Genomic DNA, 44,240 nt, shown 5'->3' with positions numbered 1-44,240 from the left:
AAAGATCGTCCCCGACCCACCCCTCCCCGACACCCGCCACCACCCCTTCGGCAAATGCGACGCCGGCCACCCACCGCTGTTCGCGGTCAACCCCAACATCAACGCCCACGACGCCCTGGTGCATGTCGCCCAGTACCTGCGCAGCGCCTATAACGTTGGCTACAAAGCCCTCGACCACATGGACGAAACTGGCAAGAGCCTGTTGTGGGCCAACCTGCATGCGGTCGAGATGGCCGAGGGGCTGACGGAGGCGATACTCCAAGGCATCGAGTGCGGGAGCGCCAACTGACTCGGCCCCCCCTGTTGATAACATCTTGCGAGATAGGCTGACCTACTCACGGGTCGGCCTTTGCATACAGCCTGAAGCACAAGATTTCTAACACTTCTGAAATCCCAATCCTAGAACCGCGTAGGACGTTTCCCTAACTGTTCAACCCACGAGAAATACCGCCCGCCAACTGCTAGCGTGCGGGCTTCCATTTACAGGAAAGTTTCACGATTACCTTTCGTATCAACATCTTCGGTAAAGGCCAGGGATTGGACGGCGACCGCACCAGCACCGGTGCCTGCTGCATCGCCATCGGGTTTACTGGGATTCTAATTTCCGCTGGCATGATCACATTTGCTGACTGAAAAAAACACCTTATGGAACAATGAGCACCATGCAAACTGCATCAACGACTACAATCGAACCCTCAACAGCACACGTATCTCCACCTTCACAACCCTTCAGAAAGTTCCATGTCGTATCTATTCCAAAATTCATCATCATGGTAAGTTTCTCCCTCGGCGTCTATACAAGCTACTGGTACTATCGCCACTGGATGCTCTACCGCGGCCAACAGGGTTTTAAGTGGGTACCTTTGCTGTGCGCCATAGCTGCCCCCATAATGATATATCCATTAATGAAGCGCATCGTACGCAAGAACCGGGATATGGGCCATGTGCTCGACTGCTCGGCACTGAGCGTCACATTAATGTTCTGGCTGCCTTGTTTACTGTTAGTCGCGGGGGTCGTCTCGTTTACAGACACTCCTGAAACATCGTTAGCACTCTCACTCATGATCCTCCTACCTCTGTTATCCATATGCTGTACCAGCTTGCCATTGGTGGCAATGATACAGTTACAGCAAGCCGCCAACAGGTGCGAAGGCGATGAGTTGGGACAGAGTAATACACGGATAACTTGGGCAAATGGCCTCTGGATCATTTTCAGCTGGTTACCCTTCGTCGCGCTGCTGGGTTTTGTGCTCACATTGCTTCCATACATGTATTCGCCCTGATTTTCATCATCCACACGCCCCATAAAAACCAAAGGCCGGCATCCTTGGAGAATGCCGGCCTTTCATACAACTAGGTTTCGATCACTTGCCAGCAGTCAGCGCGTTGTAGCTGGAGATCAGGTTGCGGTAGTCGGGGATGTGGTTGGAGAACAGTGCCGCCAGCCCTTCCACGTCGTTGCGCCAGTCGCGGTGCAGCTCACAGGCCACGCCGAACCAGGTCATCAGTTGCGCACCGGCCTGGCTCATGCGGTTGTGCGCGGCGTCGCGGGTCATTTCGTTGAAGGTGCCGGAAGCGTCGGTGACCACGAACACCTCGAACTCCTCTTCCAGGGCCGCCAGCGCCGGGAACGCCACGCACACTTCAGTTACCACGCCGGCGATGATCAGCTGTTTCTTGCCGGTAGCCTTCACCGCCTTGACGAAGTCTTCGTTGTCCCAGGCGTTGATCTGACCGGGACGGGCGATGTACGGGGCATCCGGGAACAGCGCCTTGAGCTCCGGCACCAGCGGGCCGTTGGGGCCTTGCTCGAAGCTGGTGGTGAGGATGGTCGGCAGGTTGAAGTACTTGGCAAGGTCCGCCAGGGCCAGCACGTTGTTCTTGAAGCGGTCCGGCTCGATGTCGCGCACCAGCGACAGTAGGCCAGCCTGGTGGTCCACCAGCAGTACGGCGGCGTCGTCTTTGTTCAGGCGGTTGTAAGTGAATTTGCTCATGGTCGCTGCTCCTAAGGGGTGGGTGTTTCGCGTTGATGAGCAAAGATTAGATTCGTTACCTTTGAGCCGGTAGACTGCGAAAATTGGCTTTAGCGTTCTGTTTTATGAACGATAGATAGTGGGTGGGCTTACGGGCCCCTTCGCCGGCAAAGCCGGCTCCTACAGGTACGGCGCAACCTTTGCCGGCGAAGAGGCCGGTACAGGCAACCCAGAACCGCGGAGACCGCCCCATGGAAGACCTCAACTCCCTCTACTACTTCACCCAGGTGGTCGAACACGGTGGCTTCGCCCCGGCCGGCCGGGCGCTGGACATGCCCAAGTCCAAGCTCAGCCGGCGCATCGCCGACCTCGAGGAGCGCTTGGGCGTGCGCCTGCTGCACCGCACCAGCCGGCACTGCTCGCTGACCGAAATCGGCCAGGCCTACTACAGCCGCTGCCTGGCCATGCGCGTGGAGGCCGAAGGCGCCGCCGAGATCATCGAGCGCAACCGCAGCGAACCGCGCGGCCTGGTACGCGTCAGCTGCCCGACCACTCTGCTCAACTCCTGGGTCGGGCCGATGCTGACCCGCTACATGCTCAAGTACCCACAGGTTGAACTGTTCATCGAGAGCACCAATCGCCGGGTCGACCTGCTGCACGAGGGCTTCGACATCGCGTTGCGGGTGCGCTTCCCGCCGCTGGAGAACACCGACATGGTGATGAAGGTACTGAGCAACAGCACCCAGTGCCTGGTCGGCCATCCATCGTTCCTCGAACAGCTGCCGGCAGGTTTCGACCCACAACAACTGAGCACGTTGCCCAGCCTGCATTGGGGCAGCGCCCAGCGCGAATACCAGTGGGAGCTGTTCCAGGGTGAGGACCGGGCGCAAAGCCTGGTGATCCCGCACAAGCCTCGGATGGTCACCGATGACCTGTTCGCGCTGCGTCACTTCGTGGTGGCGGGGGTGGGAATCGCGCACCTGCCACGGGTGGCGGTACGTGAGGACCTGGCGGCCGGGCGCCTGGTGGAGATGCTGCCGGACTGGCAGCCGCGCTGCGGGATCGTGCATGCGATCTTCCCATCGCGGCGTGGGTTGCTGCCGTCGGTGCGGGCGTTGATCGATCACCTGGCGGAGGAGTTCGCGATCAGCGACATGGCTTGAGGTTCTGATGGGGGCATGACAGAAATCGGGGCTGCTACGCAGCCCCCGTTTCACTCAGAAAGCAAAGCAGGAACAGCCCAACGCCCCCCAGAACCCCTGGAAGTCGCTCACCGGTACACTGGAATGCCGCGCCTTCTCATGGCTGTGCGCATGCACCCCGCAAGGCCCGACACACTGGTGCACCGCCGCGGCCAGTGGCGCGCCGGCCCGCCAGTGCCCCGGTACCTTCACCACCGGCGACCACTCCGGCACCACCGGGATCTGCGCCGGCCCCAGCTTCTCGAAGTCGCCCGCGCCATACACCACCTTGCCGTCGACCACGGTCAGCACCGACTCGATCCACTTGATCGCCTCTTCCTCGACGCTGAAGAAGTCCGCCGACAGCGCCGCCAGGTCGGCCAGCTGGCCCACCTTGATCTGCCCTTTCTTGCCCTGTTCGCTGGAGAACCAGGCGCTGCCGTGGGTGAACAGCTGCAGCGCGACGTCACGGCTCAGGCCACCGTCCGGGTAAAGCTCCAGCCCACCAACGGTCTTGCCGCTGACCATCCAGTACAGCGAGGTCCAGGGGTTGTAACTGGACACCCGGGTGGCATCGGTGCCCGCGCCCACCGGCACGCCTTCGGCCAGCATGCGCTTGATCGGCGGGGTCGCCTCGGCGGCCTTTTTGCCATAACGCTCGACGAAGTATTCGCCCTGGAACGCCATGCGGTCCTGAATGGCGATACCACCACCCAGCGCCCTCACCCGCTCGATGTTCTTCGGCGTGATGGTCTCGCAATGGTCGAAGAACCACGGCAGGCCATTGAACGGGATATCGCGGTTGACCTTCTCGAACACGTCGAGCATGCGCGAGATGGACTCGTCATAGGTGGCGTGCAGGCGGAACGGCCAGCGCTGCTCGACCAGGTGGCGCACCACCGGTTCCAGCTCCTGCTCCATGGTCTGCGGCAAGTCCGGGCGCGGTTCGAGGAAGTCCTCGAAGTCAGCGGCGGAGAACACCAGCATCTCACCGGCGCCGTTGTGGCGCAGGAAGTCGCTGCCGTCGCCCGGCTTGACCTTCTGCGTCCAGTTCTTGAAGTCGGCCAGCTCTTCCTTGGGCTTCTGGGTGAACAGGTTGTAGGCGATGCGCACGGTCAGCTGACCGTTGTCGGCCAGTTCCTGGATCACCTGGTAGTCGTCCGGGTAGTTCTGGTAGCCGCCGCCGGCGTCGATGGCGCTGGTCAGCCCCAGGCGGTTGAGCTCACGCATGAACTGGCGGGTGGAGTTGACCTGGTACTCCAGCGGCAGCTTCGGCCCCTTGGCCAGGGTGGCGTAGAGGATCGCAGCGTTAGGCCGGGCGATGAGCATCCCTGTGGGGTTGCCGAACTTGTCGCGCTGGATCTCGCCACCAGGTGGGTTGGGCGTGTCCTTGGTGTAGCCGACCGCCCGGAGCGCGGCGCGGTTGAGCAGCGCGCGATCGTACAGGTGGAGGATGAACACCGGGGTGTCGGGCGCGGCCTGGTTGATCTCTTCGAGGGTCGGCAGGCGCTTTTCGGCGAACTGGAATTCGTTCCAGCCCCCGACCACCCGCACCCACTGCGGAGTCGGCGTGCGCTCGGCCTGGTCCTTGAGCATGCGCATAGCGTCGGCCAGCGACGGCACGCCTTCCCAGCGCAGCTCCAGGTTGTAGTTCAGGCCACCGCGGATCAGGTGCAGGTGCGAGTCGTTCAGGCCCGGGATCACCGTGCGCTGCTTGAGGTCGATGATCTGCGTGCTGGCACCTTTATGGGCCATGGCCTCGGCGTCGCTGCCCACGGCGATGAACTTGCCGTCCTTGATGGCGACGGCACTGGCCTGGGGTTTCTCGCGGTCGACGGTGTGCAGTCGGCCATTGAACAGGATGAGGTCGGCGGTCATGGGATCTCCTGAAATAGCGGCATGGGCGGAAGAGGTGAACGGCAATGCGCTCCACAGCGCCCCCGCGGCACCGAGCACGGTACTGGTGGCGAGGAACTGGCGGCGGCTCTGGTCGGTGGGGTCCTGGCTCATGGTGCTCTCCGTCCGGGTGGTTTCGGCAGGCGGTTGAAGGCTAGCAATGGATCACGGCAGGCGCTCAGCGCCGCAGCCAGCTGGCGCAGCGGCGCGTCACCCAGGGCATGATGTAGAACACCACGGGCAGGATGACGAACAGGTTGCTGATCAAGTTGCCGGTGATCGGGCCACCCAGCAGCGGATAGCGGGCAAACAGCGGCGCCAGCAGCTGCGGAATGAGCAAGGTCATCGGGCAGATCACCAGGTAGGTCAGCAAGGCCTGTTTCCAGCGCGGCGGTTGCGCGGTGCCCACGCTGGGCGGGGTGAACCAGAACTCCGGGTCATCGTGCACCTGGGTCTGGTCGCCATCTTCCAGCAGTGGCAGCACTTCGCTGATCAACGCCTGGCGCTCGGCGGAGTTGACCCAGGCCTGCAGCAGGCCGGCGTCGGCGAAGCGCACCACGGTGGTGAAGTGACGGCCGCCGTCGTCCGGGCGGATGACATTGACGTCCAGATGGCCAGGCTGTCGGCGAGCGGTGGTCACGGCGCGCTTGAGCCAGGTTTCGTAGTGCGCCAGCGCCTGGGCGCGGACCTTGTGCTGGATCACCAGCGTGACGACATTGCGGTTGCCTTCGGTTGCGGTGTTCATCGCTGACATTTCCTGGGGATGAGCTGGCCTGCATCTACTGTGCAACGGCACACGGGCGCTGGATTGGATGGGTGTGCTGCCTTGCCTGGCACCGCGCGGGTGCCAGGCTGGCGGTGGCCTACTTGCCGGCGGTCAGGGCGTTGTAACTGGTGATCAGATTGCGGTAGTCGGGGATGTGATTGGAGAACAGCGCCGCCAGCCCTTCGACGTCGTTGCGCCAGTCGCGGTGCAGCTCACAGGCCACGCCGAACCAGGTCATCAGTTGCGCGCCGGCCTGGCTCATGCGGTTGTGCGCGGCGTCACGGGTCATTTGGTTGAAGGTGCCGGAAGCGTCGGTGACCACGAACACCTCGAACTCCTCTTCCAGGGCCGCCAGCGCCGGGAAGGCCACGCACACCTCGGTCACTACGCCGGCGATGATCAGCTGTTTCTTTCCGGTGGCCTTCACCGCCTTGACGAAGTCTTCGTTGTCCCAGGCGTTGATCTGGCCGGGACGGGCGATGTACGGGGCATCCGGGAACAGTGCTTTCAGCTCCGGCACCAGCGGGCCGTTGGGGCCTTGCTCGAAGCTGGTGGTGAGGATGGTCGGCAGGTTGAAGTACTTGGCAAGGTCCGCCAGGGCCAGCACGTTGTTCTTGAAGCGGTCCGGCTCGATGTCGCGCACCAGCGACAGCAGGCCAGCCTGGTGGTCCACCAGCAATACGGCGGCATCGTCTTTGTTCAGGCGGTTGTAGGTGAATTTGCTCATGGTCGTTGCTCCCAAAGGTGTGTGATTTTCGTTGCCATCGGTGTTTCGCGTTGATGGGCAAAGATTAGAATCATCACCTTTGAGTCGGTAGACGGCGAAAATTGGCTTTAGCGTTCCATTCTATGAACGATAGGCCTCCCCTCACGCCGTGCCGCTTAACGGACCAATTTCCAGACAATGTGGGCGTTTCGACCACTGAGCCTGTACTCGCACCCCTGGAACAGCCCCCAGATCAAGGGACCGAATGACAGGAAAAACAATAGAGGGAACACATAGAGCCCGAGGATGAGCAGCACCGAGAGCAGTTTGTGCTCGAAGGTCATGGCCAGCCTGTGGACCTCGCCCGCCCCTTCGAAGGTATTGATGTCCAGGCCGCGCCGCCTGGCGAAGAACCAGGCGTAGATAGCCAGGGCGAATGCGAACACCATGGCACAGTCGAGCATCAGGAGATTGATGAACCTGAGGGTTTCACACATGGTTACGGAACCGGCCAGGTGCCAACTGTCTGCAAACCTGTTCGTTATTCATGCTCGGGGAGCTCCTCTGCCCGGACATGGCCGCCCACTACATAGAACTCGCCGTCACGGCGCACCTCGTCGAGTGAGCGGGGGTCTTCGGCGCCGCCATACATACCGTTTACATCGACGCACCAAAGGCCATCGAACTTCAGCAGTTTGACGCTGAGATAGATCCGTCGGATTCGACTGCTGAAGACACTCAGGGACAACTCCCGAACATCCTCGACCACGACCCTGACATGCCGCCAGACATTGCCGTCAGCCCAGTTGTCACGGCCGTTGAAGGTCATTGCAAAACTGAGCGTGCCATCCACGGCTTCCTGATACTCGAAAGCCAGCAGATAACCATCGTCGAACCGGTGGTACTTCTCGAAAATCGCTTCTGCCGATAACGTCCCTGTAGCCACTGCAACCTCCTGGAAAAATCGAAAATCCCCTGGCGACTGCCGCTTGCCCGGGCAATCCCAATGCCGACCTGGTGCACTCGAAGCATGCACGGTTTCGGCCGTGCGCCATTGTTTCCAACTCATCGGCCTGCAGCAAGAACATCGTGCCCTTGTAGGAGCCGGCTTGCCGGCGAACAGCGACAACAAGATTGCCTGCCCCTTCAACCTGCTCTATTACTAGCCACAGCCCTCCCTTGCACCGAGACCATCATGCTGGCCTTCATCCAGTCTTCCCCTTTGTTGCTCGGCACCGCCCTGATCTTCCTCGACCTGCTGCTCTGGCACCTGATCCCCCTGGAACGTCGCGCCTGGCGCATCGCTTCGCGGCTGTCGATCTTCCTGCTGTTCAGCTGGGTCCTGCTGGCTGCGGGCATGAGCCCGCTGCAACCGCCGCCCTGGGCCGACGATGTCTCGCGCAATCTGATGGCCACGGTGCTGGCGATCGGCTGGTGGCTGTTCGGTGCGCGCACGGTGACGGTGGTGTTCGGCCTGTTGCTGGTGGCGCGGGGCAGCCATGGCGGGCGCTTGCTGCAGGATGTGGTCGGGGCGCTGATCTTCCTGGTGGCGGCGGTGGCGGCGGCGGCCTACGTGATGCAGTTGCCAGTCAAGGGCCTGCTGGCTACCTCCGGGGTGATGGCCATCGTCATCGGCCTGGCCTTGCAGAGTACCCTGGCCGACGTGTTCTCGGGGATCGTGCTGAACACCACGCGGCCCTACCAGATCGGCGACTCGATCGCCATCGACGGCACCGAGGGCAAGGTCGTTGATATCGATTGGCGCGCCACTCGTTTGATCACCGGCAACAGCAGCCTGGCGGTGATCCCCAACTCGGTGGCGGCCAAGGCCAAGATCCTCAACTTCAGCCGCCCGGCCGAGGTGCACGGGGTGTCGATCAGCGTGGTGGTGCCGGCCAAGGTGCGCCCGCAACGGGTATTCGACGCCCTGGAAAAGACCCTGCAGGGTATCAGCATCCTATTGGCCAAGCCGACGCCCAAGGTCACGGTGAAGACCTCGACGCTGGAGTCGGTGGAATACGAGGCCAGCGGCTTCATCGCCGACATGACGCGCAAGACCGAAGTGCGCAACCAGCTGTTCGACCTGGCCCACCGTCACCTGGAGGCCAGCGGCGTGATCTGGAACGTCGAGACCGGCGTGCCGCCGCGCAGCCGCCAGCGCGAGCTGCTGGAGGAGGTGCGGGTGTTCCGCTCGCTGACCAGCGACGAGCGTGACAGCCTGAGCCAGCGCATGACCACGGTGGAGTACCCGGCCGACCAGGTGATCCTGGCGATCGGCGAGCGTTCAGACCATGTGCTGCTGATCAGCCGTGGCGTGGTATCGGCGTCGGTGCGCGATGGCGAGCGGGTAGTCGAGGGCGGTCGCATGGGGCCGGGGGAAGTGCTGGCGCTGGAAGGGCTGGTGGACGACGAGGCCTCGCCCGTCGAATTCCGCGCCTTGACGGGGTGTGTGCTGTACCGCATCGACAAGGAGCAGATACGCGGCTGCCTGACCCAGAGCGGGGACGTGAAATCGGCATTGACCAAGTTGCAGCGCTTCCGTCGACAGAAGCGTGAATCGCTGTTGTTGCAGAAGCCGACGGTGGTGAAGAAGGGCGGGTTTCTGAGTTGGTTGCACAAGTGATTCGCCAGCAAGGCTGGCTCCTACAGGTGCTCACTGCCCCCTGTAGGAGCCAGCCTTGCTGGCGAACCGCCTACAACACCACCCGCAAACACTGCCCCGCGTGGTACAGCGAGAACCCCGACTCATAGAACGCCGTGCGCAACGAAGGCGCGCTCACCGGTTTCATCGGCGAGAACGGAATCGGCAGGCTATCCGGATCATCCTTGAGCAGAAACTCGGCAAAGGCGCGGCCGATCACCGTGCCGGTGGTATTGCCCCGCCCGTTGTAGCCAGTCACCGCCACCAGCCCCGGTGCCGGCTCGAACAGGCGCATCAAGTGGTCGGGGGTGAAATCGATGCATCCGGTCCAGTGCATCTCCCATTCGACCTTGCCCAGCTCCGGGTAGTAATGGCTCTGGATGCGATCGGCCCAGCTGCGCACGAACCACGCCGGCTTGTTGTCGACCCGGCCGAGGCTGCCGAGCAGCAGGCGGCCCTGGTCGTCGCGGCGGATGCTGCTGAGCACGGTGCGGGTGTCCCAGGAACCCTGGCCATGGGGCAGGACCTTGTCGGCGGCCGCGCCTTGCAACGGTTTGGAGGCAACCTGGTAGTAGTAGCCACGGAAGAAGTGCTTCTGCAGGTTGCTCCAGTCGCCTTCGGTATAGGCGCCCGTGGAAATCACCACCTTGTCGGCGCGCACCACGCCGCGCGCGGTCTTCACCCGCCAGGCGTCACCGTCGCGCTCCAGGCCTTCGACCGAGGATTGCTGGAACAGCTTGCCGCCCAGCCGGCTCACGGCGGCGGCCAGGCCTTGTGTATACCCCATGGGGTTGATGGTGCCGGCGCGGCGGTCGAGCAGCGCGGCGGAAATCTTGTCGGTACCGCAGTATTCCTGGCATTGCGCGCCGGTCAACAGCTCGACGTCGGCGCCGCGCCGGGTCCATTGCTGGTGGCGGGCCTCGAGGTCGGCGATGCCGGTGGCGTTGTGCGCCATGTGCAAGGTGCCTTTGTGCTGGGCCTGGCAGTCGATCCCCAGGCGCTCGATCATGGCGAACACTTCGCCCGGCGCTTCACCCAGCACCTTGTTCAGGCGGCTGCCCTGCTTGTGGCCAAGGGTGGTCTCGACGTCGTCGGGGCGGATCCAGGTGCCGGCGTTGACCAGGCCGACGTTGCGCCCGGAGCCGCCATGGCCGATCTTCCAGGCCTCCAGCAGGATCACCGACTTGCCCTGTTCCAGCAGATGAATCGCCGCGGACAGGCCGGTGATGCCGCCGCCGATCACGCAGACATCGGCCTTGTGCTCGCCGGCCAGGGCCTGGGCGGCCACGGTCGGCCGGGTGACGAATTCCCACAGACATTCTTGACGCAGTTCGGACATGGCCCGGCTCCAGCTATTGTTCTTCTCGTCTATGGGGCCGCTGCGCGGCCCTTTCGCGGCGCAAGGCCGCTCCTACAGGGAAGCGCGTTGCTCTTGTAGGAGCGGCCTTGTGCCGCGAAACGGGGGCAAGGCCCCCGCCTGCGATCATCAATCGAACACGATGCCCTGCGCCAGCGGCAGCTCGCGCGAATAGTTCACGGTGTTGGTCTGGCGACGCATGTAGCCCTTCCAGGCATCCGACCCGGACTCACGCCCGCCCCCGGTCTCCTTCTCGCCACCGAACGCGCCACCGATCTCCGCACCGCTGGTGCCGATGTTGACGTTGGCGATACCGCAATCACTGCCCGAGGCGCTCTGGAAGCGCTCGGCCTCGCGGATGTCGGTGGTGAAGATGCACGAGGACAGCCCCTGCGGCACCTCGTTGTTCAGGCGCAGCGCCTCTTCGAAGTCGTCGTAGGCCAGCACGTAGAGGATCGGCGCGAAGGTCTCGTGGCGCACCACGTCGCTCTGGGCCGGCATCTCGGCAATGGCCGGCGAGACGTAGTAGGCGTTGGGGTACTGGTCAGCCAGCTGACGCTCGCCACCGAACACCAGGCCACCTTCGTCGCGAGCCTTGGCCAGCGCGCCCTGCATGGCGTCGAACGACAGCTTGTCGATCAGCGGGCCGACCAGGTTGTCCTTGCGCGGGTCGCCGATGCGCACCTTGCCGTAGGCGGCTTTGACCCGGGCCACCACTTCGTCCTTGATAGAGCGGTGGACGATCAACCGGCGCAGGGTGGTGCAGCGCTGGCCGGCGGTGCCGACCGCCGAGAACAGGATGCCGCGCACGGCCAGGTCCAGGTCGGCGCTCGGGGCCAGGATCATGGCGTTGTTACCGCCCAGTTCGAGGATGCTGCGGCCGAAGCGCGCCGCTACACGCGGACCGACTTCGCGGCCCATGCGGGTGCTGCCGGTGGCGCTGACCAGTGGCACTCGCGGGTCGTCGACCAGGGCTTCACCGGCTTCGCGGCCGCCGATCACCAGCTGGCTCAGGCCGGCCGGCGCGTCACCGAAGGCTTTCAGGGCTTTTTCGAACAGTGCCTGGCAGGCCAGGGCGGTAAGCGGGGTCTTCTCGGACGGTTTCCACACCACGGCGTTGCCGGCCACCAGCGCCAGCGCGGCGTTCCACGCCCACACCGCCACCGGGAAGTTGAAGGCGCTGATCACGCCGACCACGCCCAGCGGGTGCCAGCTTTCACGCATGTGGTGGCCCGGGCGCTCGGAGGCGATGGTCAGGCCGTACAGCTGGCGCGACAGGCCCACGGCGAAGTCGCAGATATCGATCATTTCCTGCACTTCGCCCAGGCCTTCCTGGGTGATCTTGCCGGCTTCGATCGACACCAGTTCACCCAGGTCGGCCTTGTGCTCGCGCAGCACTTCACCGAACAGGCGCACCAGCTCGCCACGGCGTGGCGCCGGCACCTTGCGCCAGGCTTCGAAGGCCTGCTGCGCCTGGTCGATGCGGGCGGTGGTGTCGGCCTTGCCGAGCAGTTTCACCGAGGCGATCTGGCTGCCGTCGATCGGGGTGTGGACAGGGTGGTCGCCCTGGGTGTGAGCCGCGGCGGCAACGCCGAGGCGTTCGAGCAATCCAGCAACCATGTGCTTCTCCTACATCGGGTGAAGGGTTGGAAAATGACGTGGGTCAGTATTAATCCGATTACACAGGTGCAACAAACGACCTTTATTCCGCATATCATTCCGCCAGGTAATGATTCGAGCCGCAGAGACCGCTATGTCCAAACGCCTGGTGCCTTCCATGACCGCCCTGCAGTGCTTCGAGGCTGCAGCCCGCCACTTGAGCTTCACCCGCGCCGCCGAGGAGCTGCACCTGACGCAGAGCGCGGTGAGCAAGCAAGTGGCGCAGCTCGAGGAGATGCTGCGCCATCACCTGTTCCTGCGCATTCGCCGGCGCCTGCAGCTCACGCCCGCCGGCGCGCTGTACCTGGCCGAGGTCAACAAGATCCTCACCCAGGTCGATATGTCCAGCCGCTACGTGCTCAGCTACGGCACGCAGACCGAAGTATTGAAGGTAGCCACTCAACCGAGTTTCGGCGTGCGCTGGCTGATTCCGCACCTCAAGGGCTTCGGCAAGCGCCACCCGAACATCCACCTGGACATCCGCAACGAGATGGAACCGTTCGCCCTGTTGCAGGGCTCGGCCGATGTGGTGTTCTTCTTTGGCCAGGGCACCTGGCCGGGGGCTACCTGCGTGGAGTTGTTCGGTGAAGAGGTGCTGCCGGTGTGCGCGCCGGAACTGCTGCAAGGCCGCACGCTGCCTGACGCGGGCGCGGTGGCGGAACTGGTGCTGCTGCAGAGCACCTCGCGGCCGGAGGCCTGGCACGAGTGGTTCCTGGAGCAGGGACTGCACACCGACAACAGCTATCACGGGCCACGCTTCGATACCTTCTATATGGCCTTGAGCGCGGCGCAGGCCGGCTGTGGCGTGGCATTGGTGCCACGTTACCTGGTGGCGAAGGAGCTGGCCGAGGGCAGCCTGGTGGTGGCCTGGGACCATGCGATGAAGAGCAATGGCGCGCATTACCTGGCGTTTGCCGAGCATGCGGCGGAAGTACCAAAGGTGCGGGCATTGGTGGATTGGGTTCGCGAACAGCTTCAGGCTTGAGAGCGCCGGGGCCGCTTTGCGGCCCTTTCGCGGCACAAGGCCGCTCCTACAGGCGAGCGCGTTCCCATGTAGGAGCGGCCTTGTGCCGCGAAAGGGTTGCGCAGCAGCCCCATGGCCCTGAAGATCGATCAAAAAAGGAATGAAACCCGCACTTTTTTTCGCTTGTACGGCCACTCCATTCCCAGCTTTCATGTAAGGGTCCTCACTCACCCAGGAAGCTCGCGATGCCCGCCCACGATTTCGTCAGCCCCGACAGCATCCGCGCGCGGTTCTCAGCCGCCATGTCGCTCATGTACAAGCAGGAGGTGCCCCTGTACGGCACCCTGCTCGAGCTGGTGAGCGAGATCAACCGCCAGGTCATGGCCGAGCAGCCCAAGGTGGCCGAGGCCCTGCGCTGGACCGGCGAGATCGAGCGCCTCGACCAGGAGCGCCACGGCGCCATCCGCGTCGGCACCGCCGAAGAACTGGCCACCATCGCCCGCCTGTTCGCGGTGATGGGCATGGAGCCTGTCGGCTACTACGACTTGAGTTCAGCCGGCGTGCCGGTGCACTCCACCGCGTTTCGCGCGGTGCATGAACAGTCGCTGCATATCAGCCCGTTCCGCGTGTTCACCTCGCTGTTGCGCCTGGAGCTGATCGACAACCCGAAACTGCGCGAGCTTGCCCAGGACATCTTGGCCAAGCGGCAGATCTTCACCCCACGTGTGCTGGAACTGATCGATCAGTGCGAACGTGACGGCGGCCTCAACGCATCCGACGCCGACACCTTCGTCCAGGAAGCCCTGCACACCTTCCGCTGGCACCAGGACGCCACCGTCACCGCCGAGCAGTACCAGCAACTGCACGACCAGCACCGGCTGATTGCCGATGTGGTGGCGTTCAAGGGCCCACACATCAACCACCTGACGCCACGCACCCTGGACATCGATGCGATCCAGCTCGGCATGCCAGCCAAGGGCATCCCGCCCAAGGCGGTGGTCGAAGGCCCGCCCACCCGCCGCCACCCGATCCTGCTGCGCCAGACCAGCTTCAAGGCGTTGCAGGAGAAAGTCGCCTTCAGCGATGCCCAGGGCAGCCATACCGCGCGCTTCGGCGAGATCGAGCAGCGCGGCGCGGCACTGACGCCGAAGGGGCGGCAACTGTACGACCGCCTGCTCGACGCGACCCGCGCAGCCCTGGGCGGCGCGCCGGCCGAGGCCAATGCCGAACGCTACATGACGCTGCTCGCGCAGCAATTCGCCGAGTTCCCGGATGACCTGGCGCAGATGCGCGAGCAAGGGCTGGCGTACTTCCGCTACTTCGCTACCGAAAAAGGGTTGGCGGCACGCGGCCAGGCGAATCGCCCGACCACCCTGCAAGGGTTGATCGACGCCGGGCACGTGCATTACGAGGCATTGGTGTACGAGGACTTCCTGCCGGTGAGCGCGGCGGGGATCTTCCAGTCCAACCTGGGCGACGATGGGCAGGCGGAGTACGGCAGCAATGCCAACCGCGAGGCCTTCGAGCAGGCGCTGGGGCTGACGGTGCAGGATGAGCTGGCGCTTTATGCACAGAGCGAGCGCAGGTCGTTGCAGGCGTGTGCGCAGGCGTTGGACCTGGCGGCGATGTAAGCCCGGGTTCGCCGGCAAGCCGGCTCCTACAGAGGGTTCACGCGGTACCTGTAGGAGCCGGCTTTGCCGGCGAAAGGGCCAGCACAGGCAATAAACCTGTTACTTGACCCGGAACCGATCCACTTCCTGGCGCAACTGCCCCGCCAGCCCTTCCAGCTCCCGCGCCGTCATTGCCAGCTCATTGGCCACGTCACGCTGCTCGCTGTTGGCCTGGGCGATGCTCTGCAGGTTGCGGCTGAGCACTGTCGCCGTGCTGCTCTGCTCCTGGGTCGCGGTGCTGATCACCGTGAACTGCTCACCGGCAACCCGGCTCTGCTCGTCGATGCGCGCCAGCGCCTCGGCCACCTTGTCGTTGCGCGCCAACCCTTCCTGCATCAACTGGTTGCCCTGCTCCAGGGTGCTGATGGCGTGGCCGGTCTGCTGCTGGATGCTGGCGATCATGCCGGAGATCTCGTCGGTGGCCTGGCGGGTGCGCGCGGCCAAGCCACGCACTTCATCGGCCACCACCGCGAAACCACGCCCCTGCTCGCCGGCCCGGGCCGCTTCGATGGCGGCGTTCAGCGCCAGCAAGTTGGTCTGCTCGGCAATCGCGGTGATCACCCCGACAATGCCGCCGATTTCCTGCGAGCGCGCACCGAGCGTATCCATCACCGCCGCCGTACCACCGAGGGCCTCGGCGATCTGCTTGAGCGAGGCCGAGGCTTCGTCCATGGCCGTGCGGCCGATACGGGTCTGCTGGGCGTTGTCGCGGGCCATGCGTTCGGTGCCGGCCATGTTGTCGGCGATGTTCATCGAGGTGGCGCTGAACTCCTCAACCGCGCCGGCCATGCTGGTGATCTCGCCGGATTGCTGATCCATGCCTTCGCAGGCACCGGACGACAGCCCCGACAGCGAACGGGCGCGACCGCTGACCTGATCGGAGGCACTGCGGATGTGCTCGACCATGGTCGCCAGGGCCTCGCCCATCTGGTTGAAGCTGCGCGCCAGCTGGCCGATCTCGTCATGGCTGGTCACGCTCAGGCGGGCGTTGAGGTCGCCCGCGCCGAGGGCTTCGGCCTGACGCACCAGGTCACCCAGCGGGCGCAGCTTGCGGCGCAACAGCCACAGCGTGGCGGCCACGGCCAGGAGCATGGCCAGCAGGCTGCCGATGGCCAGGCGCAGGCCGACGCTCCAGGTCACCTCGCGGATTTCCCCTTCGGGCATGCTCGCCACCACGGTCCACGGGCCTTCGGCGAACGGCACAGCAACGCTGAACAGTTGTTCGTCCGCACTGGCCCAGAAGCGTCCCTGGCCTGGCTCGAAGCCCTTGAACACCTGGCCGTCGGCGTTGCCCGCCGCCGCCGGCGGCACCAACCACTTGCCCTGCTCGTCGAGCAGCGCCAGCGAGCCGGTCTGGCCGATGCGGAAGCGCTTGAGGTTGGCGAACTGGGCGTTCTGCGCGTCGGTGTAGTCGAAACCGACGAACAGCACGGCGATCACCCGACCGGCGCCGTCGCGCACCGGTACGTAGCGGGTCATGTAGTTGCGTTCGAACAGCACGGCGCGGCCGACGTAAGTTTGCCCGGCCATGAGCTTCGAATAGGCCGGGTGCTGGCGGTCGAGCTGGGTGCCAATGGCACGGCTGCCGTCCTGCTTGGTCAGGCTGGTGCTGATGCGCACGAAGTCGTCGCCGCTGCGCACGAACAGGGTGGCGACCCCGGCGGTCATCTGCTGGAACTCGTCGACCTGCCGGAAATCGTTGTTCAGCAGGTGGTCGCCGAGGTACAGGGCCGGTGTCTGCGCGCCGGCCACGTTGACCGTCTCGCCCGCATGCACCGCCAGGCCCGAGGCGAAGCGCCGCTCGAACAGGCCGCTCAGGCGCTGGGTGTTGTCCTTGAGCGAACCGTGGAAGGTGTCGAGCTGGTCGGCCAGCAGCCGCGCCTCGCTGGCCAGGTGCGCCTGGCGGGTGGTGAGGTTGGCGTCGTCCAGCGAACGCAGGGCGAACAGGGTACTGCCGGTGATCACCAACGCCAGCACGACGGCGAGGGCGATACCGAGTTGCGAGGCAATCCGGGCACGCGGTTGGGACATGGGAAGCTCCTGGCAAGAGGCCGGGATCATCCTGATCACGCTGACCGCCCGCTTTCTGATCGACGGGTAATCGCGCCCTCTTCCGGGACGCTGGTGCCATTGGATCGGCGTCGCGGGGGAATACTTGAGTGTCGGGCCGGGGTATTCGCAAACCTTTGCGCCGTCGGCGTCCGCACGCCCCTGTAGGAGCCAGCCTTGCTGGCGAACGGCTCAACGCTGTGCCGGCAGAATATGCACCGCTGGCAGGTCCATCGCCACTGCCTCTTCCTGCAAGAAAGCACTCAACCGCCGCAACCGCTCGCCGCCCGGCCGGGTCCTGGGCCACACCAGGTAGTAATCCATACCACTGGCCACCGCCGTCGGCCATGGCAGGCTCAAGCGCCGCTGGGCGACATCCTCGGCCACCATCAGCAGGTCGCCCATCGAGATGCCATAGCCCCGCGCGGCGGCGATCATGCCCAGTTCCAGGGTGTCGAACACCTGCCCGCCCTTGAGCGACACCTTGTCGGTCAGCCCCATGCGCGCCAGCCAGGCGCGCCAATCGCGCTTGTCGGGGGTCGGGTGCAACAGTTCCATGCCGGCCAGGCGCCGCTCGTCCCAGGGCGCCTCGTCGAGCAGGTCCGGCGCCCCTACCGGGATCAGCAGTTCGGAGAACAGCCGGCGCACTTCCCAATCCACCGGGAAGTTGCCATCACTGAGCAGCACCGCGCAGTCGAACGGTTCCTGGTTGAAGTCCACATGGTCGACGTCCATCCAGGCGCTGGTCAGTTGCACTTCGTTGCCCGGTTGCAGGTGCCGGAAACGGCTCAGGCGCGCCAGCAACCAGCGCATGGTGAGGGTGGACGGCGCCTTCATGCGCAGGATGTCGTCCTCCCCGCGCAAGGCGTCACAGGCCCGCTCCAGGGCGGCGAAGCCATCGCGCACGCCGGGCAGCAGCATCCGCGCCGCCTCGGTCAGTTGCAGGCTGCGGCCGCTGCGCACGAACAGGCGGCAGGCAAAGTGCTCTTCGAGGGTGCGGATATGCCGGCTGACGGCGCTCTGGGTGATCGACAGCTCTTCACCTGCGCGGGTGAAGGAACTCAGCCGGGCCGCGGCTTCGAATGCACGCAGCGCATAGAGTGGAGGGAGCTGGCGAGACATGGCGCACCTGTCATGCGGGGCCGAGAAGGCAATGCCGGATCATACAGGCATGAGTCAGACTCATGGCAATGATCGCTTTTATCCTTTTGTGCAAAGCTGACCGAAGCCTCAGAATCGACCCTTCGCTCAACAGGATCGTCAAGAAGGATCGCCCCATGCATGTCGCGCCCACCACCGAACTCAAGGCCCTCCTGCGCCTGGCCGGGCCACTGATCGCCTCGCAGCTGGCGCACATGCTGATGGTGCTGACCGACACCTTGATGATGGCCCGCATCAGCCCGCAGGCCCTGGCCGGCGGCGGCCTGGGCGCGGCAAGCTATTCGTTCGTGTCGATCTTCTGCCTGGGGGTGATCGCCGCCGTCGGCACCCTGGTGGCGATCCGCAAGGGCGCCAACGACATCGAGGGCGCCACGCGCCTGGCGCAGAGCGGCCTGTGGCTGGCCTGGGGCCTGGCCATCGTCTCGGCGCTGGTGCTGTGGAACCTCAAGCCCGCGCTGCTGCTGTTCGGCCAGAAGCCGGAGAACGTCGACGCGGCCATGCAGTTCCTCACCCTGCTGCCGCTGGCCCTGCCCAGCTACATGACCTTCATGGCCCTGCGCGGCTTCACCAGCGCCCTGGGCCGCTCGACGCCGGTGATGGTCATCAGCCTGGCCGGCACGGTGCTCAACTACCTGCTCAACCATGCGCTTATCGAAGGCATGTTCGGCCTGCCCAAGCTGGGCCTGATGGGCATCGGCCTGGTCACCGCGCTGGTGTCGCTGGGCATGGCCGTGTCCCTGGCGCTGTATATCCGCTGGCACAAGGCCTATGACCAGTACCCGCTGCGCAAGGGGCTGTGGCGGCCTTCGCTGCCGGCGCTGCGCGAGCTGTGGCGCCTGGGCCTGCCGATCGGCGGCACCTACATGGTCGAGGTTGGGCTGTTCGCCTTCGCCGCCCTGTGCATGGGCGTGCTCGGCAGCACGCAGTTGGCGGCGCACCAGATCGCCCTGCAGATCGTCTCGACCGCGTTCATGGTCCCGACAGGGCTTTCCTACGCCGTGACCATGCGCGTCGGCCTGTACTACGGCGCCGGTAACCTGCTCGCGGCACGCAGCGCCGGGCGGGTAGGAATCGGTTTCGGTGCGTCGCTGATGCTCGGCTTCGCCGTGTTGTTCCTGGTGCTGCCGAACGAACTGGTGGCCTTGCTGGTGAATCGCCACGATCCTGCTTTCGCGCCGATTTTCCAACTGGCGGTGCAACTGGTGATGGTCGCGGCGTGGTTCGAGCTGTTCGATGGCGTGCAGACCATCGCCATGGGCTCAATCCGAGGATTGAAAGACGCCCGCACCACCTTCCTCATCGGCGCGGTGTGCTACTGGCTGGTGGGGGCGCCGTGCGCCTGGCTGTTCGCTTTCACGCTCGGCGGTGGCGCGCCGGGTATCTGGTGGGGCCTGGCGTTGGGGCTGGCGTGCGCATCGGTGGCGCTGACGTTCGGCTTTGAATGGCGGATGAAGCGGATGATCGGCAAGGCGGGGGTTAGCGCGAAAGCAGCTGTCGCCGTGTAAGTGCGGCATGACTCTGTAGGAGCCAGCCTTGCTGGCGAACGAGCGCTCCCTGATGGCAAGGCTATGCCTTGCATCGCCAGCAAGGCTGGCTCCTACAGGATGTCCAGCAGGCGGGGTTGCTGTGACTGCGACAGGTACTCGATCAACGCCGCCACCGGCAACGGCCGGCTGACCAGGAAACCCTGGACCTGATCACAGCCGAACGCGCGCAGCAGCGCCATCTGCTCCTCGCTCTCCACGCCCTCGGCCACCACCTCCAGGTTGAGGTTGTGCGCCAGGTTGATCATCGCGTGCACCAGCTTGCGGTTCTCTTCGCGCTGCTCCATGCCACCGACGAAGCTGCGGTCCACCTTGAGCAGAGTGATCGGCAGGCTGTTCAGGTGCACGAACGAAGAGAAGCCGGTGCCGAAGTCGTCCAGCGAGAAGCGCACGCCCAGGCGACCGAGGGCGTCCATGGTCTGGCGTACCAGCTCGTTGCGGCGCATCACTGCGGTTTCGGTGAGTTCGAACTCCAGCCAGCGCGCATCGACGCCATGCTCGACGATCAGCCGGCTCAGGGTAGCCAGCAGCTGGCTGTCCTGGAACTGGCGGAAGCTCAGGTTGACCGCCATGTGCAGCGGCGCCAGGCCGCGCTCGCGCAGGGCCTGCATGTCGCTCAGGGCGCGGGATATCACCCAGTAGCCCAGCGGCACGATCAGCCCGCTCTGCTCAGCCAGCGGGACGAACTCGCTGGGGGCCAGCAGGCCGCGTTCCGGGTGGTTCCAGCGCACCAGCGCCTCGAGGCCGACGATGCGCCCGTCAGTGAGGTTCAGGCGCGGCTGGTAGTGCAGCTCCAGTTCGTCGCGGCGCAGGGCGCGGCGCAGTTCGCTTTCCAGGTCGGCGAGGCTGCGGGCGTTGCGGTTGATGCGTTCGTTGAACACGTGGAAGGTGCAGCCCTGGCTGCCCTTGGCCTGACGCATGGCGATGTGCGCGTGCCACATCAACGGGTCGGCACCCGCCTGGGCGCGGGCATGGGCGATGCCCAGGCTGCAGCCGAGCAACAGGCTCTCACCGTCGATCCAGTAGGGTTCGGTCAGCGCTTCGACAATACGCTCGGCCATCCACTCGGCGCGGTTGGAGTCGCGACGGGTGTCGATCAACAGGGCGAACTCGTCGCTGCCCAGCCGTGCCAGCTGGTCACCGGCGGCCAGCTGCGCCTTCAGCCGCACCACCACCTGCAGGATCAGGCGATCGCCACCTTGATGGCCCAGGGCATCATTGACGTGGCGGAAGTTGTCCAGGTCGAGGTGGCCAAGGGCCAGGCCACGGCCGTCGTTCTCCGCCAGCCGCGCCGTGAGCAAGGCCTGGAAGCCTTGCCGGTTGGCGATGCCGGTCAGCGGATCCTGCTCGGCCAGGCGTTGCAAGGTGGCGACCAGTACACCGCGCTCACGCACATGGCGCAGGGAGCGGCGCAGGGTGTCGCTGCTCAGCTGCGCCAGCACCAGCCAGTCGCTGACCCCCACCGGCGTAGTGGCCGGTTCCTGCTCCAGCAGCAGGATGGTCGGCAACTCGCAGCGCCCCGGCGCCGGTTGCAGCGCGGGGGTGGCCAGCACCACGGCCTGGCGGTCGTTGGCGAACAGGCTGTCGACCGCCGCCCAGTTGGGCGCGGTCAGCAGCACCACTGTACCGCCCAGCGGCTGCAGGCACTCGCGCAGACGCGCGGCCCATTCCGGCTCATCGGCCAACAGCAGCAAACGCAGAGGTTCGGCAGGCGTGGACAAGCGGGCTCCTTAGACGTGGCGGTGGATCGACGGGCGCGGCGTATCCTACAACATCCAAGTGAAAATGATTTTCACTTTTAGTCATGGCCATCCCCTGGCCGCGAACCCGACGTATTTTGACGTGCATCCTGCGCGAAACCCGCGCAACCGGCAAACAGGATTTCGGGGATTTGCGAAAGGATCGGCAGCCACTGGCAGCGAACAGGCCGCGAGAAAACATTGACTCACGCGTCAGACGGTCGCGCCACAACCGCGCGAGGCCTGTTAGAATGCGCGGCTATTTTCTGGCGACCCCCGGTTTCTAGCATGTCCCGACTCAATCCCCGGCAACAGGAAGCCCGTGACTACGTCGGCGGCCCTCTTTTGGTGCTTGCCGGTGCAGGCTCGGGCAAGACCAGCGTGATCACGCGCAAGATTGCCCACCTCATCCAGAACTGCGGCATCCGCGCCCAGTACATCGTGGCGATGACGTTCACGAACAAGGCCGCGCGCGAGATGAAGGAGCGGGTCGGCACCCTGCTGCGCCCGGGGGAAGGCCGGGGCCTGACGGTGTGCACCTTCCACAACCTGGGGCTGAACATCATCCGCAAGGAGCACGAGCGCCTGGGCTACAAGCCGGGCTTCTCGATCTTCGACGAATCCGACATCAAGGCGCTGCTGTCGGACATCATGCAGAAGGAATACTCCGGCGACGACGGCATCGACGAGATCAAGAACATGATCGGTGCCTGGAAGAACGACCTGATCCTGCCATCTGAAGCCCTGGAAAAGGCGCGCAACCCGCGCGAGCAGACCGCGGCGATCGTCTACACCCACTACCAGCGCACGCTCAAGGCGTTCAACGCGGTGGACTTCGACGACCTGATCCTGCAGCCGGTCAAGCTGTTCCAGGAGCACCCCGAGGTGCTCGAACGCTGGCAGAACCGCGTGCGCTACCTGCTGGTGGACGAATACCAGGACACCAACGCCAGCCAGTACCTGCTGGTGAAGATGCTGATCGGCATGCGCAACCAGTTCACCGTGGTGGGCGACGACGACCAGTCGATCTACGCCTGGCGCGGTGCCCGCCCGGAGAACCTGATGCTGCTCAAGGAGGACTACCCCTCCCTGAAGATCGTCATGCTCGAGCAGAACTACCGCTCCACCAGCCGCATCCTGCGCTGCGCCAACGTGCTGATCGCCAACAACCCGCATGCCTTCGAAAAGCAGCTGTGGAGCGAGATGGGCGTGGGCGACGAGATCCGTGTGATCCGTTGCAAGAACGAGGAAGCCGAGGCCGAACGCGTGGCCATGGAGATCCTCACCCTGCACCTGCGCACCAACCGCCCTTACAGCGACTTCGCCATCCTCTACCGGGGCAACTACCAGGCCAAGCTGATCGAACTGAAGCTGCAGCACCACCAGGTGCCGTATCGCCTGTCGGGCGGCAACAGCTTCTTCGGCCGCCAGGAGGTCAAGGACCTGATGGCCTACCTGCGCCTGTTGGTGAACCCGGACGACGACAACGCCTACCTGCGGGTGATCAACGTGCCGCGCCGCGAGATCGGCTCGACCACCCTGGAAAAGCTCGGCAACTATTCCACCGAGCGCGGCATCTCGATGTACGCCGCCAGCGAGGAGATGGGCCTGGGCGAGCACCTGGACGCCCGCTACACCGAGCGCCTGCAACGCTTCAAGCACTGGCTCGACGGGGTGCGCCACAAGGTCGCCCTGGACGACCCGATCGCCGCGCTGCACGAGATGATCCGCGACATCGACTACGAGAACTGGATCCGCCAGCAGACCGCCAGCGACAAGGGCGCGGAATTCCGCATCAGCAACGTCTGGTTCCTCGTCGAAGCGCTGAAGAACACCCTCGAGAAGGACGAAGAGGGTGACATGACCATCGAGGACGCCATCGGCAAGCTGGTGCTGCGCGACATGCTCGAGCGCCAGCAGGAAGAGGAAGAGAACGCCGAGGGCGTGCAGATGATGACCCTGCACGCCTCCAAGGGCCTGGAGTTCCCCTACGTGTTCATCATGGGCATGGAGGAGGAGATCCTCCCCCACCGCTCGAGCATCGAGGCCGATACCATCGAAGAGGAACGCCGCCTGGCCTACGTGGGCATTACCCGCGCACGCCAGACCCTGGCCTTCACCTTCGCCGCCAAGCGCAAGCAGTACGGCGAAATCATCGACTGCACGCCCAGCCGGTTCCTCGACGAACTGCCGCCGGACGACCTGGCCTGGGAAGGCCTGGACGATGCCCCCGTGGAAGTGAAAGCCGCGCGCGGCAACAACGCCCTGGCCGATATCCGGGCAATGCTCAAACGCTGACCAACCATTACTCTTTAACTTTGCCGCTGTTTGCGGCCACCTTTGTTACATCGGAGATACACAGTGGAAGCACTGCAGCAGAAGATTCGCGAAGAAGGCATCGTGCTTTCCGATCAGGTCCTGAAAGTCGATGCGTTTCTCAACCACCAGATCGACCCGGCGCTGATGCAGCTGATCGGTGACGAGTTCGCCCGCCTGTTCGCCGACTCCGGTGTGACCAAGATCGTCACCATCGAAGCCTCGGGCATCGCCCCGGCGGTGATGACCGGCCTGAAGCTCGGCGTGCCAGTGATCTTCGCCCGCAAGCACCAGTCGCTGACCCTGACCGAGAACCTGCTGACTGCCTCGGTGTACTCCTTCACCAAGCAGACCGAGAACACCGTGGCGATCTCGCCGCGCCATCTCAACAGCAGCGACCGCGTGCTGGTGATCGACGACTTCCTGGCCAACGGCAAGGCCTCGCAGGCGCTGATCTCGATCATCAAGCAGGCCGGCGCCACCGTGGCCGGCCTGGGCATCGTCATCGAGAAGTCGTTCCAGGGCGGCCGCGCCGAGCTGGACAGCCAGGGTTACCGCGTCGAATCGCTGGCCCGGGTCAAGTCGCTGGAAGGCGGCGTGGTGACCTTCATCGATTAAAACGCCTTGCGCGTACCCTGTAGGAGCGGCCTTGTGCCGCGAAAGGGCTGCGTAGCAGCCCCAGGATCTCAGCGTTGAGCAACGATCGCCGGGGCCGCTTTGCGGCCCTTTCGCGGCACAAGGCCGCTCCTACAGGGGCCAGGACAGCCCCGTTTCATCGGGTCGCCTGCAATCCTGCCAGCAACAACCGCTGGTACAGCTCCTCCTTCAGCCCCTGCGGCTCACCCAGCCCCATGCGCGCCAACTGCGCCGCATAGGCCTCGGGCTCCGGTGCGTCCAGCGCCGCCTTGCCCAGCTCCAGCACCTCGCTCAACTTGAACTTGCGCTTGAGCCAGTTCAGCGCCCGTAGCAGGTCGCGCTCTTCAGCCGTGAAGTCGCTGCCCAGCGGATACTCCGGGAACAACCGTGGATGCCGCGCGCGAATCGCCTCCAGGCGCTCGGGCGTGTTGTCGGTGTAGCGCGCATCCAGCATGAAATCCTTGGCCAGCTTGCCCGCCGCCTTGGCCTGCTCGATCAAGTCACCCTGGAACCGCGAATCGCTGACCGCCAGCAACCGCGCAATCACCTCGCTGTCGGTCTGCCCGCGCAAGTCGGCGATGCCGTACTCGGTCACCACGATATCGCGCAGATGGCGCGGGATAGTGCAGTGGCCGTAGCTCCAGACCAGGTTCGACGTGACCTCGCCGCCCGCCTCGCGCCAGCTGCGCAGCAGCAGGATCGAGCGCCCGCCTTCCAACGCATGGCCCTGGGCGACGAAGTTGTACTGCCCACCGACACCGCTGAGCACCCGCCCGTCCTCCAGCTGGTCGGCCACCCCGGCACCGAGCAGGGTCATGCCGAACACTGTGTTGATGAAGCGGGCGTCACGGCGCTGGCGGCGCTTGAGATCTTCCTGGCCGTAGAGCTCGTTGATGAAGCTGATGGCGGTCATGGCGAAACGCGCGCGGTGCTCCAGCGGCATCTCGCGCAAACGCTGGTAGAAAGCCCGAGGGCCGAGGAAGAAGCCGCCATGGATCAGCACGCCCTGCTCGTCGGCCGGGCGGCGCACCACGCCGGCCTCGGCCAGGGCCAGCAGGCCGTTGACGAACATCTCGCTGCAGCCGTACAGACCCTGGGCGAACGTATCCAGGCCCCCTTCCCGCTCGATCAGCGCCTGCCACGCGCCGACATCCAGTTCGTCGAGCAGCGCACGATAGCCTTCGTTGTCACCCTGGCGCGCCAGCAACGCGGCGGTCACTGCATCGCCCATGGCGCCGATGCCGATCTGCAGGGTGCCGCCGTCGCGCACCAGGGTGCTGGCGTGCAGGCCGATGCAATGGTCCTGGGTGTTCACCGGCATGTTCGGCGTGGAGAACAGGCGGCGTCGTTCGGGCTGGTCGATCAACAGGTCGAACTGCTCCAGGCCCAGTTCCGAATCGCCGGGCATGTAGGGCAGTTCGTCGTGGACTTGCCCCAGCACCAGGAGGGTTTCGCCCGCAGCCCGGCGCCGGGCGATCATCGGCAGCAGGTCAAGGGTGATGTCGGGGTTGCAGGCCAGGCTCAGGTGGTCAGGACGCTCGGGCGTGGCTGCCACCAGCTGGGCAATCAGGTTCAGGCCCTTGGCATTGATGTCGCGAGCGGCATGGCTGTAGTTGCTGCTGATGTAGTCCTGCTGCGCGGTTTCGCTGTGCAGCAAGCTGCCGGGCTGCATGAAGAACTGCTCGACGCGGATGTTCGGCGGCAGTTGGTCATTGCGCAGGTCGGCGAGGTAGGTGAGCTCCTCGTAGTCGGCGAACACGCGCTCGACGAAGGGTTCGAGGAAACGCCGTTGCAAGCCGTCGCCAAGGGGCGGACGGCCGAGGGACAGGGCGGTGTAGATCGTCAGATGCCGCTCGGGCAGCTCGCGCACCCGTGCGTAGAGGGCGTTGACGAAGGCGTTGGGTTTGCCCAGGCCCAGGGGCAGGCCCATGTGGATATGGGTAGGCAGGCGACTCAGGACCTCGTCCACTGCCTGGTCGATGGGACAGCGCTGCATCGGGGCCTCCAGGGAGATCTGCGGGTTCAGGGGTTGGACATGAACCTTAGACCATTGGTTGCCTGTGCCGGCCCTTTCGCCGGCAAGCCGGCTCCTACCTGTGGCAGCCCAAAAAACAAAGCCCGCCATGAAAGGCGGGCTTTGCTGGAATCAGGCTTGGCTCACAGGCCGGACATTTTCTTGATCGCACCCTTCAGGTCATCGTCCGAGCAGTCCGCGCAGGTGCCTTTGGGTGGCATGGCGTTGATCCCGGTAATGGCCTTGGCCAGGATGCCGTCGAGGCCGCCCTGGTGGTCGGCGCGCTCTTTCCAGGCTGCGGTATCGCCAATCTTCGGCGCGCCCAGCAGGCCGCTGCCATGGCATGCATTGCAGTGCTTGGCGATGATGTCATCTGGTGTCTTGGCACCACCGCCGCCCGCTGCGGCGGCCACTTCCATGCCCTTGCACTCCTGGCCCTGGACGCACACCTGGCCTACCGGTGCCAGGCGCTTGGCGATTTCATCGTTGGTCGTAGCGTTTGCATTGATTGCCCAAAGGGCGAAAACGGCTGCTGGTATGGCCAGCATCTTCTTGATTTGGTTCACGCGAACACCCTCATGGTGGCTAATCACGCCCGCGGCCACGGAATTGCGAGCGTTGAAAAGTATAGCGGCACTCCGGAAAGCGTGGAACGACCACACTCGGGGAAAGGGTATTGGCGAATCAATGCACTGCGCTGGATCAAAAGTTCGACGGGGTCGCCGCGCTGATCAGCCGCGCCGGTTCCTCGAACGGGTTGCGGAAACGGTGCGGGCGGGTGCTTTCGAAGTAGTAGCTGTCGCCGGCCTCGAGAATGAACGTCTCGGTACCGACCACCAGTTCCAGGCGGCCTTCGAGCAGGATGCCGGTTTCCTCGCCGTCGTGGGTGAGCATCTCCTCACCGGTGTCGGCCCCGGGCGGATACACCTCGTTGAGAAAGGCGATGGCCCGGTTGGGGTGCGACTTGCCCACCAGCTTCATGGTCACCGCGCCGTCGGAGATGTCGATCAGCTCATGGGCCTTGTAGACGATCTGGGTCGGGCTCTCGGGCGCCAGCTCGACCGAGAAGAACTCGACCATGGACATGGGGATACCGCTGAGCACCTTGCGCAGGGAGCTGATCGACGGGCTCACGCTGTTCTTCTCGATCATCGAGATGGTGCTGTTGGTCACGCCCGCGCGCTTGGCGAGTTCGCGCTGGGACAGGCCCTTGAGCTTGCGGATGGCTTGCAGTCGTTCACCGACGTCCAAAGCGTGCGCCTCCAGAAACGGTCGAGGTGGGGGAAGTGTGAACGATATGATGGCAATGCCGTTCAGTATTTACAACACACCACCCCGCAGCCTGTCCGCTTCAGCGCCTTATTCGCCGATATAGTCCAGCGGCACGCGCTTGAGATTGCAGAAGATCTGGTAAGGAATGGTGCCGGCCTGCATCGCCACGTCGCTGGCCAGCACCTGCTTGCCCCACAGCTCGACCGGGCTGCCGACGGAGGCCTCGGGCACTTCGGTGAGGTCGACGCAGAGCATGTCCATCGACACCCGGCCGATCAGCTGGGTGCGCTTGCCGGCCACCACCACCGGGGTGCCGGTGGGTGCCTGGCGCGGATAGCCATCGGCATAGCCCATGGCGACCACGCCGACCCGGGTCGGACGCGGGCTGATGAACCTGGCGCCGTAGCCCACCGGCTCGCCGGCTGGCAGTTCACGCACGCTGATGATGCGCGATTGCAGGGTCATCACCGGCTGCAGGCGCGCCGCCTCGGCCTGCTCCACCTCGAAGGGCGTGGCGCCGTACAGCATGATGCCCGGGCGCACCCAGTCGCTCTTGATGCTCGGCCAACCCAGCACCGCCGGCGAGTTGCGCAGGCTGCACTCGGCGCTCAGGCCCTGGCGGGCCGCCTCGAACACCGCCACCTGTTGCTCGGTGGCGGCGTCGTCGAGTTCATCGGCGCGGGCGAAGTGGCTCATCAGCACGATGCGCGACACCTTGCCGCTGGCCAGCAGGCGCTGATAGGCGTCCTGGTAGTCCTTCGGGTGCACGCCGACCCGGTGCATGCCAGTGTCCATCTTCAGCCAGATGCTCAGTGGCTTGCGCACCGGGGTTTTCTCGATTGCTTCCAGCTGCCACAGCGAATGCACCACGCACCACAGGTCGTGCTCGGCGATCAGCGCCAGCTCGCTGGCCTCGAAGAAGCCCTCGAGCAACAGTACTGGCGCCTTGATGCCCGCCGCGCGCAGCTCCAGCGCCTCCTCGATGCAGGCCACGGCGAAGCCGTCGGCTTCGCTCTCCAGGGCCAGGGCGCAACGCACCGCGCCATGGCCGTAGGCGTCGGCCTTGACCACGGCCAGGGCCTTGGCGCCGGTCAGTTCACGGGCCAGGCGGTAGTTGTGACGGAGGGCTTGGAGGTCGATCAGGGCACGGGCGGGACGCATGGCGGCAGCCTTCTGGCAGTTCTGGTTATCGGTAAAGCCCCGGCACGGCGGATGGGGGTAAGTACCCACCGCGCCGGGGTGAGGGAACAGTGTTGATTGCTTCGCGGCTGAAGCCGCTCCTACAGGGTTTTGTGCTGATACNTGAACCGGCGCGCTCTGCCCGTGCTTGGCAATCTCGCGGCTGTTGCCATAACGCGAGATGTCCAGGCCTTCGGCGCTGATCTGCGGCTTCTTGCGCGCGATCAGGTCGGCCAGCAGGCGGCCGGAACCGCAGGCCATGGTCCAACCCAGGGTGCCGTGACCGGTGTTGAGGAACAGGTTACGGAACGCGGTGGCACCGACGATCGGGGTACCGTCCGGGGTGGCCGGGCGCAGGCCGGTCCAGAAGCTGGCTTGGCTCAGGTCGCCGCCGCGAGGATAAAGGTCGTTGACGATCATCTCCAGCGTTTCGCGCCGACGCGGGTTCAGCGACAGGTCAAAACCGGCGATTTCAGCCATGCCGCCAACACGGATGCGGTTGTCGAAACGGGTGATGGCGACTTTGTAGGTTTCGTCCAGGATGGTCGAGGTCGGCGCCATGTCGCCGTTGGTGATCGGCACGGTCAGCGAGTAACCCTTGAGCGGGTACACCGGGGCCTTGATGCCCAGCGGCTTGAGCATTTGCGGCGAGTAGCTGCCCAGGGCCAGCACGTAGCGGTCGGCGGTTTCCAGCTTGCCGTCGATCCACACGCCGTTGATGCGGTCGCCGGCGAAGTCCAGGCGCTGGATGTCCTGGCCGAAGCGGAACTCGACGCCCAGCTTGATGGCCATGTCGGCGAGCTTGGTGGTGAACAGCTGGCAGTCGCCGGTCTGGTCGTTGGGCAGGCGCAGGGCACCGGCGAGGATACCTTTCACGCTGTCCAGGGCCGGTTCGACGCGGGCGATGCCGTCGCGGTCGAGCAACTCGTAAGGTACGCCGGACTGCTCCAGCACGGCGATGTCCTTGGCCGCGGCATCCAGTTGCGCCTGGGTGCGGAACAGCTGGGTGGTGCCCAGGCTACGGCTTTCGTAGGCGATGCCGGTTTCGGCGCGCAGTTCGTCGAGGCAGTCGCGGCTGTACTCGGACAGGCGCACCATGCGCTCCTTGTTCACCGCGTAGCGGCTGGCGGTGCAGTTGCGCAGCATCTGCGCCATCCACAGGTACTGGTCGACGTCGCCGGTCAGCTTGATGGCAAGGGGGGCATGGCGCTCGAGCAGCCACTTGATGGCCTTCAGCGGCACGCCCGGGGCGGCCCAGGGCGAGGCATAGCCAGGCGAGATCTGGCCTGCGTTGGCGAAGCTGGTTTCCATGGCCACCGCCGGTTGACGATCGACCACCGTGACCTCGAAACCTTGCCGGGCCAGATAGTAGGCACTGGCGGTACCAATCACACCGCTACCAAGTACCAGAACTCGCATTGTTTATCCCTCGCACGCGGCTTGCCGCAGACTTTTGTTGATATGGCATGGATGCGCGCAGTATAAGAATCTCCGACCAGTGCTATTCACTATATAAGCGCCTATATTTGGCGAGAATTCTCGGCAAGATCGCCTTTGACGGAGGGGCATCCCCTATGAGAACCCAGCACCAGAGCAAACGTGAACTGGACAAGATCGACCGCAACATCCTGCGGATCCTGCAGAATGACGGCCGCATCTCCTTCACCGAACTGGGCGAGAAAGTCGGGCTGTCCACCACCCCCTGCACCGAGCGCGTGCGCCGCCTGGAGCGCGAGGGGATCATCATGGGCTACAACGCCCGCCTCAACCCGCAGCATCTCAAGGGCAGCCTGCTGGTGTTCGTCGAGATCAGCCTGGACTACAAGTCCGGCGACACGTTCGAGGAGTTCCGCCGCGCGGTGCTCAAGCTGCCCCATGTGCTGGAGTGCCACCTGGTGTCGGGTGACTTCGACTACCTGGTGAAGGCGCGAATTTCGGAGATGGCGTCGTACCGCAAGCTGCTCGGCGACATCCTGCTCAAACTGCCGCACGTGCGCGAGTCGAAGAGCTACATCGTGATGGAAGAGGTGAAGGAAAGCCTGTGCCTGCCGATTCCGGACTGAGGCGTCAGACCAGCACCTGACGGGTCGTGGCGATGAACTGGTGGACCAGTTGCTCGGCCTCGGACTCGATCGGCTGCGCCGGGCCGCGACCGCGAGGGCAAGCCAGGCGCGGGGTGGTGCCGAACAGACGGCAGATCATCGGGCGTTCTTCATAGACCGTGCAGCCGTTCGGGCCCAGGTGCACGCAGTCCAGGCGCTCCAGGGCGGCCTCCTGTTCAACCTGGGTCTTGCGCGGCAGGCGGGCCATTTCTTCAGTTGAAGTGGTAACCGGGCCACAGCAGTCGTGGCAGCCGGGCTCGCACTCGAAGGAGGGAATGAGTTCACGCAGGAAGTGGATCTTGTGGCGGTTGCAGGACATGGCGGCGTATCAGAAGGAATTGGCTGGATTATAGGCCCATTCGCCGACAGCTCATCCCCCTGTAGGAGCCGGCTTGCCGGCGAACCGGCCATTTGCCTATCCTCCCCCTTTCGCCTCAACCCAGGAATCGACCCATGGTCCACAGCGCGCAGCACGCCGCCTCCTATTACGCCGCCAGCAGCGCGCCACACCCCGACCACGCCTTCCTGCAAGGTGAGCACAACGCCGACGTGTGCATCGTCGGTGGCGGCTACTCGGGCCTGAACACCGCTATAGAACTGGCTGAGCGCGGCCTGTCGGTGATCCTCCTCGAAGCCCGCAAGCTCGGCTGGGGCGCCAGCGGGCGCAACGGCGGGCAACTGATCCGCGGTGTCGGCCATGGCCTGGAGCAATTCCTCCCGGTGATCGGCGAGGACGGTGTGCGCAGCCTCAAGCTGATGGGCCTGGAAGCGGTGGAAATCGTCCGCGACCGTGTCGAGCGCCACGGCATCGACTGCGACCTGGCCTGGGGTTACTGCGACCTGGCCAACAAGCCCGGCGAGCTGGAAGGCTTCGCCGAGGAAGCCGAGACCCTGCGCAACCTGGGCTACCGCCACGAGCTGCGCCTGGTACAGCCTGATGACATGCATTCGGTGGTGGGTTCAGACCGCTATGTCGGCGGCCTGGTCGACATGGGCTCGGGCCACCTGCACCCGCTCAACCTGGCGCTGGGCGAGGCCGCCGTGGCCAGCCGCCTGGGCGTGCGCCTGTTCGAGCAGTCGGAAGTCACCCGCATCGAGTACGGCCCCGAAGTGAAGGTGCACACCACGCAAGGCCGGGTGCGCGCCAAGACCCTGGTGCTGTGCTGCAATGCCTATCACAACGACCTCAATCGCGAGTTGGGCGGCAAGGTGCTGCCTGCCGGCAGCTACATCATCGCCACCGAGCCGCTGGGCGAGGAGCGCGCGCGCCAGCTGCTGCCGCAGAACATGGCGGTGTGCGACCAGCGCGTGGCCCTGGATTACTACCGCCTGTCCGCCGACCACCGCCTGTTGTTCGGCGGTGCCTGCCACTATTCCGGGCGTGACCCGAAGGACATCGCCGCCTATATGCGGCCGAAGATGCTCAAGGTGTTCCCCCAGTTGGCCGATGTGCACATCGACTACCAGTGGGGCGGCATGATCGGCATCGGCGCCAACCGCCTGCCGCAGATCGGCCGCCTCACCGGCCATCCCAACGTCTATTACGCCCAGGCCTACGCCGGCCATGGCGTCAACGCCACCCATCTGGCCGGGCGCCTGCTCGGCGAGGCTATCTGCGGCCAGCACAGCGGGCGCTTCGACCTGTTCGCCAAGGTGCCGCACACCACCTTCCCGGGTGGCAAGCTGCTGCGTTCACCGTTGCTGGCGCTGGGGATGCTCTGGTATCGGCTCAAAGAGCTGGCTTGAGTCGAGAACTGCAGCGCGGGTCTTTCGCCGTCTGTAGGAGCGGCTTTAGCCGCGATGCAGGCAATGCGGGGTCTGGCACCCGCTCCGCGGGTGATCGCGGCTGAAGCCGCTCCTACAGAGATCGTGCCGGTTTGAAACATCTGGGCAAGCCGGCGAAAGGTCCGAGATCAACAGCAAACTCACTCCCGCCAGAACGGCTTGCAACCCTCCTCCCGGGCCTCCTCCCAGGTCAGCCCGATGTCACGCAATTGGCGGGCATCCAGCTCCAACAGGGCCTTGCGGGTGCGCCAGCGATGTAGCATCAGGCCCCAGCGACTCAGACCAGTGGACGGGTTGTAGACTTTGGTTCGCCCCCCCTCCTCCAGTTCCTTGGCCAACAGTTGCACGCGCACATCACTCAAGCCGCTCATCGCTGCGATCTCCCGATCAGTGGTTACCATGGAGACAGCATGCGCGTTCACACCCTCGACAATACAGACTCAAAACCAGCTTATTATTCCCATACAGAATTGGCGAAAAGCGGGCTGAATGGCGTATTTTTGCGCGATCTGTACTGGTCGGAACCACACAGAATCCCAGGAGTATGCCGTGACCCTCTACCTCAACCTGGCCGAACTGCTCGGCGCCCGCATCGAACAGGGCCTGTATCGCCCCGGCCAGCGCCTGCCCTCGGTGCGCTCCCTGAGCGTCGAGCACGGCGTAAGCCTGAGCACCGTGCAGCAGGCCTACCGCCTGCTGGAGGACAACGGCCTGGTGTCGCCACGGCCCAAGTCCGGCTACTTCGTCGCCGAGGACCGTAACCTCCCGGCCCTGCCCGACATCAGCCGCCCCGTCCAGCGACCTGTGGATATCTCCCAGTGGGAACAGGTGCTGGAACTGGTACGCGCCACACCGCGCCCCGACGTGATCCAACTCGGCCGCGGCATGCCCGATGTCGCCAGCCCCACACTCAAGCCACTGCTGCGCAGCCTGGCGCAGATCAGCCGGCGCATGGACATGCCCGGCCTGTACTACGACAACATCCACGGCAACGCTCACCTGCGCGAACAGATCGCCCGCCTGATGCTCGATTCCGGCTGCCGCCTGGGGCCGGCCGACCTGGTGGTGACCACCGGCTGCCACGAGGCGCTGTCGTGCAGCATCCGCGCCGTCTGCCAGCCCGGGGACATCGTCGCGGTCGACTCGCCCAGCTTTCACGGCGCCATGCAGACGCTCAAGGGCCTGGGCATGAAAGCCCTGGAGATCCCCACCGACCCGATCACCGGCATCAGCCTGGAGGCCCTGGAACTGGCCCTCGAGCAGTGGCCGATCAAGCTCATCCAGATCACCCCCAACTGCAACAACCCCCTCGGCTACATCATGCCCGAGGCGCGCAAGCAGGCCCTGCTGACCCTCGCCCAACGCTACGACGTGGCTATTCTCGAGGACGACGTGTACGGCGACCTGGCCTACAACTACCCACGCCCACGCACCATCAAGTCGTTCGACGACGACGGTCGCGTGCTGCTCTGCAGCTCGTTCTCCAAGACCCTCGCCCCGGGCCTGCGGGTCGGCTGGGTGGCGCCGGGGCGCTACCTGGAGCGGGTGCTGCACATGAAGTACATCAGCACCGGCAGCACCGCCTGCCAACCGCAACTGGCCGTCGCCGATTTCATCGCCGAAGGCCATTACCAGCCGCACCTGCGGCGCATGCGCAGCCAATACCAGCGCGGGCGCGACCAGATGTGCGACTGGGTGGCCCGCTACTTCCCACCCGGCACCCGCGCCAGCCGCCCTCAAGGCGGCTTCATGCTGTGGGTGGAGTTGCCGAAAAGTTTCGACACGCTGCGCCTGAACCGCGCTTTACTGGAGCAGGGGGTGCAGATCGCCGTCGGCAGTATCTTCTCGGCCTCGGGCAAGTATCGCCATTGCCTGCGCATGAACTTCGCCGCGCAACCAACGCCGCAGATCGAAGCCGCCGTGCGCAAGGTGGGTGAAACCGCCCTTCGTCTACTGGATCCGCAAAGCGCCGACAGGTAACGTTGCGCCGCCCCGCACCGCTCACCCGCCGTACAGGATGATCGACCCTTGAGATTCCAGCGAGCCCTGCCTCTGCTGCTGGCACTGCTGCTCGGCCTTGCCGGCTGCGCCAGCCGCGACACACCTCGCGAAGTCAGCCAGGCCCTGCCCGCCGCCGACTCGGCGTTCGGCCGCTCGGTGCTGCGCCAGGCGGCGCCCTACGGCGGGCGCTCGGGCTTTCGCCTGCTGCCCAACAGCAACGAGGCGTTCCGCGCCCGCGCCGAGCTGATCCGCAACGCCCAGGCGAGCATCGACCTGCAGTACTACATCGTCCACGACGGCCTCAGCACCCGCGCCCTGGTCCATGAGCTGCTGCGCGCCGCTGACCGCGGCGTGCGCGTGCGCATCCTGCTCGACGACACCACCAGCGACGGCCTCGACAACCTGATCGGCACCCTCGCCGCCCACCCGAATATCCACATCCGCGTGTTCAACCCGCTGCACCTGGGGCGCGAAACCGGCGCCACCCGCGCCATGGGCCGGCTGTTCAACCTGTCGCGCCAGCACCGGCGCATGCACAACAAGCTGTTCCTGGCGGATAGCAGCATGGCCATCGTCGGCGGGCGCAACCTGGGCGACGAGTACTTCGACGCCGAGCCCAACCTCAACTTCACCGACATCGACCTGCTGGGGGTGGGCCCGGTGGCCGAGCAACTCGGTCACAGCTTCGACCAGTACTGGAACAGCGCCCTGAGCCGCCCCATCGGCGACTTCCTCTGGCGCCAGCCCGGCGCCGACGACCTGCACGCCAGCCGCCAGCGCCTGGAAACCTGGCTGGCCAAGGCTCGTGTCGAGCGCAAGGCCTTGTATGACCGGCTGATGGACTACCAGTACCAACCGCGTCTGGGGCAGTGGCGCAACGAGCTGGTCTGGGCCCACAGCCAGGCACTGTGGGATGCGCCGAGCAAGGTCCTGGCCGACGATGAGCCCGACCCGCAGCTGCTGTTGAGCCGACAGTTGGCGCCGGACCTGAACAGCGTCCATCGCGAACTGATCCTGGTCTCGGCCTACTTCGTGCCAGGTGAGACAGGCTTGCTGTACCTGACCGGCCGCGCCGACGCCGGCACCTCGGTCAAGCTGCTGACCAATTCGCTGGAAGCCACCGACGTGCCGGCCGTGCACGGTGGCTATGCGCCCTACCGGCGCGCCCTGCTCGAACATGGCGTGCAACTGTACGAACTGCGTCGCCAACCGGGCGAGAAGCGGCCCCGGCATGGCTTGGGTTTCCATGGCAGTTCCGATTCGAGCCTGCACAGCAAGGCGATGGTGTTCGACCGGCGCAAGACCTTCATTGGATCGTTCAACTTCGACCCGCGCTCGGTGTTGTGGAACACCGAGGTGGGGGTGCTGGTGGACAGCCCGGAGCTGGCCGAATACACCCGCGACCTGGCGGTGCAGGGCATGGCGCCAGCCTTGAGCTACCAGCCGATGCTGGTGGGCGGGAAGATGGTCTGGGCCACCGAGGACAATGGCCAGCGGCATATGCTGGTGACCGAGCCTGGGGGGATCTGGCGGCGGTTCAATGCGTGGATCAGCAAGGCGGTCGGGTTGGAGAAGATGTTGTAGCTACCGGCCCATTCGCCGGCAAAGCCGGCTCCTACAGGGCACAGCGTTTGCCATGTAGGAGCCGGCCTTGCCGGCGAACCGATCAGGCGGACACCGGCTCCAAGGCTCCCCGCCTACGGATCAACACCACCAACCCGGCAGCCCCCGCCGCCATCAGCAACGGCAACGCATGCCCACTGATCCACTGGCTGCCCGCCCCGGCCAGCAACGGCCCGATCAGGCAACCGATACCCCACAGCTGAGCCACATGGGCATTGGCCCGCACCAGTTCGTCATCCCGGTACCGCTCGCCGATCAGCACCAGCGACAGGGTAAACAACCCGCCCGCACTGGCACCGAACAGCACCCACAACGGCCAGATCACGGGTGTGTGCAGCAGCAGCGGAATCGCAAGGCTGCTGACCAGCAAGGTCAGCGCGCATCCACCGAACAGCGAGCGACGCGACATGCGATCAGCCAGCGCGCCAATCGGCAACTGCAGCACCGCATCGCCCACCACCACGGTGCTGACCATGAACAGCGCCACCTCCGTGGTAAAGCCCTGCTGCAGGCAGTACACCGGCAACAACGTGAGGATCATCGCCTCGAAGGCTGCGAACAGCGCAATGGCCCAGGCGATCACCGGCAAGCGCCGGCAGAAGCCGAACAGGTCGCGGAAGGTGACGCTGCATGCCTCGGTACTCGGTGCTCCGCCTCGTCCAAACAGGATCAAAGGGGCGACCAGCAGCAAGCCAGTCGCGGCCCAGAAACCGAAGTCGTCGTCCGAACCGAGAAAGCCCAGGACCATGGGCCCGGCCAGCTGGCTCAGGGCATAGCTGCTGCCGTACAACGCCACCAGCCGCCCGCGCCACTGCTCGACCACCAACTGGTTGATCCAGCTTTCACCCAGAATGAACACCACGGTCAGCGACATGCCGATCATCAGGCGCAGCAGCAACCACAACGGGTAGCTCGGCAGCAGCGCCACCAGTCCAATGGACAGCGCGCCCCCCCACAAACACAGGCGCATCGCTGCCGGAACGCCAACCCAGCCCGCCAGGCGGCTGGCCACGGCGGCGCCAACCAGCACACCCAACGCCGGCATCGCCGCCATCACCCCAATGGCGAACCCGCCGTAGCCCCAGGCCTCCAAGCGCAAGGACACCAGCGGCATGCTCACGCCGAGCGCCAGCCCGACACTGAGCACCGCCGCCAGCACGGCAAAGTAGGTTCCCCAACGCATCTTGGTCTCCAGATTTTTGGGTCTGCTATCGCGGCACAAGGCCGCTCCTACAGGAATCGCGTAACCCCTGTAGGAGCGGCCTTGTGCCGTGAAAGGGCCGCAAAGCGGCCCCGGCGATTACAGCTTGATCCAGGTCGCCTTCAGCTCGGTGTATTTCTCCAGCGCATGCAGCGACTTGTCACGGCCATTGCCCGACTGCTTGAAGCCACCGAACGGCGCGGTCATGTCGCCGCCATCGTACTGGTTGACCCAGACGCTGCCGGCACGCACGGCGCGAGCGGTCTTGTGGGCCTTGGAGATATCCGAGGTCCAGATGCCGGCCGCCAGGCCATACGGGGTGTCGTTGGCGATGGCGATGGCTTCTTCGGCGGTGTCGAAGGTGATCACCGACAGCACCGGGCCGAAGATCTCTTCCTTGGCGATACGCATGGCGTTGGTCACGCCGTCGAAGATGGTCGGCTCGACGTAGGTGCCACCGGTCTCCTCAAGCGTGCGCTTGCCACCGGCCAGCAGCTTGGCGCCGTCTTGGTGACCGGCGTCGATGTACGACAGCACGGTGTTCATCTGTTGAGTGTCGACCAGCGCACCGACAGTGGTCGCCGGGTCCAGCGGGTTGCCCGGTTTCCAGGCCTTGAGGGCCTCGACCACCATGGGCAGGAACTTGTCCTTGATCGAGCGCTCGACCAGCAGGCGCGAACCGGCGGTGCAGACTTCGCCCTGGTTGAAGGCGATGGCGCTGGCGGCAGCTTCGGCGGCGGCCTGCAAGTCAGGGGCGTCGGCGAAGACGATGTTCGGGCTCTTGCCACCGGCTTCCAGCCAGACACGCTTCATGTTCGACTCGCCGGCATAGACCATCAGTTGCTTGGCGATCTTGGTGGAACCGGTGAACACCAGGGTGTCGACGTCCATGTGCAGGGCCAGGGCCTTGCCCACGGTGTGGCCGTAGCCTGGCAGCACGTTCAGCACGCCTTTCGGAATGCCGGCCTCGATGGCCAGCTGGGCAATGCGGATGGCGGTCAGCGGCGACTTCTCGGACGGCTTGAGCACGATGGAGTTGCCGGTGGCCAGAGCCGGGCCGAGTTTCCAGCAGGCCATCAGCAGCGGGAAGTTCCACGGCACGATGGCACCCACCACGCCCACTGGCTCGCGGGTCACCAGGCCCAGTTGGTCATGCGGGGTCGGGGCGACTTCGTCGTAGACTTTGTCGATGGCTTCGGCAGTCCAGTGGATGGCGTTGGCCGCGCCTGGAATGTCGATGGAGGAGGAGTCACCGATCGGCTTGCCCATGTCGAGGGTTTCGAGCAGGGCCAGCTCTTCGACGTGCTGGCGCAGCAGGCCTGCGAAGCGGATCAGGGTTGCCTTGCGCTTGGCCGGGGCCAGGCGCGACCAGGCGCCGGATTCGAACACGGCACGGGCATTCTCGACAGCGCGGTTGGCGTCGGCCAGGTCGCAGCTGGCGACCTTGGCCAGGAAGCGTCCGTCCACCGGGCTCAGGCAGTCGAAGGTTTCACCGGATGCGGCATCGGTGTATTCGCCGTTGATGAAGGCGCGGCCTTCGATCTTCAGTTGCTGGGCACGCTGTTCCCAGTCCGCACGAGTCAGGGTGGTCATAGGAAACTCCTCTCTTGTTAAGGTGCAACGCCGCACTGAGGACTCACGGGCGCTGTCAGAAATTCTGGCCGGGTGAGGAACGCACACCGGCATCCGACACCCTAAACCAGGGCGGGGAAACTATCAATATATTTGACACGAATGGCCTAAAAGCCTACTGATGTGCATTTTATTAAACAACAACAGGGTAACCACCATGAGCATCGCCAGCATCGTCGACTTCGCCCAGGTCCTGACTGAGGCCGAACGCTATCGCCCCGCAGCGGAAAAAATCCTCAAGGGCGAGCCTGACCAGGCTGTCTACAACCATTACTCCAGCCCTTGCGGGCAGTTCGCCGCCGGTGTCTGGGAGGGCGAGGTGGGCCAGTGGACGGTGAACTACACCGAGCATGAGTACTGCGAGATCGTCCAGGGCGTGTCGGTGCTGCGCGACCAGGACAGCAACGCCAAGACCCTGCGCGCCGGCGATCGCTTCGTCATCCCCGCTGGCTTCAAGGGTACCTGGGAGGTGCTGGAGCCATGCCGCAAGATCTATGTGATGTTCGAGCAGAAGTAACCGTGTGGGCGCGGGCTTGCCCCGCGACTGCCGATTCACAGGCATAAAAAAACCCGCCACCTTGCGGTTGCGGGTTTTTTCACAGGTTGCCGATCAATTACTTGATCTTGGCTTCCTTGTAGACCACGTGCTTGCGGACGACCGGATCATATTTCTTGATCTCGATCTTGTCCGGAGTGGTGCGCTTGTTCTTGTCGGTGGTGTAGAAGTGGCCAGTGCCAGCACTCGATACCAGACGGATCAATTCACGCATGATGTTCTCCCTTAAACCTTGGCGCCAGCTTTGCGGATGTCGACCAGAACGGCATCGATGCCGCGCTTGTCGATGATACGCATGCCTTTGGCGGAAACGCGCAGACGCACGAAACGATTCTCGGATTCAACCCAGAAACGGTGGTGCTGCAGGTTTGGCAGGAAACGACGACGGGTTTTGTTGTTTGCGTGGGAAATGTTGTTCCCGGTTACTGGACCCTTACCAGTAACTTGACAGACTCTCGACATGCCTCAGCCCTCTAAAACCACATGCCCAACCCGGCATGGGTTGGCCGCTTAATCTCTCAGTCAATGGCGCCAAGGCGCCGTGTTCCCGGGGGTCTTATCAGCCTTGTGCGCTTTCGCGACAGACCGAGCCCCTAGAAAAGAGCGCTGCTTTATACCAGAAAGACTCCGCCACAACAACAGAAGATGAGTATTCTGGTCGGGCCGAGCGCGCCGGGGCAGCATAACGACTGGGGCGGCAAGCTGTCGACCGCCCGTCGCCGAATTAATACGAAAGGGTGTGGTCATTTGCCCATGTCCGCACTAGGGTAGGACATTTCCTGAGTTTTCCAGACTGCACCGGCAGATGGGACATCGACCAGCCAAGGAGTCACCATGCGTGCCGCCGCTCTCTCCCTTCTGTTCACCACCCTGTGCGCCGCAGGCTTGGCCCAGGCCGCGCCGTTGTCGGTGTGCACCGAGGCCAGCCCCGAAGGCTTCGACGTGGTGCAGTACAACTCGCTGACCACCACCAACGCCTCGGCCGACGTGCTGATGAACCGCCTGGTCGAGTTCGATGCAGAATCTGGCAAGGTGGTGCCGAGCCTGGCCGAAAGCTGGACGGTGTCGCCGGACGGCCTGATCTACGACTTCAGGCTGCGCCCAGGCGTGAAGTTCCACACCACGCAGTACTTCAAGCCGAGCCGCGAGCTGGATGCCGATGACGTGCTGTTCAGCTTCCAGCGCATGCTGTACCCGGCCCACGCCTGGCACAAGACAGCCCCAGGCGGCTACCCACATGCCCAGTCGCTGCAACTGGGCAGCCTGATCAAGCTGATCGAAGCCCCCGAGCCGCACACCGTGCGCTTCACCCTCACCCACCCGGACGCCACCTTCCTGGCCACCCTGAGCATGGGCTTCGCCTCGATCTACTCCGCCGAATACGCCGATACCCTGCTCAAGGCCGACACCCCGGAAAAACTCAACAGCCAGCCAGTGGGCACCGGCCCGTTCGTCTTCCAGCGTTTCCAGAAAGATGCCGTGGTGCGCTACCGCGCCAACCCCGACTACTTCGCCGGCAAGCCGTCCGTCGACCCACTGGTCTTCGCCATCACCCCGGACGCCAACGTGCGCCTGCAGAAGATCAAGCGCGGCGAGTGCCAGGTCGCCCTGTCGCCCAAGCCGCTGGACGTCGCCGAGGCCGGCAAGGACGGCAACCTCAAGGTAGTCACGACGCCGGCGTTCATGACCGCCTTCGTCGCCATCAACAGCCAGCATCCGCCGCTGGACAAGCCCGAGGTGCGCCAGGCGATCAACCTCGCCTTCGACAAGGCCGCCTACCTGAAGGCGGTATTCGAGGACACCGCCACCGCCGCCAACGGCCCGTATCCGCCGAACACCTGGAGCTATGCCAAGGACTTGCCCGGCTACACCCAGGACCCGAAGAAAGCCAAGGCACTGCTGGCCAAGGTCGGTTTGCCCAACGGCTTCGAAACCACTATCTGGACCCGTCCAGCGGGCAGCCTGCTCAACCCCAACCCCAGCCTGGGGGCGCAGATGCTCCAGGCGGACCTGGCGAAAGTCGGTATCAAGGCCGAGATCCGCACCATCGAGTGGGGCGAGCTGATCCGCCGCGCCAAGGCCGGCGAGCACGACCTGCTGTTCATGGGCTGGGCTGGCGACAACGGCGACCCGGACAACTTCCTCAGCCCGCAGTTTGCCTGCGCGGCGGTCAAGTCCGGGACCAACTTCGCGCGGTTCTGCGACAACCGCCTGGACCAGCTGATCAACGCCGGCCGCACCACCAACGACCAGAGCGTGCGCAGCCGCCTGTACCAGCAGGCGCAGACGCTGATCCAGCAGCAGGCGCTATGGCTGCCGCTGGCGCACCCGACCGCAGCCGCGTTGCTGCGCCAAGGGGTCGAGGGTTATCAGGTGAGCCCGTTTGGGCGGCAGGATTTCAGCAAGGTTTCGGTGAGTCGCTGAAACCTGGCTGGCAGGGCCGGCCCTTTCGCCGGCAAGCCGGCTCCTACGGGTTCTGCACAATACCTGTAGGAGCCGGCTTGCCGGCGAAAGGGCCAGTACAGCCTGCTCATGCCTAACCTGCCAACCACCCATGCTCAAGCATCGACAGCGGCTCACCGTCACCGACGATGACGTGATCCATCACCCGCACATCGATCAACGCCAGCGAGCGCTTGAGCATCAGCGTCAGGTGCACATCATCCTGGCTTGGCTCGCAATTGCCCGACGGATGGTTGTGGCAAAGGATCAGGGCCGCGGCGTTATGCAGCAATGATCGGCGCACAACCTCGCGGGGATAGATGCTCGCGCGGTCAATGGTGCCGCGAAAAAGGATCTCGAACGCCAACGGTCGATGCTTGGTATCGAGGAACAGGCAACCGAATACCTCACTGGACTCGTGCCGCAACATGGACTTGAGATAACGCCTCACCGAGGCCGGATTCTCCAGGACCGGCGCACGCTCGATGTGCTCGTTCAGGTAACGCCTGCCGATCTCCAACAATGCCTGCAACTGGGCATATTTCACTGGCCCCACACCCGGCTCACCGAGGACCTTGGCACGATCCGCCTCGAGGAACTGCCTGAGCCCACCAAACTTCGCCAGCAACCCACGCGCCAGGTCCAGCACATTGCGCCCGGCAACGCCCGACCCCAACAGCACAGCCAGCAATTCCGCATCGGAAAGGACCGCCGCCCCGCGGTTCAACAATTTCTCCCTGGGCCGCTCTTCCACCGGCCATTCCCTGATGTTCATCCCCCCTCCTCGCCTGCCACTACGGCCCTTTTGGGCGCTGTGTTAATCTAGTTCGCTTCGAAAATGCGACGATCTGCCGCAGGCAGCTGTCGTCGTCGCCCGCTTTCACTGGAATAAGGCAAGGCCTATGCAGCGGTTGTATCGCAAGCGCATCGTTCTCGGCGTCGGTGGCGGCATCGCCGCCTACAAGAGCGCCGAGCTGATTCGCCGACTCCTGGAACACGGCGCGCAGGTGCGCGTGGTCATGACCCGGGGTGGCGCCGAGTTCATCACCCCGCTCACGCTGCAGGCGCTGTCCGGCCACCCGGTGCACCTGGACCTGCTCGACCCCGCCGCCGAAGCGGCCATGGGCCATATCGAACTGGCCAAGTGGGCCGACCTGGTGCTGATCGCCCCGGCCACCGCCGACCTGCTGGCGCGCATGGCCCAGGGCATGGCCGACGACCTGCTGACCACCCTGGTGCTGGCCACCGACGCCACCGTGGCCGTCGCCCCGGCGATGAACCAGGCCATGTGGCGCGACCCGGCGACACAAGACAACCTCGACCTGCTCAAGCGTCGCGGCATCCAGGTGTTCGGCCCGGCTTCCGGCAGCCAGGCCTGTGGCGACGTGGGCCTGGGCCGCATGCTCGAAGCCACGGACCTCGCCTGGTGCGCCGCCGAAAGCTTCAAGCGCGAGGCCCTGACCGGCAAGCACGTGCTGATCACCGCAGGCCCGACGCAGGAAAACATCGACCCGGTGCGCTACATCACCAACCATAGTTCAGGGAAGATGGGCTTCGCCCTGGCCGAAGCCGCCGCCGAAGCCGGGGCCCGGGTGACCCTCGTCACCGGCCCGGTACACCTGCCGACCCCCGACCGGGTCAACCGCATCGACGTGGTCAGCGCGCGAGACATGCTCGCGGCCTGCGAAGCGGCCATGCCCTGCGACCTGTTCATCGCCTCGGCCGCGGTCGCGGACTACCGTCCGGAAGTCGTCGCCCCACAGAAGCTCAAGAAAGATCCCACCACAGGCGACGGCATGCTGCTGCAGATGGTGCGCAATCCCGATATCCTTGCGACCATTGCCGGCCGGCCTGATCGCCCGTTCAGCGTGGGCTTCGCCGCCGAGACCGAGCACCTGCTCGACTACGCCACGCGCAAGCTCAAGGACAAGAACCTCGACCTGATCGTCGCCAATGATGTGGCCAACCCCAGCATCGGCTTCAACAGCGAGGAGAACGCCTTGACCGTGATCGACCGCCAGCAGCACCAGACCCTCTTCGCGCAGACCAGCAAGGGCAAGATCGCCCGCCAGCTGGTTGCCTTCATCGCCGAACGGCTCAACCAGGTTCAATAAGTTACATGCACGCTCTTCAAGCCAAGATCCTCGACCCACGCCTGGGCACCGAATTCCCCCT

The 44,240-nt window shown here is 64.7% G+C and carries 38 protein-coding genes and 2 pseudogenes (1 of these 40 cut by a window edge); 16 read left to right on the top strand and 24 right to left on the bottom strand.

The genetic code is table 11. From position 1 onward, the window contains the following. Positions 1–289 (top strand): DUF3077 domain-containing protein (locus P5705_RS15145; protein ID WP_277461641.1); only part of this gene is annotated, 289 nt, incomplete at its 5' end. A 1,075-nt stretch (positions 290–1,364) separates the two neighbouring features. Here P5705_RS15145 and ycaC (P5705_RS15140) read toward each other — a convergent pair. Next, positions 1,365–1,994, bottom strand: a complete 630-nt coding sequence (gene ycaC, locus P5705_RS15140) for an isochorismate family cysteine hydrolase YcaC (protein ID WP_277461640.1) — start codon at positions 1,992–1,994, stop codon at positions 1,365–1,367. Between the two features lie 230 nt (positions 1,995–2,224). Here ycaC (P5705_RS15140) and P5705_RS15135 point away from each other — a divergent pair, with 230 nt between their 5' ends. Beyond that, positions 2,225–3,136 (top strand): LysR substrate-binding domain-containing protein, encoded by a 912-nt coding sequence (locus P5705_RS15135; protein WP_277461639.1) that lies wholly within the window; start codon positions 2,225–2,227, stop codon positions 3,134–3,136. 54 nt (positions 3,137–3,190) lie between these two features. Here the strand turns inward: P5705_RS15135 and P5705_RS15130 are convergent, their stop codons facing one another. The 5 genes from P5705_RS15130 to P5705_RS15110 all read right to left on the bottom strand — a co-directional run bounded on the left by P5705_RS15130 (position 3,191) and on the right by P5705_RS15110 (position 7,591). Then, the gene (locus P5705_RS15130) at positions 3,191–5,164 is read right to left on the bottom strand and encodes an amidohydrolase family protein (protein WP_277461637.1); all 1,974 of its coding nucleotides are present in this window, start codon (positions 5,162–5,164) and stop codon (positions 3,191–3,193) included. A gap of 64 nt (positions 5,165–5,228) precedes the next feature. Next, complete coding sequence (locus tag P5705_RS15125) at positions 5,229–5,795, bottom strand: antibiotic biosynthesis monooxygenase (protein ID WP_277461636.1); 567 nt, start codon at positions 5,793–5,795, stop codon at positions 5,229–5,231. A gap of 118 nt (positions 5,796–5,913) precedes the next feature. Beyond that, positions 5,914–6,543, bottom strand: a complete 630-nt coding sequence (gene ycaC / locus P5705_RS15120) for an isochorismate family cysteine hydrolase YcaC (RefSeq protein ID WP_277461635.1) — start codon at positions 6,541–6,543, stop codon at positions 5,914–5,916. A 155-nt stretch (positions 6,544–6,698) separates the two neighbouring features. Beyond that, positions 6,699–7,019 carry a hypothetical protein gene (locus P5705_RS15115; protein ID WP_277461634.1) on the bottom strand — a complete coding sequence of 107 codons (321 nt, stop codon included), beginning with the start codon at positions 7,017–7,019 and terminating at the stop codon, positions 6,699–6,701. 44 nt (positions 7,020–7,063) lie between these two features. After that, complete coding sequence (locus P5705_RS15110; protein ID WP_277461632.1) at positions 7,064–7,591, bottom strand: hypothetical protein; 528 nt, start codon at positions 7,589–7,591, stop codon at positions 7,064–7,066. Positions 7,592–7,717: 126 nt separating this feature from the next. Here P5705_RS15110 and P5705_RS15105 point away from each other — a divergent pair, with 126 nt between their 5' ends. Then, positions 7,718–9,145 (top strand): mechanosensitive ion channel family protein, encoded by a 1,428-nt coding sequence (locus P5705_RS15105; RefSeq protein ID WP_277461631.1) that lies wholly within the window; start codon positions 7,718–7,720, stop codon positions 9,143–9,145. A 70-nt stretch (positions 9,146–9,215) separates the two neighbouring features. On the opposite strand, the gene amaA is transcribed toward P5705_RS15105, so the two are convergent. Both amaA and amaB read right to left on the bottom strand, forming a co-directional pair. Next, on the bottom strand, positions 9,216–10,502 hold the full coding sequence (gene amaA / locus P5705_RS15100) for an L-pipecolate oxidase (RefSeq protein ID WP_277461630.1): 1,287 nt from the start codon (positions 10,500–10,502) through the stop codon (positions 9,216–9,218). A 147-nt stretch (positions 10,503–10,649) separates the two neighbouring features. Next, entirely contained in the window at positions 10,650–12,140 is a 1,491-nt protein-coding gene (gene amaB / locus P5705_RS15095; protein WP_277461629.1) for an L-piperidine-6-carboxylate dehydrogenase, read from the bottom strand. Positions 12,141–12,273: 133 nt separating this feature from the next. Between amaB and P5705_RS15090 the strand changes: the two genes are divergently transcribed. Both P5705_RS15090 and hglS read left to right on the top strand, forming a co-directional pair. Further along, entirely contained in the window at positions 12,274–13,164 is an 891-nt protein-coding gene (locus P5705_RS15090; protein WP_277461628.1) for a LysR family transcriptional regulator, read from the top strand. Positions 13,165–13,388: 224 nt separating this feature from the next. Then, positions 13,389–14,774 carry a 2-oxoadipate dioxygenase/decarboxylase HglS gene (gene hglS, locus P5705_RS15085; RefSeq protein WP_277461627.1) on the top strand — a complete coding sequence of 462 codons (1,386 nt, stop codon included), beginning with the start codon at positions 13,389–13,391 and terminating at the stop codon, positions 14,772–14,774. Between the two features lie 99 nt (positions 14,775–14,873). Here the strand turns inward: hglS and P5705_RS26415 are convergent, their stop codons facing one another. The 3 genes and pseudogenes from P5705_RS26415 to P5705_RS15075 all read right to left on the bottom strand — a co-directional run bounded on the left by P5705_RS26415 (position 14,874) and on the right by P5705_RS15075 (position 17,984). Further along, positions 14,874–15,602 (bottom strand): methyl-accepting chemotaxis protein, encoded by a 729-nt coding sequence (locus P5705_RS26415; protein ID WP_431196949.1) that lies wholly within the window; start codon positions 15,600–15,602, stop codon positions 14,874–14,876. 135 nt (positions 15,603–15,737) lie between these two features. Further along, a pseudogene (locus P5705_RS26410) lies at positions 15,738–16,844 on the bottom strand (Cache 3/Cache 2 fusion domain-containing protein); the annotation flags it as partial. Between the two features lie 210 nt (positions 16,845–17,054). Further along, positions 17,055–17,984, bottom strand: coding sequence for a LysR substrate-binding domain-containing protein (locus tag P5705_RS15075; protein WP_277461625.1), 930 nt, complete (start codon positions 17,982–17,984; stop codon positions 17,055–17,057). 155 nt (positions 17,985–18,139) lie between these two features. Here P5705_RS15075 and P5705_RS15070 point away from each other — a divergent pair, with 155 nt between their 5' ends. Further along, on the top strand, positions 18,140–19,528 hold the full coding sequence (locus tag P5705_RS15070; RefSeq protein ID WP_277461624.1) for a NorM family multidrug efflux MATE transporter: 1,389 nt from the start codon (positions 18,140–18,142) through the stop codon (positions 19,526–19,528). A gap of 92 nt (positions 19,529–19,620) precedes the next feature. Here the strand turns inward: P5705_RS15070 and P5705_RS15065 are convergent, their stop codons facing one another. After that, positions 19,621–21,288 (bottom strand): putative bifunctional diguanylate cyclase/phosphodiesterase, encoded by a 1,668-nt coding sequence (locus P5705_RS15065; protein WP_277461623.1) that lies wholly within the window; start codon positions 21,286–21,288, stop codon positions 19,621–19,623. A 306-nt stretch (positions 21,289–21,594) separates the two neighbouring features. On the opposite strand from P5705_RS15065, the gene rep reads away from it, so the two are divergent. Both rep and xpt read left to right on the top strand, forming a co-directional pair. After that, positions 21,595–23,604, top strand: coding sequence for a DNA helicase Rep (gene rep, locus P5705_RS15060; protein ID WP_277461621.1), 2,010 nt, complete (start codon positions 21,595–21,597; stop codon positions 23,602–23,604). 63 nt (positions 23,605–23,667) lie between these two features. Further along, positions 23,668–24,240 (top strand): xanthine phosphoribosyltransferase, encoded by a 573-nt coding sequence (xpt, locus tag P5705_RS15055; protein ID WP_070093858.1) that lies wholly within the window; start codon positions 23,668–23,670, stop codon positions 24,238–24,240. 154 nt (positions 24,241–24,394) lie between these two features. On the opposite strand, the gene P5705_RS15050 is transcribed toward xpt, so the two are convergent. The 5 genes and pseudogenes from P5705_RS15050 to dadA all read right to left on the bottom strand — a co-directional run. Beyond that, complete coding sequence (locus P5705_RS15050) at positions 24,395–26,254, bottom strand: acetyl-CoA hydrolase/transferase C-terminal domain-containing protein (protein WP_277461620.1); 1,860 nt, start codon at positions 26,252–26,254, stop codon at positions 24,395–24,397. 161 nt (positions 26,255–26,415) lie between these two features. Then, complete coding sequence (locus P5705_RS15045) at positions 26,416–26,820, bottom strand: c-type cytochrome (protein WP_277461645.1); 405 nt, start codon at positions 26,818–26,820, stop codon at positions 26,416–26,418. Between the two features lie 154 nt (positions 26,821–26,974). Further along, complete coding sequence (locus tag P5705_RS15040; protein WP_011536384.1) at positions 26,975–27,523, bottom strand: cupin domain-containing protein; 549 nt, start codon at positions 27,521–27,523, stop codon at positions 26,975–26,977. Positions 27,524–27,631: 108 nt separating this feature from the next. Then, positions 27,632–28,705: an alanine racemase gene (alr, locus tag P5705_RS15035; protein WP_277461644.1), complete on the bottom strand. Its 1,074-nt coding sequence runs from the start codon at positions 28,703–28,705 to the stop codon at positions 27,632–27,634. A 147-nt stretch (positions 28,706–28,852) separates the two neighbouring features. Continuing rightward, positions 28,853–30,142, bottom strand: a pseudogene (dadA, locus tag P5705_RS15030) (D-amino acid dehydrogenase); the annotation flags it as partial. Between the two features lie 155 nt (positions 30,143–30,297). Here dadA and dadR point away from each other — a divergent pair. Continuing rightward, complete coding sequence (dadR, locus tag P5705_RS15025) at positions 30,298–30,786, top strand: transcriptional regulator DadR (RefSeq protein ID WP_003258963.1); 489 nt, start codon at positions 30,298–30,300, stop codon at positions 30,784–30,786. 4 nt (positions 30,787–30,790) lie between these two features. Here the strand turns inward: dadR and P5705_RS15020 are convergent, their stop codons facing one another. Beyond that, the gene (locus P5705_RS15020) at positions 30,791–31,144 is read right to left on the bottom strand and encodes a YkgJ family cysteine cluster protein (protein WP_277461619.1); all 354 of its coding nucleotides are present in this window, start codon (positions 31,142–31,144) and stop codon (positions 30,791–30,793) included. 134 nt (positions 31,145–31,278) lie between these two features. Between P5705_RS15020 and P5705_RS15015 the strand changes: the two genes are divergently transcribed. Next, complete coding sequence (locus tag P5705_RS15015; protein ID WP_277461618.1) at positions 31,279–32,571, top strand: NAD(P)/FAD-dependent oxidoreductase; 1,293 nt, start codon at positions 31,279–31,281, stop codon at positions 32,569–32,571. Positions 32,572–32,750: 179 nt separating this feature from the next. Here P5705_RS15015 and P5705_RS15010 read toward each other — a convergent pair whose 3' ends face one another. Continuing rightward, the gene (locus tag P5705_RS15010; protein WP_277461617.1) at positions 32,751–32,981 is read right to left on the bottom strand and encodes a DUF1127 domain-containing protein; all 231 of its coding nucleotides are present in this window, start codon (positions 32,979–32,981) and stop codon (positions 32,751–32,753) included. Positions 32,982–33,159: 178 nt separating this feature from the next. Here P5705_RS15010 and P5705_RS15005 point away from each other — a divergent pair, with 178 nt between their 5' ends. Together P5705_RS15005 and P5705_RS15000 are read left to right on the top strand one after the other, a co-directional pair. Further along, on the top strand, positions 33,160–34,590 hold the full coding sequence (locus P5705_RS15005; RefSeq protein WP_277461616.1) for a PLP-dependent aminotransferase family protein: 1,431 nt from the start codon (positions 33,160–33,162) through the stop codon (positions 34,588–34,590). Positions 34,591–34,638: 48 nt separating this feature from the next. Then, on the top strand, positions 34,639–36,195 hold the full coding sequence (locus tag P5705_RS15000) for a phospholipase D family protein (RefSeq protein ID WP_277461614.1): 1,557 nt from the start codon (positions 34,639–34,641) through the stop codon (positions 36,193–36,195). Between the two features lie 82 nt (positions 36,196–36,277). Here P5705_RS15000 and P5705_RS14995 read toward each other — a convergent pair whose 3' ends face one another. Beyond that, positions 36,278–37,417, bottom strand: coding sequence for an MFS transporter (locus tag P5705_RS14995; RefSeq protein WP_277461613.1), 1,140 nt, complete (start codon positions 37,415–37,417; stop codon positions 36,278–36,280). 117 nt (positions 37,418–37,534) lie between these two features. Continuing rightward, entirely contained in the window at positions 37,535–39,028 is a 1,494-nt protein-coding gene (locus tag P5705_RS14990) for an aldehyde dehydrogenase (protein WP_277461611.1), read from the bottom strand. A gap of 196 nt (positions 39,029–39,224) precedes the next feature. Between P5705_RS14990 and P5705_RS14985 the strand changes: the two genes are divergently transcribed. Further along, positions 39,225–39,584: a cupin domain-containing protein gene (locus P5705_RS14985; RefSeq protein ID WP_277461609.1), complete on the top strand. Its 360-nt coding sequence runs from the start codon at positions 39,225–39,227 to the stop codon at positions 39,582–39,584. A gap of 97 nt (positions 39,585–39,681) precedes the next feature. Here P5705_RS14985 and rpmG read toward each other — a convergent pair whose 3' ends face one another. Continuing rightward, positions 39,682–39,837: a 50S ribosomal protein L33 gene (rpmG, locus tag P5705_RS14980; RefSeq protein WP_003253507.1), complete on the bottom strand. Its 156-nt coding sequence runs from the start codon at positions 39,835–39,837 to the stop codon at positions 39,682–39,684. Between the two features lie 11 nt (positions 39,838–39,848). Next, positions 39,849–40,085 (bottom strand): 50S ribosomal protein L28, encoded by a 237-nt coding sequence (gene rpmB, locus P5705_RS14975; RefSeq protein WP_054894119.1) that lies wholly within the window; start codon positions 40,083–40,085, stop codon positions 39,849–39,851. 372 nt (positions 40,086–40,457) lie between these two features. Here rpmB and P5705_RS14970 point away from each other — a divergent pair, with 372 nt between their 5' ends. After that, on the top strand, positions 40,458–42,047 hold the full coding sequence (locus tag P5705_RS14970) for an ABC transporter substrate-binding protein (RefSeq protein ID WP_277461608.1): 1,590 nt from the start codon (positions 40,458–40,460) through the stop codon (positions 42,045–42,047). Between the two features lie 112 nt (positions 42,048–42,159). Here P5705_RS14970 and radC read toward each other — a convergent pair whose 3' ends face one another. Continuing rightward, positions 42,160–42,840 carry a RadC family protein gene (radC, locus tag P5705_RS14965; protein WP_277461607.1) on the bottom strand — a complete coding sequence of 227 codons (681 nt, stop codon included), beginning with the start codon at positions 42,838–42,840 and terminating at the stop codon, positions 42,160–42,162. A gap of 127 nt (positions 42,841–42,967) precedes the next feature. Here radC and coaBC point away from each other — a divergent pair, with 127 nt between their 5' ends. Beyond that, positions 42,968–44,179, top strand: a complete 1,212-nt coding sequence (gene coaBC / locus P5705_RS14960) for a bifunctional phosphopantothenoylcysteine decarboxylase/phosphopantothenate--cysteine ligase CoaBC (protein ID WP_011536397.1) — start codon at positions 42,968–42,970, stop codon at positions 44,177–44,179. Between the two features lie 5 nt (positions 44,180–44,184). Beyond that, on the top strand, positions 44,185–44,240 hold the start of the coding sequence (dut, locus tag P5705_RS14955; RefSeq protein ID WP_011536398.1) for a dUTP diphosphatase. It continues 400 nt past the right edge of the window; the window shows 56 of its 456 coding nt (coding positions 1–56); it begins with the start codon at positions 44,185–44,187; the stop codon falls past the right edge of the window.

This window comes from Pseudomonas entomophila (assembly GCF_029478665.1).
GTDB lineage: Bacteria > Pseudomonadota > Gammaproteobacteria > Pseudomonadales > Pseudomonadaceae > Aquipseudomonas > Aquipseudomonas entomophila_F.
Note: the sequence above shows the minus strand (reverse complement) of the source record. Positions and strands in the feature narration are given on the sequence as shown.

Bases quoted from the DNA above. Each gene is read 5' to 3' on its own strand.
- rpmG (WP_003253507.1), bottom strand. From the start codon at position 39,837: ATGCGTGAATTGATCCGTCTGGTATCGAGTGCTGGCACTGGCCACTTC.
- P5705_RS15045 (WP_277461645.1), bottom strand. From the start codon at position 26,820: ATGCTGGCCATACCAGCAGCCGTTTTCGCCCTTTGGGCAATCAATGCA.
- P5705_RS14985 (WP_277461609.1), top strand. From the start codon at position 39,225: ATGAGCATCGCCAGCATCGTCGACTTCGCCCAGGTCCTGACTGAGGCC.
- P5705_RS14995 (WP_277461613.1), bottom strand. From the start codon at position 37,417: ATGCGTTGGGGAACCTACTTTGCCGTGCTGGCGGCGGTGCTCAGTGTC.
- coaBC (WP_011536397.1), top strand. From the start codon at position 42,968: ATGCAGCGGTTGTATCGCAAGCGCATCGTTCTCGGCGTCGGTGGCGGC.
- rpmB (WP_054894119.1), bottom strand. From the start codon at position 40,085: ATGTCGAGAGTCTGTCAAGTTACTGGTAAGGGTCCAGTAACCGGGAAC.
- dadR (WP_003258963.1), top strand. From the start codon at position 30,298: ATGAGAACCCAGCACCAGAGCAAACGTGAACTGGACAAGATCGACCGC.
- P5705_RS15050 (WP_277461620.1), bottom strand. From the start codon at position 26,254: ATGCAGCGCTGTCCCATCGACCAGGCAGTGGACGAGGTCCTGAGTCGC.
- rep (WP_277461621.1), top strand. From the start codon at position 21,595: ATGTCCCGACTCAATCCCCGGCAACAGGAAGCCCGTGACTACGTCGGC.
- P5705_RS15020 (WP_277461619.1), bottom strand. From the start codon at position 31,144: ATGTCCTGCAACCGCCACAAGATCCACTTCCTGCGTGAACTCATTCCC.
- radC (WP_277461607.1), bottom strand. From the start codon at position 42,840: ATGAACATCAGGGAATGGCCGGTGGAAGAGCGGCCCAGGGAGAAATTG.
- ycaC (WP_277461635.1), bottom strand. From the start codon at position 6,543: ATGAGCAAATTCACCTACAACCGCCTGAACAAAGACGATGCCGCCGTA.
- alr (WP_277461644.1), bottom strand. From the start codon at position 28,705: ATGCGTCCCGCCCGTGCCCTGATCGACCTCCAAGCCCTCCGTCACAAC.
- P5705_RS15015 (WP_277461618.1), top strand. From the start codon at position 31,279: ATGGTCCACAGCGCGCAGCACGCCGCCTCCTATTACGCCGCCAGCAGC.
- P5705_RS15070 (WP_277461624.1), top strand. From the start codon at position 18,140: ATGCATGTCGCGCCCACCACCGAACTCAAGGCCCTCCTGCGCCTGGCC.
- P5705_RS15090 (WP_277461628.1), top strand. From the start codon at position 12,274: ATGTCCAAACGCCTGGTGCCTTCCATGACCGCCCTGCAGTGCTTCGAG.
- P5705_RS15125 (WP_277461636.1), bottom strand. From the start codon at position 5,795: ATGAACACCGCAACCGAAGGCAACCGCAATGTCGTCACGCTGGTGATC.
- hglS (WP_277461627.1), top strand. From the start codon at position 13,389: ATGCCCGCCCACGATTTCGTCAGCCCCGACAGCATCCGCGCGCGGTTC.
- P5705_RS14990 (WP_277461611.1), bottom strand. From the start codon at position 39,028: ATGACCACCCTGACTCGTGCGGACTGGGAACAGCGTGCCCAGCAACTG.
- P5705_RS26415 (WP_431196949.1), bottom strand. From the start codon at position 15,602: ATGGCCGGCGCGGTTGAGGAGTTCAGCGCCACCTCGATGAACATCGCC.
- P5705_RS15115 (WP_277461634.1), bottom strand. From the start codon at position 7,019: ATGTGTGAAACCCTCAGGTTCATCAATCTCCTGATGCTCGACTGTGCC.
- P5705_RS15110 (WP_277461632.1), bottom strand. From the start codon at position 7,591: ATGAGTTGGAAACAATGGCGCACGGCCGAAACCGTGCATGCTTCGAGT.
- P5705_RS15075 (WP_277461625.1), bottom strand. From the start codon at position 17,984: ATGTCTCGCCAGCTCCCTCCACTCTATGCGCTGCGTGCATTCGAAGCC.
- P5705_RS15130 (WP_277461637.1), bottom strand. From the start codon at position 5,164: ATGAGCCAGGACCCCACCGACCAGAGCCGCCGCCAGTTCCTCGCCACC.
- amaA (WP_277461630.1), bottom strand. From the start codon at position 10,502: ATGTCCGAACTGCGTCAAGAATGTCTGTGGGAATTCGTCACCCGGCCG.
- ycaC (WP_277461640.1), bottom strand. From the start codon at position 1,994: ATGAGCAAATTCACTTACAACCGCCTGAACAAAGACGACGCCGCCGTA.
- P5705_RS14970 (WP_277461608.1), top strand. From the start codon at position 40,458: ATGCGTGCCGCCGCTCTCTCCCTTCTGTTCACCACCCTGTGCGCCGCA.
- amaB (WP_277461629.1), bottom strand. From the start codon at position 12,140: ATGGTTGCTGGATTGCTCGAACGCCTCGGCGTTGCCGCCGCGGCTCAC.
- P5705_RS15135 (WP_277461639.1), top strand. From the start codon at position 2,225: ATGGAAGACCTCAACTCCCTCTACTACTTCACCCAGGTGGTCGAACAC.
- P5705_RS15010 (WP_277461617.1), bottom strand. From the start codon at position 32,981: ATGAGCGGCTTGAGTGATGTGCGCGTGCAACTGTTGGCCAAGGAACTG.
- P5705_RS15105 (WP_277461631.1), top strand. From the start codon at position 7,718: ATGCTGGCCTTCATCCAGTCTTCCCCTTTGTTGCTCGGCACCGCCCTG.